Consider the following 54,534-nt stretch of genomic DNA (forward strand, 5'->3'; position numbering starts at 1 on the left):
GGGGGGGGGGGGGGGGCGGGGCGCGGGGGGGGGGGGGGGGGGGTGGGGGGCGGGGGGGGGGGGGGGGGGGGGGGGGCCCCCCCCCCCCCCCCCCCCCCCCCCCCGCCCACCGGTCAGCCCGAGCAGCCCCCGCACTGGCACGGGGAGCCCGACTGGCAGCCGCAGCCGCAGCCCGAGCCGCAGCCGCAGGCGCCGAGCACGGGCAGGAACACCGCCTCGCGGGGCGGCTCCGGCGTGGAGTCGGTCGTCATGGGGGAATCGGCCATGGGGGTCCCTCCCTGTTCGAGGCGCGCTTCGCCTCCCCCCATTGCATGCCCACCCGGACCGGCGCATCAACGGCGCACCGGCGCCCGCGCTCCCGTGCGCCCTCCGACGGCTTCCGTGCGCCTACGCGCCCTCCACCGGCGCGTCCGTCGTCTGCAGCTCGTCCGCGTGCTCGCCCGTCACCAGGTACACGACGCGCTTCGCCACCGACACCGCGTGGTCCGCGAACCGCTCGTAGTACCGGCCGAGCAGCGTCACGTCCACGGCCGTCTCGATGCCGTGCTTCCAGCGGTCGTCCATCAGGTGCTGGAAGAGCGTCCGGTGCAGCAGGTCCATCTCGTCGTCGTCCTGCTCCAGCTGGAGCGCCAGGTCGACGTCCTTCGTGATGATGACCTCCGCCGCCTTCGCCATCAGACGCTGCGCCAGCTGCCCCATCTCCAGGATGGTCGCGTGCAGGTCCCGCGGCACCGCGGTGTCCGGGAACCGCAGCCGCGCCAGCTTCGCCACGTGCTGCGCCAGGTCGCCGGAGCGCTCCAGGTCGGCGCTCATCCGCAGCGAGGTCACCACGATCCGCAGGTCCGTCGCCACCGGCTGCTGCCGGGCCAGCAGCGCTATCGCCCGCGCCTCCAGGTCGTGCTGGAGGTCGTCGACCTTCTGGTCCGCCGCGATCACGCTCTCCGCGAGCTTGAGGTCCGCGTCGAGCATCGCCGTCGTGGCGCGCCCGATCGCCGACCCGACGAGCCGGGCCATCTCGACCAGGCCCTCGCCGATCGAGTCCAGTTCCTCGTGGTACGCGTCCCGCATGGATGTCCCTCTCTCCGCAAAACTCCGGGGTCCGGGTGGGGCTTCGGACCCCCACGCTCCCACGTTCGGCCCCCTGGGCGTCCGGTTCCACCCCCTGATGTGAACCGGCACTTTCCCCCAGGTGAACTCTGGGCGACGCACGCCACCCCCGTCGTCAGGGCAAATGAACCACCCGCATCCCCTCGGTGAACTCTGGGCGACGACTGTTCGAGCAGCCACTCGGACGGCTGGGAGAGTGTCCGTGACCCCGCATAACCTTGGAGACATGGACGTGAACGCGGCGGTCGCCGCATTGGCAGCGATCGCCGGCGTGTGCACCGGCGTGATCGCCATGCTGGCGTTCCGCTGGAGCGAGCGCGACCACGCGCGCCCCACCCGCTCCTCCCTGCACACCGACGCCGTGCTCCCGCCCGGCGTCGACACGGTGCTGTCCGTGCTGCGCTCCTCCGCGGTCGTCCTCGACGAGAGCGACTCCGTGGTGAAGGCCAGCTCGGCGGCGTACGCGCTCGGCCTGGTCCGCGGCGGCAAACTGGCCGTCGAGCCCATGCTCAACATGGCCCGCGACACGCGCCGCGACGGAGAGATACGGCAGGTGGAGCTGGACCTGGCCCGGCGTGGCAACGGGCGCGGCGAGGCCCTCGCCGTCTCCGCCCGGGTCGCCCCGCTGGGCTCGCGGCTCGTGCTGCTCCTGGTCGAGGACCTCACCGAGGCCCGCCGCATCGAAGCGGTACGACGCGACTTCGTCGCCAACGTGAGCCATGAGCTCAAGACTCCCGTCGGCGCGCTCTCCCTGCTCTCCGAGGCGGTCATGGACGCCTCGGACGACCCCGAGGCGGTCACCCGCTTCGCCGGCCGGATGCAGATCGAGGCGACCCGCCTCACCAACCTCGTCCAGGAGCTCATCGACCTCTCCCGCGTGCAGAACGACGACCCGCTGGAGGACTCCGAGCCGGTGTCCGTGGACGAGCTCGTCGCCGAGGCGATCGACCGCTCCCGGCAGCCCGCCTCCACCAAGCAGATCAGCATGGTCTCCGGCGGGGCCGCCGGGCTGTACGTGTGGGGCAGCCGGGGCCAGCTCGCCGCCGCCCTCGGCAACCTCGTGGAGAACGCCGTCAATTACTCACCGGCCCGTACGAGGGTGGGCATCGCCGCCCGTCGCGTGTCGGCGCCCGGCGGGGACCTGATCGAGATCGCCGTGACCGACCAGGGCATCGGCATCTCGGAGAAGGACCGCGAGCGGATCTTCGAGCGCTTCTACCGCGTCGACCCGGCCCGCTCCCGCGCCACCGGCGGCACGGGACTCGGCCTGGCCATCGTCAAGCATGTGGCCGCCTCCCACGGCGGGGAGGTCACCGTCTGGAGCACCGAGGGTCAGGGCTCCACCTTCACCCTGCGGCTGCCCGAGGCGGGCGCCGTACGGGACCGCCGGCCCGACTCTTCCCCCACCCCCGATCTCATGACCGAACCGCTTCCCGCCCCGGAGGTCCTTCCGTGACCCGAGTGCTCGTCGTCGAGGATGAGGAATCCTTCAGCGACGCCCTGTCGTACATGCTCCGCAAGGAGGGCTTCGAGGTCGCCGTCGCGGCGACCGGGCCCGACGGCCTCGACGAGTTCGAGCGCAACGGAGCCGACCTCGTCCTCCTCGACCTGATGCTTCCGGGCCTGCCCGGCACCGAGGTCTGCCGCCAGCTGCGCGGCCGCTCGAACGTCCCGGTGATCATGGTGACCGCCAAGGACAGCGAGATCGACAAGGTCGTCGGCCTGGAGATAGGGGCCGACGACTACGTGACCAAGCCCTTCTCCTCGCGCGAGCTGGTCGCCCGCATCCGCGCGGTGCTGCGCCGCCGCGGGGAGCCGGAGGAGGTCGCCCCGGCGGCCCTGGAGGCCGGCCCGGTCCGCATGGACGTCGACCGTCACGTGGTGACGGTCTCCGGCGGCAAGGTCGACCTTCCGCTGAAGGAGTTCGACCTCCTGGAGATGCTGCTGCGCAACGCGGGCCGCGTGCTGACCCGTATGCAGCTCATCGACCGGGTGTGGGGCGCGGACTACGTCGGCGACACCAAGACCCTCGACGTCCACGTCAAGCGCCTCCGCGCCAAGATCGAGCCGGACCCGGGCGCGCCCCGGTACCTGGTGACGGTGCGGGGCCTGGGCTACAAGTTCGAGCCGTAGAGAGCGGACACACGCGTGAAGGGGCGCCCCCGTCCGGGGGCGCCCCTTCACGCGTGTGTCGGTGTGCCTCAGTGACCGGCGGTCGTCGGCTCGCCCGACGCCGGGGTCTCGGCGCCGTGCGAGGCCTCGCCCGAGGGCGACGCGGGGGAGGTCGGCGTCGCGGTCGCCGAAGCGGTCGGAGCCGCCTCCGGGAGGGCCGGGACGACGGTCGGGCCGTAGTCCTTGAAGTAGCTCTTCGCCGGGACGACGAAGGCGTTCAGGGCGACGTCGCCGGTCCTGCTCAGCTTGAAGACGACCTGCTGCGCGTCGCCGTCACGGGCGGCCTCGGAGCCGTTCTCGACCACGGCGGAGGCGTTGCCCTCGCCGCCGATGATGACGGACCCGTGGGCCGGGACGACGATCGGGCCCGTGCCCTCGGCGGCCTTCAGCGTCACCTTGGCGCGCATGCCCGGCAGGCTGATCGAGTCGAGGGTCTGCGGCAGGCGGCCGTTGTTGAAGACGGTGGCCGAGACGGCGGCCGGTCCCTTGGCGCCGGGCAGGGGCTGGGTGATGACGAGCGCGTTCTGGACCTTGACGTCGTCCACCGTGACGGCGGCGTTGTCCGGACGCACTTGCAGCGTCTGCGCGTCGTTGCCCGCACCACAGGCGGACAGCGCGGCGACGGAGAACACGATGGCGGTGGCGGCGAGGGCGCCGCGTCGAAGGCTGCGGCTCACGGCGGCGGCATCTCCTAGGACGTACGGACGGGCGTGGAAACCAATGAACAGCTAAGGGTGTGTCAGCGCGCTTAGGTTACCGAGCCTCACTCCGCGTCCCGCACCCGACCCGCCCCTAACCGGTCGGAGCCGTCTCCGGGGGGTGCCGCCGGACGCCCGCGGGGTCTCTCCCGCGGCTCGCCGCCGGCCGGGCGGCGCGCCCGTCGCGTACCCGCCCCCATGTGGCCGGATCACGACCCATTGACCTGTTGTTCACATAACCGCCTTGATCAATTCGGAGGCGCCCCCGCATTCCCCGCGGCCGCCCCCGCGGAAAATCCCGCACCGATGTCGGTTGATGTCCACTGATCAATTTCAGGAATCACCCCCACATGCCTCCGTACGGGTGAGCGATCCTCGAACGGAGCAGGTGAAGAAGGCCACTCTGAAGCGGACAAAACGGGACATCGTCCCTCTCTGGGAGACCTCCAGGTATGTGTAACGTGCGCGTTTCTCTCCGTCCACGTAGCCGCTCCGACCTGCGAATACCGCCTTCCGGAAGCCCTCCGCAGCACGTCCGTGTCGCCGTTGTCAAGCCCCGAGATATGCCCTGACCTGCGAAAACGCCATTCAGAAGAAGCCGAATCCGTGTTACCCTGGATAGCCACGGAAGGGGTACCTGTCACATGACGTTCAAGGTTGGCGACACCGTGGTCTATCCCCATCACGGGGCCGCGCTGATCGAGGCCATCGAAACTCGCCAGATCAAAGGCGTGGACAAGACCTACTTGGTGCTCAAGGTCGCGCAGGGCGACCTGACGGTTCGTGTGCCGGCGGACAATGCGGAGTTCGTCGGTGTTCGCGACGTGGTCGGTCAGGACGGGCTGGACCGGGTCTTCGAGGTGCTGCGCGCGCCGTACGCCGAAGAGCCGACGAACTGGTCCCGTCGCTACAAGGCAAATCTCGAGAAGCTCGCCTCCGGCGATGTCATCAAGGTCGCCGAAGTGGTGCGCGACCTGTGGCGCCGCGAGCGCGAGCGCGGACTTTCCGCAGGTGAGAAGCGCATGCTCGCCAAGGCTCGGCAGATCCTGGTGAGCGAGCTGGCCCTCGCGGAGAACACGAACGAGGACAAGGCCGAGGCCCTCCTCGACGAGGTCCTCGCGTCCTGAGCCGCGACTCCGCGGTGCAGCACGTGAAGTAGCGAAGCAGTTGAGCGATGCCGCGGTGCCCGCTGGCGTACTGTGATCCACACAGTGCTGTCGCCGGGCGCTGCGGCATGTCCGCATACGTATGCGGCTCGTCCATGTGACCGCACCGCTGCGGTAACCCGCACCCCCTGAACTTCTCCACGTCCGAGCCCCTGTGCCGACGCGGCCACGCCTCGACCGTCGTCACGGAAAGGGCCCGGTCAAGGCGGAGCGTCCGGCACGGTGAAGGCCATACCCATGTCGGCCGCGGAAACAAACCTGCCGGAGTGCAACCGATGTCAGACGAAGCGCGTCCCCGTCGTACCGCCGTGGTGATCCCGGCCGCAGGGCGGGGCGTACGCCTCGGCCCGGGCGCCCCCAAGGCGCTCCGCGCGCTGAACGGCACCCCCATGCTCATCCACGCCGTCCGCGCGATGGCCGCCTCCCGCGCGGTCTCCCTCGTCGTGGTGGTCGCGCCCTCCGACGGGGCCGCCGAGGTCAAGAACCTCCTCGACGCCCACGCCCTGCCCGAGCGGACCGACTACCTCGTCGTCCCCGGCGGCGACACCCGCCAGGAGTCCGTCCACCTCGGCCTCCAGGCGCTCCCCGAGGGCATCACCACCGTCCTCGTCCACGACGCGGCCCGCCCCCTGGTCCCCGTCGAGACCGTGGACGCCGTCATCGAGGCGGTACGGGACGGGGCCGTCGCCGTCGTCCCCGCGCTGCCCGTCGCCGACACCGTCAAGGAGGTCGAGCCGGCCGAGCAGCCCGGCGACCCCGAGCAGGTCGTCGCCACCCCGGTCCGCGCCCGCCTCCGTGCCGTCCAGACCCCGCAGGGCTTCGACCACGACACCCTGGTCAACGCCCACGCCACCGTCGCCCTCACCGGCGAGGGCGCCACCGACGACGCCGGCATGGTCGAGAAGCTCGGCGCGCCCGTCGTCGTCGTGCCCGGCCACGAAGAGGCCTTCAAGGTGACCCGCCCCCTCGACCTCGTCCTCGCCGAGGCCGTACTCGCCCGCAGGAGGGCCAACGATGGCTTCTGACCTCCCCGTGATCCCCCGCACCGGCATCGGCACCGACGTCCACGCCTTCGAGAAGGGCCGTGAACTCTGGTGCGCGGGCCTCCTCTGGGAGGGCGAGGAGTACGGCCTCGCCGGGCACTCCGACGGCGACGTCGCCGCCCACGCCGCCTGCGACGCGCTCTTCTCCGCCGCCGGCATCGGAGACCTCGGCGCCCACTTCGGGACCTCGCGCCCCGAGTGGTCCGGCGCCTCCGGCGTCACCCTGCTCGCCGAGGCCGCCCGCATCGTCCGCGCCGAGGGGTACGAGATCGGGAACATCGCCGTGCAGGTCGTCGGGGTCCGCCCGAAGATCGGCAAGCGGCGCGACGAGGCCCAGAAGGCGCTGAGCGAGGCGGCGGGCGCACCCGTCTCCGTCTCCGGCACCACCACGGACGGACTCGGCCTCACCGGCCGCGCCGAGGGCCTCGCCGCCCTCGCGACCGCCCTCGTCTACCCCGTATCGCCTCAGGAGCGGTGAAAAACGTGCCCCGCCGCCGGGAATCGGTCGCGGGGCACCACCGCACGCCCACTACCCTGGTGTGGTGACTATTCGCCTGTACGACACCAGCGCCCGGCAGATCCGTGACTTCACCCCGCTCACGCCGGGCCGCGTCTCGATCTACCTCTGTGGTGCCACCGTGCAGGCGGCCCCGCACATCGGCCACGTCCGCTCGTACCTGAACTTCGACGTCATGCGCCGCTGGTTCGCGTACCGCGGCTACGACGTCACGTTCGTCCGCAACGTCACCGACATCGACGACAAGATCATCAAGAAGGGCGCCGAGCAGGGCCGCCCCTGGTGGTCCATCGGCTACGAGAACGAGCGCGCGTTCAACGACGGCTACGACGCCCTCGGCTGCCTCCCGCCGACCTACGAGCCCCGCGCCACCGGTCACGTCCCCGAGATGATCGAGATGATGCGGGGTCTGATCGAGCGCGGCCACGCCTACGAGGCGGACGGCAGCGTCTACTTCGACGTGCGCTCCTTCCCGGGGTACCTGGAGCTGTCCAACCAGGACATCGACGACCTCCGCCAGCCCGCCGAGGAAGGCATCACCGGCAAGCGCGACCCGCGCGACTTCGCCATGTGGAAGGCGACCAAGCCGGGCGAGCCCGACTGGGAGACCCCGTGGGGCCGCGGCCGCCCCGGCTGGCACCTGGAGTGCTCGGCCATGGCCCACAAGTACCTGGGTTCCGCCTTCGACATCCACGGCGGCGGCCTCGACCTGATCTTCCCGCACCACGAGAACGAGATCGCCCAGGCCAAGGCCTTCGGCGACGAGTTCGCCCGGTACTGGGTGCACAACGCCTGGGTCACCATGAGCGGCGAGAAGATGTCGAAGTCGCTCGGCAACAGCGTGCTGGTGTCCGAGATGGTGAAGAACTGGCGCCCCATCGTCCTCCGCTACTACCTGGGCACCCCGCACTACCGCTCGATGATCGAGTACAGCGAGGAATCCCTGCGCGAGGCCGAGTCGGCGTTCGCCCGCATCGAGGGCTTCGTCCAGCGCGCCACCGAGAAGGCGGGGACGACCGTCGCCCCCGCCGCCGAGGTGCCGCCGGCCTTCGCCGAGGCCATGGACGACGACCTGGGCGTGCCGCACGCGCTCGCGATCATCCACACCACCGTCCGCCAGGGCAACAGCGCCCTCGCCGCGGACGACAAGGACGAGGCCGTCGCCCGCCTCGCCGAGGTCCGCGCCATGCTCGGCGTCCTCGGCCTGGACCCGCTCGACCCGCACTGGGCCGAGGAGACCGGTGGCGGCGAGGAGCTCCACGGCGTCGTCGACACCCTCGTGCGCCTCGTGCTCCAGCAGCGCGAGTCGGCGCGCGAGCGCAAGGACTGGGCGACCGCGGACGCGATCCGCGACCAGCTCGCCCAGTCCGGCCTCGCCATCGAGGACAGCCCCGACGGCCCCCGCTGGACGCTGGGCAACCGTTAGAAGACGTGCCGCTCGGGACACCGGGCGGCACACTTCAGTTACAGACTTTTGTACGTCAGCAGAGGAAACAGGTAGTCATGGCCGGGAACAGCCAGCGCAGGAACCGTCGCACGTCCAACAAGAAGGGTGCGACGGTCGGCAGCGGTGGCCAGCGGCGCAAGGGCCTCGAAGGCAGGGGTCCGACGCCCAAGGCCGAGGACCGCAAGGGTCACAAGGCGTACCGCGTCTCCAACGCGATGGCCCGGAACGCGGCCAAGCGCAAGCCCGTCGCCCGCCGCGGCGGCAAGGGCCTGTCCGAGATGGTCGTCGGCCGCAACCCGGTCTTCGAGGCCCTGCGCGACGGCGTGCCCGCCACGACCCTGTACGTGCAGCAGTTCATCGACAACGACGAGCGCGTGCGCGAGGCCCTGAACCTCGCCACCGGCCGCGGCAACATCAACATCATGGAGGCGCCGCGCCCCGAGCTCGACCGGATGACGAACGGGCTCAACCACCAGGGCCTCGTCCTCCAGGTCCCGCCGTACGAGTACGCGCACCCCGAGGACCTCGCCGCGGCCGCCTTCGACGACCACGACGACCCGCTGATCGTCGCCCTCGACGGCGTCACCGACCCGCGCAACCTCGGCGCCGTCGTCCGCTCCGTCTCCGCCTTCGGCGGCCACGGCGTCGTCGTCCCCGAGCGGCGCGCCGCCGGCATGACCGCCGGCGCCTGGAAGACCTCGGCCGGCACCGCCGCCCGCACCCCGGTCGCCCGCGCCACCAACCTGACCCGCTGCCTGGAGCAGTACCAGAAGGCCGGCCTCACGGTCGTCGGCCTCGCCGCCGACGGCGACCGCGAGGTCCACGAGCTGGAGGAGCTGGCCGGCCCGGTCGTCATCGTCGTCGGCTCCGAGGGCAAGGGCCTCTCCCGGCTCGTCGGCGAGACCTGCGACTTCCTCGTCCGCATCCCGATGCCGGGCGGCGCCGAGTCCCTCAACGCCGGCGTCGCCGCCGGCGTCGTCCTCTACGAGGCGGCCCGCCGCCGCATGGGCTGACCCGAACGAGGGACGCACCCCGGCCGTGATCTTGACGGGCCTCGGACATTTGGCAACCGTCAAGGCAGTGTCCTAACCGCACATCACTCGGTTAGATGAGTGTGGACACCAGAACGCCCCGGCCGGGGTTCGACGATCAGCCCGCGCTGAGCATGGTCAAGGTGGATTCCGATCCCGCCCAGGTGATCGTGAACCACGCCAGCTTCCGTGTGCGGCTCGCGCCGGCCCCGCAGCCGAAGTTCGCGACCCGTACCGCCGCCCTGTCCGGAGTGGGCGCGGCCGGCCCGCGCCGTCGTCCCGTCGTGTGGACCGGGAAGTCCGCGCCGGGCGCGACCGGCCTCCTCCAGGCCGTGCGCGAGTCGTCCGTCTCCACGCTCGAACCCGGCGTCGGCCACGGCGGCCACGGAGTCGGGGACACCCAGGCCATCCCGCGCATCGACACCACCATGCCCACCCCCGCGGTGCCCGCCGAGGCCGCGCCCCTGCTGCCGCCGATGCGCCGCGCCGAGGGCGCCTACGACGAGCTGTACGACCTCAGGCCCGAGCCCGCCGAGCCGTACGAGCACGACGAGCCGGGCACCCGGGCCGCGCAGCGCCACGGGCAGGACAACGTCCGGCACGCCTACTACCCCGGGCGCCGGATGAACCTCGGCGTCGTCCTCCTCCCGCTCCGCGTCTTCCTCGGCTTCATCTCCATCTACGCGGGCATGGGCAAGCTCTGCGACCCCGTCTACTTCGACGGCGGCGAGCGCGGCTCCATGGTGAAGTGGCTCAACTCCCTGCACCCCTGGGCGCTCGCCGAGCCGCTGCGCGACTTCGCCCTCCAGCACCCCGTCGGCGCCGGACTCACCGTCGCCTTCCTCCAGGTCGTCGTCGGCGTCCTCACGGTCCTCGGGCTCTGGCAGCGCGTCGCCGCCGTCGTCGGCGGCCTGCTCTCCGCCGCCCTCCTCCTGACCGTCAGCTGGAAGACCGTCCCGGTCTACGACTCCGCCGACATCATCTACCTGGCCGCCTGGTCCCCGCTGATCATCGCCGGTGCCCCCGTCTACTCCCTCGACGGCCGCCTCGCCGGCGAGGCCTGGCGCACCCTCGGCCCCCGCGCCGAACTCTGGGACCTCCGCCGCCGCGTCACCCGCCGCAGCACCCTCCTCGCCGCCGTCGTCGTCGGCCTCACCCTCCTGGTCGGCTCCGTCCTCGGCGGCGCCGTCCGCTCCACCGAGATGGTCACCGTCCCGGGCCCCAACGACGACCCGATCAACCACCTCCCCGGCCAGCCGCTCCCTGCCGAGCCGACCCGCAGCGCCCCGTCGAAGGCCGCCTCCACCGCGCCCGAGCCCGCCACCGCGTCGACCAGCGAGGCGCCCGCGCGGAACGAGAAGACCGAAGAGGCCGCCCGGCCCACCGAGACGACCCGCGAGTCCACCCGGACCCAGGAGCAGCGCCCGACCGCCACCCAGGGCACGAGCACCGGCGGCACCGCCGGCCGCACGCCCGCGAAGTCCGAGCCGGCGCCCCCGCCGACCACCAGCGACAGCCCGGCCGGCACCACCGGCGGCACGACGAGCGGCGGTTCGACGGGCTCCACCAGCACCCCGTCCGAGAGCGGTTCGGCGACGGGCGGCGCGCGGAACCCGATCGGCGGCCTGCTGGGCTGACGCCGGTACGGGAACGGGAAGGCCGGCACCGCGAGGAGGCGGTGCCGGCCTCGTCGTGTGCCCGGGGCAGGGCGCCCGGGGGCAGCACGTCTGAGGTCAGGCCTTCTGGGGTCAGGCCTTCTGGGCGGCCAGTTCCTTGGCGGCCTCCGTCAGGTCCTTGGCGGTGTCGATGGCCCTCCAGTACGCGCCGTGGGGCAGCGGGAAGCCCGCCAGGCGGCGTTCGCGGGCGAGGCGGGGGAAGGTGGCCCGCTCGTGGTCGCCGACGTCGGGGAGGAGCTCGGTGAAGGCCGCGGAGAAGACGTACACGCCCGCGTTGATCAGGAACGGCGAGGGCGGTGCCTCGATGAAGTCGGTGATGTTCCCGAAGGTGTCGGTCTCGACGGCGCCCCACGGAATCCGGGGGCGGGCCAGGGCGAGCGTCGCGAGGGCGTCCCGCTCGGTGTGGAAGGCGGCCATCTCGCGCAGCGAGAAGCGGGTCCAGATGTCGCCGTTGGTGGCGTACCAGGGCCGGTCCGGGGCGGGCAGGTGCGCGGCGGCGTACTTGAGGCCGCCTCCGCGGCCGAGGGGTTCGGTCTCGACGACCGTCGTCACCCTCAGCGGCAGCTCCGCGGAGGCCAGCCACTCCTGGAGCACCTCGGCGAGGTGGCCGCAGGAGACGACGGCGTCCGTCACGCCCTCGGCGGCCAGCCAGGAAAGCTGATGGCCGATGATCGGGGTCCCGGTGCCCGGGATCTCGACCATCGGCTTGGGGCGGTCGTCGGTGTACGGGCGGAGCCGTGAGCCCTGGCCGCCCGCCAGGACCACGGCCTGCGTCGGAGTGGTGTGCATACGGGGAACGATAGGCGCCCGGTATGCGTCAGGCCGTTCAGCTCGCGGCCCTTCGGCTCGTGAATCGGTTCGCGGATCGGTCAGCTCGCGCGCATCACGCCGGTCGCGTACGAGGTGTCGCAGACCGGGCGGGAGAAGGACTGGGCGCGCGAGGGGCCGTAGTGCTCGACGGCGGCGCGGCCGAGGGCGCGGGCGATGGAGAAGCAGTGCTTGGCGAGGGAGGGCCTGTTCTCCACCTCGCGCTGGAGGTGGGTGAGGGCCGTGCCGGGGTCCTTCTCCTGAAGCTCTGCGAGGAGCTGGTCGCGGAGAATATCCTGCGGGGCACGGGACTTGGCCCGGGTGGAGACGTCCGTGGAGGACGCCGTGAGCTGGGTCCCGGAGTCCTGGCCGGCCCACGGAACGGCGGACACCGCGAGCGTTCCCGAGAGCACCAGGACGACGGGCAGGACGAGGGCGAGAGAGCGGCCGATTCGGCGGGCAGTGTGCGTCACGCAGGCGAGCGTAGCGGCCGGTAGTGATATGGCGACATTTAGTCACTCTCGCGAGGGATGGTTCGAGGCGGCTTTTCGAATTCCGTGTTGACGCGGGGGCCGGGGCGGGGCCCTGAATGCCGGGGTTTTCCGGGGTAAGCCCGTTTAAACGAACGGCCCCGCATCTGCAACAGATGCGGGGCCGTACGGCAGAGCCGGGGAGCGCCCGGCCGCTCTCGGTCGCCGGGACGCGTCCGGAGACGGCCTCAGTCGCTGAGGCGGGCGCCCGTGGAGGTCGAGAAGACGTGCAGCTCGTCGGCGCGCGGGACGACGTGCAGAGTGGAGCCCTTGGCGGGCACGTCACGGCCGCCGACGCGGACCACCAGGTCCTTGTCCTCGCCGCCGACGCGGGTGGTGCCGTACACGAAGCCGTCCGAGCCGAGCTCCTCGACGACGTTGACCGTGACCGCCAGGCCGTCCTTGCTGGTCGGGCCCGAGACGTCGAAGTGCTCGGGGCGGACGCCGACGGTCACCGTGGTGTCGCCGTTGGCGGAGGCCGCGGCGATCGCGTCGCGGGTGACCGGGACGACGCTGTTGCCGAACTTCACGCCGCCGTCGGTGATCGGGACCTCGACCAGGTTCATGGCGGGGGAGCCGATGAAGCCGGCGACGAAGAGGTTCGCGGGCTTGTCGTACATGTTGCGCGGCGAGTCGACCTGCTGGAGCAGACCGTCCTTCAGGACGGCGACGCGGTCGCCCATGGTGAGGGCCTCGGTCTGGTCGTGCGTGACGTACACCGTGGTGATGCCGAGGCGGCGCTGCAGTCCGGCGATCTGCGTACGGGTGGAGACGCGGAGCTTGGCGTCGAGGTTCGACAGGGGCTCGTCCATGAGGAAGACCTGCGGCTCGCGGACGATGGCGCGGCCCATCGCGACACGCTGGCGCTGGCCGCCGGAGAGCGCCTTCGGCTTGCGGTCCAGGTACTCGGTGAGGTCGAGGATCTTCGCGGCCTCCTCGACCTTGGCGCGGATCTCGGACTTGTTGACGCCCGCGATCTTGAGCGCGAAGCCCATGTTGTCGGCGACGGTCATGTGCGGGTACAGCGCGTAGTTCTGGAACACCATCGCGATGTCCCGGTCCTTCGGCGGCAGGTGCGTGACGTCGCGGTCACCGATGCGGATGGAGCCGGCGTTGACGTCCTCGAGACCCGCGAGCATGCGCAGGGAGGTCGACTTGCCACAGCCGGAGGGGCCGACGAGGACGAGGAACTCGCCGTCCGCGATCTCGATGTCGAGCTGGTCGACGGAGGGCTTGGTGGCACCCGGGTAGACACGGGTGGCCTTGTCGAACGTGACGGAAGCCATGGTGATGCGTCCCTTCACCGGCAGGAACGTGCCGGACGATCCGAGTAAAGGAAGGATTGAGGTCTAGTCCACCAGGGTGAACTCCGGGTGACGCTACCTGGCGCCGCCCGTTCTGTCAGCACTCACGGCCCCGTGAGATTTCCGACCGCCGCCGGGGCCGGGTTGGTTACACTTCACTCGCTGCCTCCTTAGCTCAGCTGGCCAGAGCACCGCTCTTGTAAAGCGGGGGTCGTCGGTTCGAACCCGACAGGGGGCTCCAGGTAGGAACGTCGAAGACCCCCAACCGATCATGGTTGGGGGTCTTTGACATCTACGGGTGACATCAACGGGGGCGGTCAGGGGCGGTCGGGGCGCCTCTTGAGCAGCCGGTCCATGTGGCTGATGGCCTCGCGCTGGGTGTCCTGGACGACATGGGTGTACACGTCCATGGTCAGACTGATCTGGCTGTGGCCGAGGATCTCCATCACGACACGGGGCGCGACGCCGGCGGCGGTGAGGAGCGTCGCGCAGCCGTGCCGGGCGTCGTGGAGGCGGATGAGCCGGAGCCCGGCAGCCTCGCTGACGCGGACGAAGGACCGGTGGACGTTCCGGGGCTCGACGGGACGACCGGTGCGGGTGGCAAAGACGTAACCCGCGGTCGTCCACTCGGTGCCGGTCGCTTCGTACGTCGCCTTCTGACGCATCCGATGCCATCGCAGAGGAGCCAGGCACATGGCGGGGAGCGGGATCGCGCGGGAGCGACGTCCCTTGGTCTCGTCGTTGTAGAGCAGCCCGCGTCGGCGCTGCACTTGCTGGCGGACCAGGAGGACGCGGTTCTCCAGGTCGATGTCGGACCACCGGAGTCCGACGATCTCGCCTCGTCGGAGGCCCATGGCGATGGCGAGGACGAAGGCCGCGTACAGCGGGTCCCGGCGGGAGGCGGCGAGGAATTCGAGCGTCTCCTCCAGGGACCACGGGCTGAGGTCGCGCACGGCGGCCCTGGGCGGCTCCACGAGCTTGGCGACGTTCCGGACGATCAGCTCCTCCCGGCAGGCGGCGGAGAGCGCCGTACGCAGCACGCGGTGGGACTCCTTGGCAGTGGCGGCGGTCGTCTTCTTCTCCAGCTGGAGAAGGAAGCGCCGGACATCCGGGACGCTGAGGGACTCCAACCGCTTCGTACCGAGCATGGGGGAGAGGTACAGGCGGACGTGCGCCTCGTACTTGTCGTACGTGCTGAGCTTGCGACGCGGCTTCACGACGCTCTCCAGCCAGTACGCCAGCCACTCGGAGAGCTTCGCCGAGCGGGTGGGCACAGGGGTGCCGCTGGCGACCTTGTCGAGGAGTGCGCGGCGCTTGGCGTCGCACTCGGCCCAGGTCTTGCCGTACGCGAACTTCCGGGCGCGGGTGCCGTCGGGCTGGAGGACGTAGACGGCGGCCTGGAAGCGGCCGTCCTTCCGCTGGGTGATGGTGCCGGCGCCGTTCGGGTTGCGCTTGCGCTGAGTGGCCATCAGGCAGCCTCCTCGATCTGGTTGTCGATGAACTCCCGGACGGCGTCGGCGGGGACGCGGCGGGACCGGCCGATGGTGATGGAGACCAGACGGCGGGAGCGGATGAGGTCGTAGACCGTGGAGCGTCCGAGCTTGAGCCGCTCCATGACCTCCGGCACGGTCAGCAGTTCAGCGGTAGCGGTGGTCATCCCAGTTCCCCTTCCAGGTCGGACAGTTCGGCGCGGAGTTCGCGTGCGTGTTCGCGGTTGTGCTGGAGGTCGCGGCGGATGTTGGCGGCGAGCCAGGACTCGCCGGGGGTGGCGCCGTGGCCGGCGTAGGCCCAGTGGGCGACGACGAGGAGGGTGGACTCCGGCTGTTCGTCGGGGTCGGGCAGGCCCAGGGCGGCGCGCTGCTGGGCGGCGCGGTAGTCGGCGCGGACCTGGCGCAGGGCGCCGAGGGTGGTGGAGTAGGCGCGGGACTTGGTGGAGAAGTGGCCGCGGAAGCCGAGCATGTGCGCCCAGGCCCGCAGGCGCCGGTCCGGGTAGGCGGCCTCCAGGTCCATGCAGGCTTCCATCAGGCGCCGGGGGTGGTCGGGGACGTCGAGGAGGGTGAGGGCTTCCTTGTTGCCGACCGGGCGGTCGACGGTGCCGGTGGTCTCGGCGGCCTTGGTGGCGTACTTGGCGACGTAGGCAGCGACGGCCTGTTCGGTGAGTTCTTCGCCGTGGCCGAAGGCGCCGATGGGCTGGACGTCGAGCTGGGTGCCCCAGGTGAGGGTGAGGTCCTGGTCGACGCCGTAGTCCTCGTTGGCGGGGACGATGACGCGGACGCGGGCGGCGGCGGCCCGGATGGCGTCGGTGAGCAGGGCGAGGGTGGCCCAGGCCGGGGGCGGGGTGGCCGGTCCGTCGGGGCCGTCGAAGCGGATGACGGCGTGGAAGTGGACGGCGCCGCGCTTTTGGTACTCGGCGACCTTGCCGAAGGAGACGCGGGACTGTTCGCGGGCGGCTTTCTGGGTGAGGCCGGCGCGGGCGGCGATCTCGCGGCGCAGGTAGATCGTGAAGTAGCGCCACAGCTCGGAGGCGTGGTTGTTCCACAGCACCGCACCCGCGTAGTCGTACGCGGACGGGTCGAGCGGGGTGCCCAGCTCCGGGGCGTCCTCGGGGTGGCGGGTGCCGCAGCGGCAGGGCCGGGTGCCGGGCCGGTTGTGCACCGGGCCGAACGACGGGGCGGTCAGGGTGGCGAAGACGCGGGGGTGATCCCGGATCGTCTCCGGGGTGCCTTTGTCGGGTGCACCGGTGAGGCCGGCGCGGATCAGGTGGTAGGTGTCGCCCGCGTAGGTCCAGGCACAGGCCGGGCAGCGGGACGCGCGCCGGTTGCCGCAGGCGACGCGCAGGACGCCGCCGGGTTCGGCGTCGGTGTTGTAGGCGTGGAGCACGGTGCGGGTGGCGGGGTCGAGGGTCTTGGTGGCGCCGGTGAGGCGGATGGGGGCGGTGCAGCCGCCGGTGCGGCGGAGCTGGTCGGTGAGGCGGTCGAAGCCGGGGGACCCGGCCAGCCGGAGCAGGTCGCTCAGGGTGGCCGGGTCCAGGCCCGCCGCGGTGGCGGTGTCGGTCAACGCGGTCACTTCCCCGCGCGGACCAGGGAGGCCGGGGCGATGCGGGTGCCGGTGCCCTGGCAGGCGGGGCAGGCGGCGGCCAGGGTGCGGCGCTGTCCGTCGGGGGTGCGGGCGCCGGTGGTGATGTGGACGACGGGGAAGCCGTCGCAGTGGGAGCAGACGCGGGCGGTCGGGGTCTGGGGCATCATGAGGTTTCCCTTTCGGGTCCGGTGGATCTGGAATGGGGTGGAAGGCGCCCGGGGCGGCGGATCTTTGGCGAGAGAGCCGCCCCGGGGGCCGCTCAGTGTGTGTTGCGCCTGCCGTGGCCCTTGGCCGCGTACATCGCCGCGTCGGCGGCCGAGAGGGCGTCGGTGAGGGACGGCACGGGCAGCTGGCCGCAGTGGCAGCAGCCGACCGAGGCCGACACCCGCAGGACGTGACCGTGGTGCTCGACCGGTTCGTCGAGGTCGATCCGCAGGGCGAAGAGGCCGGCGGTGCGGGCGGGGTCGGTGACGATGGCGGCGAACTCATCTCCGCCGAGGCGGGCGGCGATCCCGTGCCGTCCGCACCAGGCGGTGAGCCGCTGGGCGGTGGCGGTGAGGACGGCGTCGCCGGCGGCGTGGCCGTGGGTGTCGTTGACGGCCTTGAAGTCGTCCAGGTCGACCAGGAGCACGAGCGCGTTCGGGTGCTTGGCGATGAGGTGTTCGGCGCGGGTGGTCCATCCGGCGCGGGTGTGCAGGCCGGTCAGGGGGTCGCGGCGGGCGGTGGCCAGGCGGCGCGCGAGCAGTCCGCCGTGCAGGGCCCACCCGAGGGCCGGTAAGCCCGCGGCGGCGAGGGTCTGCGTGTCCACGGGGGTCACCGGCCCTTCTGCATGTCGCGGATGACCATCCGCAGGACGACCGCCACGACCGCGATCGAGGCGCCGGTGAGGGCGACGGCGAGGAGCATGGAGACCAGAACGGTACCGACGACCAGGACCACCGCACCGCCGCCGGCGGCGAGGGCGAGCGCGCTGCCCGGGGTGAGCTGGACCGTGGTCCGGGCCGGGGCGACCGGCGCCGAGGCCGGGGCGGGGGCCGGGTTGACCGGCTCGACGTCGGCGGCGGTCGGCTTGGAGAGGGGGATGGGGGTGCCGGTCGGGAGCGGGTTGACCGGGATGCGGGGCTGGAGCATGACGCGGTTCTCCCTACTTGATGGTGGTGTCGATGAGCGGGGCGAGGAGGCTGTCGGCGAGGAGGTAGCCGCCGAGGAGGAGGACGGCGACGAGCCACCAGGGCGGGCGGATGAGCTTGATGCCGAGGCCGCCGACGACGATCAGGGCGAGCCAGAGCGGAACGTCCACGAAACGGGCTCCTTCGGGTTCAGCGGGGCTGGCAGCGGTGGGTGCGGGCGGCGAGTTCGGCGGCCGGGCGGGTGTGGTAGTCGGCGGAGAAGTCGCAGCGCGGGGCGGTGCACACGGCGGTGTGCTTGGTCCGGCCCCGGCCGTCGCGGTGGGTGCCGACCTGCACCGGGCCGATACGGATCACGTCGTAGAAGCGGTTCGGACGCACGGGTCTTGCTCCTTCCTGGTCAGGCGAGCTGGAGCGCGATGGAGTCCGCGAGAGCGGCGGGCATGCCGTGCCGGGTGCGCAGCGTCTCCGCGTCGATCGGGGCAACGGTCCGGGCCCGGTGGGCGTCCGCGATCTTCTGGGCGTGCGCCAGCAGCGCGGGCGGCACCGTCACGGCGGGCGCCGAGGGGACGGGCTCCGGCCGTTCTTCCTGCGGAGCGGGTTCCGGCAGAGGCTCCTGGGCCAAGGGCACCTCAGCCGCGGGTTCGGCCGGCGGGAGCTCGGGTGCGGGTTCCGGGGTCCGTTCGACGACGAGGTCGACTGCGGGTTCGGGCTCTGGAGCGGGTTCGGGTGTGGGGTGGGGTGCGTGGGCGAGGAGGGTGCCGCCGAGGAAGGCCAGGGCGGGCCATCCGGCGACGAGGATGCGCAGCCAGGCCGGGACGTCGGTCATGTCGAGGAGTCCGGCGGTGGCGACGTTCGCGCCGAGCGAGGCGATGAGGGCGATGGCGAACCACAGCCAGGCGTCGCGGTTGGCGGTGTCGGTGCGCATCCGGCGCCAGGCGGCGACCAGCAGCAGGTCGACGGAGACCGGGTAGGCCCAGGCCTTCCAGCCGTCCTGTCCGGCCGCGGCCGCCAGGTCGTGCAGGTGGGCGAAGGACAGGGCCCCGGCGATGACGGCCTGGATGAGGACGGCGTCGGGGCGGAGGGTGCGGAGCACGAGGGTTCACCTCCTTTCGGGCATGGGTGGGGTAGGGACCTGGCGTGAGACGGTCACGCCGACCGAGGGGAAGAGAGAGCTAGGCGGTGGCCGGTGCGGGCTTGGCCAGAGGGGCCGGCTCCGGGTCCCCGACGCTCGCCGGGGTGACCGGGCGCCAGGCGGCGACGGCGGGCAGGTCCGGGGTGAGGTGCGCGTGCGCGGCGCAGATGGCGGCGGCTTCGGCGGCGGTGAGGGCGGGGGTGCGGATGCGGGACCAGCCGCCGGAGGTGTCCCCCGCGACCGCGACGCCGGGCCGGTCCGGCGGGATGGTCAGCACCGTGACCACCGCGTCCGGGGCGATGTCGCCCACGCCCATCTCGGCGGTCTGCTTGTCGTTGACCCGGTGGACGGTGCGGCCGGTGAGCTGGGCGCGCAGGGCGGTGGCGCCCTTGCCGAGGTCGGAGCCGAAGCGCTGCCCGCAGACCTCCAGGAAGATGCCGGCCGCGCGGGCCATCTGGCCGAGGCGGATGAGCTGGGTGACCATCCGGTCCCGGCGTTCCTCGTCCTTCCTCGTCGCCACGAGGAACAGCTCCGCCACCTCGTCCACCAGGACCACCACCGGCACCGGCCGCAGATGCTCGGGCAGGGCCCAGATGTCGGCCACGCCGTGCTCGCTGAGCAGGTCGAAGCGCTCTTCCATCTCCCCGACCAGCCCGTCCAGCAGGCCGTCCGCCTCCTCCGGGGTGATGGCGAGGGCGGACAGGCGGGATGCGTAGCCGCGCTGTTCGACGCCGCGCTTGCAGTCGATGCCGACCAGGGCGACCGGGAGGCGGGCCAGTCCGGCGATCAAGTTGCGCTGGTACATGGACTTGCCGGACTGGTTCGCGCCCAGGGTCAGCGCGTGCGGGACCTTGAGGTAGTCCCTCACGAACGCGGTGCCGTCCTCGCGGAGGGCGACCGGCACCGTCATCGGCCCGGACAGACGCGGGCGGGGCATCCGGACCTTCTTGAGAACGTCGTAGCCGGTCATCCGCAGCTCGACGAACCCCGGCTTCGTCTCCACCACATTCACCGAGTGGACACCCCAGGCGTGCCGCAGCCGCTCGGAGGCCGCCATCACGTCGGCGGGCTCCAGACCGGCCGGAAGCCGCAAGGTGACCCGCAGGCCGGTCGAGGTGCCCCGGAACCGGCGGACCTTCGGCGGCACGGGCTGGACGTCGGGGCGGCGGCCAACGGTGCGGACCATGAACGCCCGCAGGCGGGACGGCTGCACCGTCAGCCCACACACGTCCATCGTCGACCGGTAGGTCAGCGCGAACCGCGTCGTCGCCAGCGGCAGGCCCGCCAGCGACCAGAAGACCCGGGGTGCGCGGACCTTGGCGTAGCCGAGGCCGCCGACGGTTGTGGCGAGCGGGAGGCCGACTTCCCATAAGGTCGCGATGTCCGTCATGGTCAGACGCCCATCGGGGTCACGGCGACGGCGCGGAACGAGATGCCGTGCCGGGTCTGGCCGTTGAACGTGTTCTCCCAGTCACGGGCCTTCAGGCCGATGACCGACACCGGCATGCCCGGGGCGAGCCCGTCGGGGAGACCGGTCTCCGGGATGGTCACCTGGTAGAGGTTGCCCTCTCCCTCGTCCGAGATCAGGAGCCCGACCGTGGAGAGGCCGGCGCCGGTCTCCCGGTCCATGGCGCGCTCGCCGGTCTGCTTGTTCACGAGCTTCGGCGTGGGAGCGGTCGCGACGAACACGACGGCGGTAGAAAGGTCGATCTTGAAGGACGGCATGAGCACTCCCTACGTTGTTGGGCAGCCCGAATGGGAACTACCAGCCGCGCTGTCCTAGGACTGCGGGCGGCTGAGTAGATATTGACCCGCTGCCCTAGGACTGTCAACAGTCCTAGGACTGTGTTTGACTGGTTCTCGTTGAGAGGGGTACGAGATGGCGCCCAAATGGCGGGAGCTGGCAGACAAGCTGGCCGAGGAGATCAGGAGGGGTGACTACAAGCCGGGGCAGCGATTGCCGCAGATCAGGGACCTGGTAGACGCTGGCGAAGGCTCAAAGGCCACCGTCAACGCCGCCTACAAGGCACTGGAGGCGGAAGGCCTGGTCACCTCCACGCGCGGCCACGGAACCGTCGTACGCCAGCAAGTACCCCTCAAGCGGCTCGGCATCGCCCGGTACGACAAGGCCAAGTGGCGAGACGGCGACGAGGTGGCATTCATCGCGGACCGGGTCGCCTCAGGCCGGGCGTACCGCCGCAACGAGCAGACCCAGACGGTCAGCCGCGTCGAAGCCCCGCCGGCCGTAGCCGCGGCCCATGGCCTGGAGACCGGAGCCCCGGTCTACGCACGGGCCCGACTGGTCAAGGAAGGCGACCAGCCGACGCATACTCTGACCAGCTACTACCGCCCCGAGCACGTCGAGGGCACACGCTTGGTCGACCCCACCCCCGGCCCGGCCGGCCGAGGCGGTGGCTACCGAGTCCTGTACGACGCGGGTTACGAGATCGACCACATGAAGGAAGCACTGTTCGCCCGTACGCCCACGGCGGACGAGGTAAAGCTCCTGCAACTGCCGCCCGGTGAACCCGTGGTCGAGCTGCACCGGACGACGTACACGGCTGACGGCACCGTGGTCGAGTTCGCCATCGGCATCCATGCCGCCTCCCGCTTCGCCTGGGAGTACGACTTCAAGGTCCCCGACTCCGCGAAGGACAAGGAAGCTCAGCAGTGATCTCCACGCAGGACTGGGCCGATACTCAACGCCTCTGGGACTACCACCAGATGGGCCACACCCCCAGCCCATGCTCGGTGGCAATCGGACTCGGCAGCCACGACCTAGGGGTAGCCGACACCGCAGTCGACCTGTACCGGCGCGGCATGGCCCCCCTCCTGGTGTTCACCGGGGCGACCAGCCCGACCACACGCGACCGCATGCCCCGCGGCGAGGCCGTGCACTACCAGGAGCGAGCGATCGAACTGGGCGTCCCCGCCTCGGCGGTGATGGTGGAGCCACGGGCCCGGAACACGGGCGAGAACATCCGCTTCTCCCGCGGCCTCCTGGACGAGGCCGGCGTCGAGGTGTCCTCCGTCCTGCTGATCAGCAAGCCGTACGAGGAACGACGGTCGTACGCCACGGCACGGAAGCTGTGGCCGGAGGTCGAGATCGTCAGCGCTTCGAGCCCGATGACGCTCCGGGACTACGTCGACTCCATCGGAGACGCCCGCTTGGTCATCGACATGCTCGTGGGAGCCCTGCAGCGCCTGCTGGTCTACCCGGAGCAGGGCTTCATGATCAGCCAGCAGGTTCCCGCCGACGTGCTCGACGCGTACGACCGCCTGTCCCAGGGCGGATACGCAAGCCGCCTGCTGCGAGATGGCGAGGGCAAGGTCCTCAAGCCCACCGCCTAGGAGCTGTCCGGTCGATCATGGGGCTATTGATCGACCGGGATGCTTCAGTTCGTCTCGGTTCCGGCCGCCAGGCCGTGAAGGGTGGTGAAGCGGTCCAGCAGCCGGGTCGCCATGTCGTGGCCGAGGCTGCGGGCCCAGTCGTAGGCAGCTTCGCCGTTGACGGCGAGGTGTGGATCGGCGCCGTACGCCAGGAGGATCGCGGTAAGTGCGCTGTCGATCGGCTCCCCCGACTGGGCAGCGACATCCGCTTCGGTTTCGATGGCGTGCATCAGCAGAGTCATCTGGCAGCAGACCTCGTCAACGTCGGCTCCCTCGTCGAGGATGCGCGTGAGCGTGGTGTGGTCGCTCGATTCCACTGCTTGGTGAGCGGGCGTCCAGGGGTTCTCAATCTCCAGGGCATCCACCCAGGGCATTCTGCCCGATGGAACGCGACCATGATCGGCCGGACAGTTCCTAGTAGGTGCAGCCGAAGCAGCTGTTACAGATTTCTCTACCTCATCAAGGCACCCGCCGCGCACGGCGCGGCGCGCGCGGCCCGTCGCCCGGGCCTGCGCTCCTGTCTGCGCCCCGCTCCAGCCCGGGCGCCGTCCGCACGCCTGACAGCTCGGGTTGATGGGTGACGAACCACGATGCGGCCGAGGCGGCACGCGAGTGCGGCTCAGGGCAATGCCTCCGGCGGGGGCACTCAGGCTCCGGGATGGCGGGGGCCCGTACGCGGGTGCCGGCCGTGGGGTGTGGCGGTGGGGGACTCCCATCCCGTCTGCCGTCGACCCAGGCAGAGCCGAGCAGACACGGCACCGGGCGTCCAGGTCGTTCGTACAGTGGCGCGCTCCACCTGGACGCCCGGCACCGCGCCTGCTCCACGGTGTATGGGTCGACGGCAGACGGGATGGGAGCTGGGGTGAGTAGTGGCTAGGGGTATCTCATGGAGCCCGAGCCGTTACCCGAATAGAGGGTTTGCGGATCGGGAAGGGTGAGATCACCTGCCGTAGAGTTCACATTCTTCGCAGCTCTCAACCGTCGCCACGTGGAGCGGAATCAACTTGCGGGCCTCCTCCAGAAGCCAGTCATAGGTGTGCACTTCAATTCGATCATTCCATGCGATATCGCGCCGACGGCGCTGGTCTTCCTCCCGGAACACTCGGCGTCTAGCAATGAAGACCATTCCGTCAATTCTGGGCGTCACTCCCACGAGGCCGCAACCGCCATCGCGAGGGCTATTTCGTGCCGTTTGCAGGTTGTTCTCGATCCAGTACCGCCAGTCTTTGACCTGCTGAATCCCTTCCCGCAGCTTCTCCCCGGGGGTCCCGTCACCCTTGGTGAACAGCCTATCCACAGCAGGGCTTTCGAGTTCGATAGCTACCCATCTCAGTCCACCGCTATCGATCCTCGCGACCATAAAGTCAGGCTCCAGACGGCCGCCGAGCTGAGGCTTGGGAATCACCCACCTGCACCCTGCCCCGAGCTGCTGGACAAGCATTTCAGGATGCCGAGTAAGGAACTCCTGAAGGGGCTTTTCTTCCTTTGCGGAAGAAAGTATATCCTCGAATTCGCTGATCGTCTCAGCGGTTGGATAGTCGCGCACTTCGCAGATCTTTTTGTTTCCGTTACGGGCTAACTCCTGCGTAGCCTGCACCAGATACTGCTCGTACTCATTAAGCTCGTCCATAGCCTAATGCTGCCCTACCGCTGGACTCAGGGGGGCGGCTTTGGGCGGAAAGCTCGCGCGGCCGGCGCTGGCAGGGCACTCTTGGCCATCGGCGGAGCCTGGCCGTCGGTTGGGTCCCAGGCTTGCACCGGGCCGCCCCCGGACAGAGCCAGGGATGCAGCTGCACTACAGAGCTGGACACCCCGGAAGCCGACCGCGCGCACGTGGACGCTATCCCGAGGCACTGACAGACACCGGCGAGGGCCGTGCCACATCCGTGCCAGATCGTGCGGGGAACCACGGGGAACGAGGGGCGTGTTCGGGCTCTGGGGTGTTGATCAGCTGCCGCAGCATCTGTGCAGGTCAGGCGTGGTCCCGCCCTCCCGCTCTCCTAAAGCGGTGGCTTGTTTGCAGCTAGCGGCAGGGTCCAGCTCGCGCAGGCCACCAGCGCGCTGCCGTCCTCGGTAAGGAACAGCAGGGTGAATCGTGTCCGATTCTCAGGATCGATCAGTGCGGTGCGCACGGGCCGGTCGTACTCCCTGATGAGCTGAACCGCTCGTGCCAGCCCAAGGGGTTCGAATCCGCGCATCCGCATCCGCTGAAGTCGGTGACTGAAGACTCCGGCATGTGCATCAGTGGCTTGTACTCGCTCTTGCACCGAGTAGGGGGCGCCGCGGCGTAGGGCGGCCAGAGCTATTGCGGACGCCTCGTCATCGCCGGTCAGCAGCGCTTCCAGCACATGCCGTTCCATGGTCAACCCCATTTGGATCGTGCGGTACAGCAGCTAGGTACCGCAACCCTAGTGACCGCCCCCGCGCGGTAGCGTCCCTAAAGGCCCACCTAGCGGCCGATATGACCCCCGCTGACCGATCCCGCTAGAGCTACGGATCAAAGAGCCTCTGACATCCACCGCTGACATCAACGACGCTGTACGGGAGCGCACACGAGCGTCCTCGTGCGGCAACAGTGTCGGCGGGCAGGACGGCAGTCGTGGGCTTCCGATCGAACTTGTAAAGCGGGGGTCGTCGGTTCGAACCCGACAGGGGGGCTCAAGGCGAAGGGCCGGCGCAGGGGCGTGATTCCCCTGAGCCGGCCCTTTCGCGTGATCACGGTTGCGCTGTGTCCCCTTCGTTCCGGTTTAGGGCGAAAAGCACGATTCCGCGGGTTCGGTGTGTTCCTTCCGTGCCCGAGCGGGCGGCAGGTCGGGGGCAACCTTCGGGGTGGGTCGGGAGTCTTCGTGCTGAGCGTTCTCTCTGTCCTGCCCGAAGGGTTTCCGTGTCCTCGAAGAGTCTCGTCGCCGCTCTCGGCGGTGGCGTCATGTCCGCCGTCGTCCTCGGCGGTCTGGTGGTCGTCGCCCCGCAGGCGGCCGCCGCCGGTGTCGTCTGCCCCACCAACGTCCCCATGCGGACCTTCTACAACAACGCCTCGTTCTCCGGGACGCCCGTGAAGACCGACTGCGACGCCACCGTCGCCGAGAGCTGGGCGGGCAGCCCGGGCGCCGGCGTGGCCGCGAACAACTTCGGTGTCCGCTGGTGGGTGTCCCGCGACTTCGGCTCCGGCGGGCCCTTCACGTTCGCCGTGTCCGCCACCGACGGAGTCCGCGTCTACCTGGACGGCGTCCGCAAGATCGACCTGTGGGCGAACACCGGGGACACCGCGCGCTCCCGGAGCGTCAACCTCACCGTGCCCTCCGGTCGGCACACCGTCCGCGTCGACCACGTGAACTGGAGCGGCGCCGCCAAGGTCAACTTCTCCTACGCGCCCCGGACCTCGGCCACGTACGACAAGGTGAAGCCGCTCGCCCCCACCGGCGTGGCGACCGCCTACAACACCACCTCCCGCCGGACGACCGTCTCCTGGGCGGGCAACAAGGAGATGGACCTCGCCGGGTACTCCCTGCACCGGCGCGCCGTCGGCTCCAGCACCTGGACGACCGTCACCGCCTCCACCACCGCGCGCAGCTTCACCGACCCCCTGGTGAACCCCGACGACCGCACGCCCTACTACTACGAGGTGCGCGCCAGGGACAAGGCGGGCAACACCTCGGCCGGCAGCGCGGACGTCATCGTGCGCCCGCTGCCCGTCGTCACCTCCCTGACCGGCACCTTCGACAAGGCGACCCGCAAGGTCACCCTGAAGTGGCCCCTCAACACCGAGGCGCACTTCGACCACTACACGGTCCTGAGCAACGACAAGGTCGACGGCTCCTACGCCTGGGTCCCCCTCGGCACCACCAAGGGCAACACCTGGACCACCGCCCCCGTCGCCGCCGACGGCGAGACCCGTCACTACCGCGTCCTCGTCACCAACGACGGCGGCACCACCACGTACAACCCGAACTGGCTCGACGCCACCGCGCTCAACGAGCTGTGGCTCGAGATTCCCGACGGCATCGCCCCCGCCTCCGCCCCGGACCTGTCCCTGGGCTCCTGCGCCGGCGGCGTGCGGGCCACCGCCACCGACTGGACCCCCGCCCCGATCCGCGACTTCTCCGGCTTCGAGATCACGCGCCGCGCGGCGGGGGCGTCCACCTGGTCGGTCGTCCTGCACGAGGGGTACGACCCGCGCCTCGACCCGGCCGAGGCCACCGTCTGCGTCCCGCAGGCCGCCGACGGCGTCGCCTACGAGTACCGGGCCAGCACCTACGACGAGGCCGGGAACCACTCCCCGTACAGCGAGAGCCGCACCGCGACGCTGCCGCTCGGCTGACCCCCGACGGGCCGGGGCACGACGTCGGGGGCACTCCGGCGTTCTCGTGCCCCGGCCCGCCGCCGTCAGGGACACTTGTGCGACACGGGGGGCGTGCGTGCAGGTGTCGGGGTCGTGGGAGGGGTGCGCGGATGAGTCGGCGTTCCGGCGGGCTGATCGGGGTGTGGGCCGAGCAGCAACGGGTGGCGCAGCGGCAGCGGGAGGGGCAGCACCAGGCGGTGCTGCGGCAGCAGCGGGAGGCCGAGCGGGCGCAGCGGGCGTACGAGCGGGACGTCGCCCGCATGCAGCGGGAGCAGCGGGCCGCCTACCGGCAGCAGCGGGACGCCGACGCCCTGCGGCGCACCCGCGAGTTGGACGAGCGGGTCGCCCTCCTGGAGGGGCTGCTCGCGGCCGGCTGCCGCGCGCCCGCCTTCTCCGTGGAGTCCCTGCGCCGCGCCGAGGACGTCGAGCCCTTCTCGCCCGGCCCGCTCGCCGAGCCCGTCGCCATGCCCGATCAGCGCTTCTACCAGCCGCAGGCCGCCTGGACGCCCTCCGGGCGCGCCCAGGCCGAGCGGGACGCGCGGGCCCGGTTCGAGCGCGACTGGTACGCGGCACAGGCCGCCGAGGCGCGGAGGGTCGAGCAACTCGCCGCGTACCGAAGGGAGTACGACGCCTGGGCGGCCGCCCGTATCGCCGAGATACGCGCCCACAACAGCGGGATCGACGGGACCGGCGAGGCCCTGCGGAGCGGGGATGCCGGCACGGTCGTCGAGTACTTCTCCGCCGTGCTGTTCGCGTCGACCGCCTGGCCCGAGGGGTTCCCCCGCGAGGTGTCGGCCGCCTACGACCGGGCCGGGCGCGGCCTCGTCCTCGACTGGGACCTGCCCGGGTACGAGGTGGTCCCGGAGGCCAAGGGCGTCAAGTACCTGCCGAGCACCGACCAGGAGAAGGAGGTCCCGCGGCCGGTGACGCAGCGGCGGGCGCTGTACCGGGACGTGCTGGCGCAGAGCGTGCTGCTCGCGGTGCGGGAGCTGTTCGCCGCGGATCGCTTCGGGGCGCTCGACGCGGTGGCGCTGAACGGGTACGTGAGCGGGGTGGACCCGGCGACGGGCCTGGACGCCCGGGTGTGCGTGGCGTCCGCGGTCGTGGAACGGCAGGCCTTCGAGCGGCTGAACCTGGAGCTGGTGGCGGCCGTGGAGTGCCTGACGGGGGCGCTCGGCGGCCGTCTGTCGGCGAAGCCCGACGAGCGGGTGGCGGTGGAGCCGCTGAGGGTTCCGGACCAGGTCGGGTCGGACGTGGTGGTCCAGGGGGACGGCGAGGAACCGGACCTGCTCGCCATGGACCCGATCGCCTTCGAGGGGCTCGTGGCCGAACTGTTCCGGGCCCGGGGGCTCCAGGCGGTGACCACGCAGCGGTCGGGCGACGGCGGGGTCGACGTGGAGGCGCTCGATCCCGATCCGATCAGCGGCGGGTCGATCGTGGTGCAGGTGAAGCGGTACCGGAACACCGTGCCGCCGAGCGCCGTACGGGATCTGTTCGGGACCGTGCAGGACAAGGGGGCCAACAAGGGCGTCCTCGTCACGACGTCGAAGTTCGGGCCCGGCTCGTACACCTTCGCCAACGGCAAGCCGCTGACCCTGATCTCGGGGACCGAGCTGGTCGAGCTGCTGCACCGGCACGGTCTGCGGGGCCGGTTGGGCGGGCCGGCCCCGGCCGCCGCCCCGGCCGTGGCGCCCGTGTCCCCTCCCGCCGAGGCCGCCGAGGACTTCAACCTGCTCGGGATGGTGTGGTCGGGGTCCGCCGCCCTCGACGTCTGCGCGCTGGTCTGCGCCGGGAACCGGGTCCTCGGCGACGAGTGGTTCGTCTTCTTCAACAACCCCGCCACGCCCGACGGTTCGGTCGCCATGGTGGCGGCCGCGCCCGGCGACCGCGCGGCCGTGCGGGTCGGCTTCGACGCGCTGCCCGCGCGGGCGGACCGGCTGGTCCTGGTGGCGGCCGTGGACCCGGAGGTGAACCCCGACGCGGATCTGGGCGGCTTCACGGAGGCCGGGATCCGGCTGCGGGACGACGCGGGCGCCGAGCTCGACCGGCTGGAGGTGTCCGACGGGCGGCCGGGGGAGAAGGCGCTCGTCCTCGGCTCGTTCCGGCGGCGGGCCGGCGGGGACTGGGACTTCGTCCTCGGCGGGAAGGGGTACCGGGGCGGGCTCGAGGAGCTCGTGGGGGACTTCGGCATCGAGGTGGAGTAGCCGGGTCGGTTCGTTGGTTCTGGGCCGGTCGGGCGGGTGCCGGGTCGGGTCGTCGGGCGGGGCGCGTGGTGTGCGTTCCCGCCCGACGTGTTCCTCAGCGGCCGCTCAGGCGGTTCGCCAGGACCGCCACCCGGTCCGTGGCCGCCGTGCGGCCCGTCGTCTCGCGGCGGTCCGCGCCCCGGAAGGCGGCGTACATGGTCTGGACGCCGAGCCAGCGCAGCGGCTCCGGCTCCCACTTGCGGACCTTGTGGTTCACCCAGGGGAGGGCGGTCAGGTCCGTGGGGCCCGACTGGCCCGAGTCCTCCTTGATCAGGTCGCGGAGGGTACGGGCCGCGAGGTTGGCGGTGGCGACGCCGGAGCCGACGTAGCCGCCGGCCCAGCCGAGGCCGGTGGAGCGGTCGAGGGTGACGGTGGCGCACCAGTCGCGGGGGACGCCGAGGACGCCGGACCAGGCGTGGTCGATCCGTACGCCGGCGAGCTGCGGGAAGAAGCGGATCAGGATCTCGCGGAGCGCCTCGACGGTCTGGGGCTGGGTGCGGCCGTCGTTGTCGGTCTTCGAGCCGAAGCGGTACGGGACGCCCCGGCCGCCGAGCGCGATGCGGCCGTCGGCGGTGCGCTGCGCGTACATGTAGGCGTGGGCCATGTCGCCGAGGGTCTCGCGGCCGTCCCAGCCGATGGACTCCCACTGGGCGTCGGTGAGGGGCTCGGTGGCGATCATCGAGGAGTTCATGGGGAGCCAGGTGCGGCGCTGGCCGGTGAGGGAGGCGGTGAAGCCCTCGGTGCAGCGCAGGACGTAGGGGGCGCGGACGGTGCCGTACGGGGTGATCGCGTGCTTCGGCTTGATCTCGGTGACGGGGGTCGACTCGTGGATCGTGACGCCGAGCGCCTCGACGGCCGCCGCGAGGCCCTGGACGAGCTTGACCGGGTGGAGGCGGGCGCCGTGCGGGGTCCAGGAGGAGCCGACGGCGCCGGCGACGCGGACGCGTCCGGCGGTCTCGCGGGCGCCGTACAGCTCGCGGTCGGTCTCGCCGAAGGCCAGCTCGGCGGCGTGGAAGGCCTTGAGGCGGGCGAGCTGGGCGGGGGAGAGGGCCACCTCCAGGACGCCGCCGCGGTGCTGGTCGGCGTCGATCTTCTCGGCGTCGCAGACGTCGAGGACCTCGGTGACGGTGGCGTTCATGGCCTGCTGGAGGCGGACGGCCGCCTCGTGGCCGTGCAGCTTGGCGTAGCGGTCGCGGCCGGCGATGCCGTTGTAGAGCCAGCCGCCGTTGCGGCCGGAGGCGCCGTAGCCGCAGAACTTGGCTTCGAGGACGGTGATGTTGAGGAAGGGGACGGCCTTCTTGAGGTAGTAGGCGGTCCACAGTCCCGTGTACCCGCCGCCGACGACGCAGACGTCGGCGGCGGTGTCGCCGGGGAGCGGTTCGCGGGGGGCGGGGGCGCCCTCCTGCGCGTACCAGAACGATATTCCGCCGTTGACCGTGCTCATGTGTATCCCTCTTCCGGGTGCGTGGGCGGGAGGTTACCGGTGGCGCGGGTTCCGTGGATACGGGATCGATCGGCGGGCGTTCGGTGTCTAGGCTCGTCGGATGATCCACGTACCGGAGGAACTGGCCCGTTCGCAGGTGAAGTACAACGGCGAGGCCGGGCGGCTGTTCGTCGACGGGCTGCCCGAGCGGGCCGAGGAGTTCCTGGGGCGGTGGGGGCTGCGGGTCACCGGGCCCTCGATGCACGGGGTGGCCTCGCTGGTGCTGCCGGTGGAGCGGGACGGTGTGCGGGCCGCCCTCAAGATGCAGATCCTCGACGAGGAGACGGAGGGGGAGCCCGTCGGCCTGCGCGTCTGGGACGGGGCGGGGGCGGTGCGGCTCCTCGACCACGACGCCGCGACCGGGACGATGCTCCTGGAACGGCTCGACGAGGCCAGGCCGCTGTCCACGGTCGCGGACACCCGCGAGGCGCTCGGGATCGCCGCGGACCTCCTCGCCCGGCTCGTCGCCGTCCCCGCCCCGGAGGGGCTGCGGACGCTCGCGGACATCGCCGCCGGGATGCTCGCCGAGGTCCCGGAGGCGACGGCCCGGCTCGGCGCGGACGACGCGGCGGTGCTGCGGGACTGCGCGGCGGCCGTACGGGAGGTGGCGGGCGAGCCGGGGGACCGGCTGCTCCACTGGGACCTGCACTTCGGGAACGTCCTGGCGGGCGAGCGGGAACCCTGGCTGGCCATCGACCCGAAGCCGCTGGCGGGGGACCCGGGCTTCGACCTGCTCCCGGCCCTCATGGACCGCTTCGACCCTGACGAGGCGCTGTGGCGGTTCGACCTGCTCGCCGAGGTCGTCGGGGACCGGCGCCGCGCCGCGGCCTGGACGTTGGGCCGGGTCCTGCAGAACGGCCTGTGGGACGTCGAGGACGGCGAGCCCGGCCTCGACCCCGAGCAGGTCGCCCTCGCGCGGATCCTGCTGGCCAGAAGGGCCTGACCCGGGGCAGGCTGGGCCCATGATCCGTACAGCCACGCCCGACGACGTCCCCGTCATCCACGCCCTGATCCGCGACCTCGCCGCGTACGAGAAGGCCCTCGACGAGGTCCGCACGACTCCCGAGCAGCTCCACGAGGCCCTGTTCGGCGAACGGCCCGCCGCCTTCGCGCACATCGCCGAGACGGAGACGGGCGAGGCGGTGGGCTTCGCGCTCTGGTTCCTCAACTTCTCGACCTGGCGCGGGGTCCACGGCATCTACCTGGAGGACCTGTACGTCCGCCCGGAGGCCCGCGGCGGCGGCCACGGCAAGGCCCTGCTGCGCGAACTGGCCCGCATCTGCGTCGAGCGCGGCTACGAGCGCCTGGAGTGGTCGGTCCTGAACTGGAACAAGCCCTCGATCGACTTCTACGAGTCCCTGGGCGCCCGTCCGCAGGACGAGTGGACGGTCTACCGGCTGACGGACGGGGCCCTGGCGGAACTGGGGAGCGGAGCGACGGTGTAGGAAGGGGGCATGGACATTGAGCAGCGGTTCCAGCGGATCACCGGCTTCATCGAGGCGCGGCTGACGCCGCTCTTCGACCCCGCCAACGGCAGCGACCACGGATTCGGCATGGACGACACGTCGAGGGCGCTGCGGGCCCTGCGCTACACCGTGCAGGCCGCGTCGGCGGTGAACGGTCTCGTGGAGAAGCGGGAGACGGCGCCGGAGCTGCGCCAGGTCGTCGACCAGGCGCTGGAGCACAACTGGGACGTGCTGCGCTCCATCGCCCGGATGTGGGAGGACCACCCCGACTTCACGAAGGAGTTCAAGGCGCACTCCTGGGACGTGCTGGGCGTCTGACCCTCAGGGGACGAGCACCACCTTGCCCGTCGTGCCCCGGTTCTCCAGGGCGCGGTGGGCCTCCGCCGCCTGCGCGAGGGGGAAGCGGTGGACCGCTGGGCGGAGGGTGCCGGTGGCCGCGGCGTCCAGGGCGGCGAGTTCGAGCGTACGGATGTCACCACCCGCCTTCTGGATCATGACGGGGCCGAGGACGGACTCCGAGGTGATCCCGCGGGCGGTGAGCTCCTCCTCGGTGAAGGTGAGCGGTTCGCCGTCGTGGAGTCCGGCTCCGGACCAGCCGAAGACCAGGTGCTGTCCGCCCTTGCCGAGCAGGTCGACGGCGGCGCGGCCGGTGTCGCCGCCGACCGAGTCGAAGACGACGGTCGCCGAACGGTCCCCCAGGTACGCGCGGACCTTCTCCGGCCAGTCGGGCCGCGTGTAGTCGACGGCCAGGTCGGCGCCGTTCGCCTCGACGAGGGCGGTCTTCGCGGGGCCGCCGGCGAGGCCGATGACGGTGGCGCCGGCGTTCTTGGCGTACTGGACGAGCAGGGTGCCGATGCCGCCGGCGGCGGCCGGGACGATCGCGACCGAGTCGGGGCCGAGCTCGGTGAACCCCAGGATGCCGAGCGTCGTGCGACCGGTGCCGATCATGGCGACGGCCTCCGCCTCGCCGAGGTGGTCGGGCAGGGCGTGGAGGCGGGCGGCGTCGGTGACGGCGAGTTCGGCGTAGCCGCCGGGGTTCATGCCGAGGTGGGCGACGACCCGGCGGCCGAGCCAGGCCGGGTCGGTGCCCTCGCCGAGGGCGTCGACGGTCCCGGCGACCTCGCGGCCGGGGATCGTGGGGAGTGCGGCGGGCGCGGGGAACGGGCCCGTGGCGCCCTCGCGGAGGGCGGTGTCGAGGAGGTGCACGCCGGCCGCCGCGACCCGGACACGGACCTGGCCGGGGCCCGGGACGGGGTCGGGCGTCTCCTCGTAGGTGAGGTTCTCGGCGGGGCCGAAGGCGTGGAGGCGGATGGCGTGCATGACGTTCCCCTGTCGTCGTACGGGTGGGCCGGTGGGTCCACCCTCTGACCTCAAGCGCGCTTGAGGTCAAGGCGATCGAGATGATCTGCCCGCAGGGCGAGCGACACCGCCTCGACCGCGCTCGTGAACGACACCTCCGCGAGCACGCCCGGCGCCGCCACCTGGTCGCCCACCAGGTACACCCCGTCGCCCCGGTCGACGGCCGGCCGGTCGCGCCAGGTCGTGCCCGGCCGGTCCACCGCACCCGTACGGCCCTGGGAGACGGACTCCCGCCGCCACACCTCCCGCTCGCGCCAGCCGGGGAAGCCGAGGTCGAGCAGCCGCTCGGCGTGCGCGACGCCGTCCGCCTTCGACGCGTCGGGGCCGATGGGCAGCTGCGCCTGGATCAGCTGCTGCCCGGCCGGCGCCAGCGAGGCGTCCTGCGCCGTGTACCGCTCGATCCAGCCGGGCGCGTCCAGGTCGGACACCACGAACGGATCGCCCTTCCGGGTCCGCAGCGCCAGGTCGAACAGGACCGTACGGCCGCTCTCCCAGGTCAGCGACGGGTCGCCGAGGAGCCGGGCGGCGGCGGGCAGCGCGGTCGCGACGATCACGGGACCGCCACCGAGCGGCAGGGCGTCGACCCGGGAGGACGTCTCGATCCGTACGCCGAGCTCACGCGCGCGCGTGGCCATCCGCTCGATCAGCTCGCCCCAGCCGCCCCGGGGGTAGTGCGCCTCGGGCGGCAGGGAGGCGGACCGGTGCAGCCGCTCCTGCACGAAGCGGGCGGAGAGGGAGCCGGGGTCGTGGTGGAAGAGCGCGACCGCGCTGTACGAGGCCGCCACGCGCGCGGTGCGCTCGCCCGCGAGACCGGTGACCCAGGTGTGGAAGTCGAGGTCGACGGGGGCTTGTTCGGGGCTGCGGCGGGCCTGGCGGAACAGGCTCAGCGGCGGGGTGCGGCGCACGGCGCCGTCGCGGTGGACGCGGAACCGGAGGGCCTCGGCGGCCGGCAGCGCGGCGAGCGGGGGGATGAGACCCCGCTGCTCCAGCCAGGTCCAGTGGGGGCCGCCGTCGTAGAGCGCGTGCGGGCCCTCGTTCGTGCGGTACGGGCCGTCGGCCGTGCGCGCCCGGCCGCCGAGCGTCCGGTGCGCCTCGTGGACGGTCACCTCGGCGCCGGCCTCGGCGGCCGTGAGGGCGGCGGTCAGTCCGGCGAAGCCGCCGCCGATGATCGTGAGCTTCCGCATGTCCGTCTCCTCGTGTCGGTTTCACACGGGGGACGGCGGGAGGTGCCGCTGATGTGACATCGGGGCGTTGTCAGTGGCGTACATCACGATGGGGTCATGGCGGTGACACGGAAGAAGAAGGTGGCGGGGGCGCGGCGGCCGGAGGTGCGGCTGCCGGCCCTGGAGGCGTACGGGGGCGGGCTCGCACCGGACGGGGACTACGACGGCCTCGAACTGGCCGGGCTCGACCTGACGGGCCAGTCGGGCGAAGGGGCCCGGTTCCTGGACTGCGCGCTGCGCGAGTGCGGGCTCGACGGCACGCGGCTCACGGGTGCGCGGTTCCTCGACTCGGTGCTGACGGGGGTACGGGGAGTGGGCACCGAGCTCGCCGGGGCGCAGCTGCGGGACGTGGAGCTCGTGGAGGCGCGGCTCGGCGGGGCGCAGCTGCACGGGGCGGTCCTGGAGCGGGTCGTCGTCCGGGGCGGCAAGAGCGACTACCTCAACCTGCGGGCGGCGAAGCTGAAGGACGTCGTCTTCGAGGGCTGCGTGCTGAGCGAGCCGGACTTCGGGGGCGCGGTCCTGGAGCGGGTCGAGTTCGTGGACTGCGTGCTCACGGGCGTGGACTTCACGGGGGCGCGGCTCACGGACGTGGACCTGCGGGGGGTGCAGCGCCTGGAGATCGCGCGGGGGGTGGAGTCGCTGGCGGGTGCGGTGATCTCCGCGGCGCAACTCCTGGACCTGGCGCCGGTGCTGGCGGCGCGGCTTGGGGTGCGGGTGGAGGACTGACCCCGCGCCGGACGCCCCCGCGGGGCGGTGCCCCCGCCGTTGCGGGCTGCGCCCGCGGGGCGGTGCCCGCCCCCGCGCTCCTCCGCTGTGGGCGCCCACCTGCCGGGGCGGTGCCCACCCCCGCGCCCCCCCGTTGTGGGCAGTCGTTCCGCTGGGGCGGAACGGGTGGGCACAACGGACCCGCGCCCTGCCGGCGCCAGAGGCTTCTGTGCCTGGACCCGCACCGGGCTGTGTGCCGAACTGGTGGTGCGGGTTCAGGCGCGGGACGCGGAGGCGCCGCTGATGGGCGCCGTCCCGTGTGCCCACCCGTCCCGCCCCAGCGGGACGATTGCCCCCACGGGGGTGGGCGGGGGCACCGCCCCGGCGGGCGTGGGCCCCGTGGGGGCTATGGCAGGCGGGGGAAGCGGGACTGGAGGGTCCAGATGGTGGGGTTGTCCGCCAGGCCCTCGTGCATGTCCGTGAGGTCCGCGATCAGGTCGTGCAGAAAGTCCCGCGCCTCGCGCCGCAGCTCGGCGTGGTTGAAGGTGATCGGCGGCTCGTCGCCCGGCATCCAGTCGGCCTCGACGTCCACCCATCCGAAGCGGCGCTCGAAGAGCATCCGGTCCGTGGACTCGGTGAAGTCGAGCTCCGCGTACTGCGGTTGCGCGGCGCGGCTGCCGCGCGGGTCCTGGTCGAGCTGCTCGACGATGTCGCACAGCGCCCACGCGAAGTCGAGCACCGGCACCCATCCCCAGGCCGTGGACACCTCGCGGTCGGTCTCCGTGTCGGCGAGGTACACGTCCCCGCAGAACAGGTCGTGACGCAGGGCGTGGACGTCCGCGTGGCGGTAGTCGGTCTGCGGAGGGTCGGGGAAGCGACGCGAGAGGGAGTAGCCGATGTCGAGCACGGGACCGATGGTGTCACGGCACCGGCCCCGTCTCGTACGCGAGGACCACCGGCCGTGCTCTCACGGCACCAGGCCCGTCTCGTACGCGAGGATCACCAGCTGTACCCGGTCGCGGGCGTTCAGCTTGGAGAAGAGGCGTGCCACGTGGGCCTTCGCGGTGGCCGCGCTGATGTGGAGCCGTTCGGCGATCTCGCCGTTCGACAGGCCCCGGCCGACGAGGGTGAGGACCTCCCGTTCGCGCTCGGTGACCCCGTCCAGGTCGCGCGGCGGCGGGCGCGTGGGCTCCGGGCGCGCCGCGAACTCCTCGATCAGGCGGCGGGTCACGCCCGGTGCGATCAGGGCGTCGCCGGAGGCCACCACCCGGATCGCGGCGAGGATGTCGTCGAGGGCCATGTCCTTGACGAGGAAGCCGCTCGCGCCGGAGCGCAGCGCGCCGTACACGTACTCGTCGTCGTCGAAGGTGGTGAGGACGAGGACCCGGGGCGCGCCGGGCCCCGCCGTGACGATCCGGGTGGCCTCGATGCCGTCCATGCCGGGCATCCGTACGTCCATCACCACCACGTCGGGTCCGAGGTCCCGGGCCAGCGCGACCGCCTCCGTGCCGGTGCCCGCCTCGCCGGCGACGTCCAGGTCGGGCGTGTCGGCCATGAGGACGCGCAGCCCGGCCCGGACCAGGGGCTGGTCGTCGACGAGGAGGACGCGGATCGGGGCGGTGCTCATGAGGCGGGGATTCCTTCCGGGTGATCGGCCGGCAGCGGCAGCAGCGCCGTGACCTGGAAGCCGCCGCCGGGCCGGGGCCCCGCGGTGAGGCTGCCGCCGAGGAGCGCGGCACGCTCGCGCATTCCGACGAGACCGTAGCCGCCCCCGGGAGCCGCGGCGGGCGTGCCGCGGCCGTCGTCGGCGATCTCGACGAGCAGGGTGTCGGTGCGCCGCTCCACCGTCACCCGGCAGGTGGGCGCGGCCGCGTGGCGGACGACGTTGGTCAGGGACTCCTGCACGATCCGGTACGCCGCGAGGTCGACCTCCGGCGGGAGCGACACGTCGGGGTTGCCGAGGTGCCGCAGTTCGACCCGTACCCCCGCGTCCGCCGTGGACGCGGCGAGCCGTTCCAGGTCGGCGAGGCCGGGTGCCGGGTCGCGCGGCGCGGGGCGACCGTCGGCAGCGGCGCCCCGTAGCGCGCCCAGGGTGCGGCGCAGACCGGCGAGGGTCTCCCGGCTGGTGGTCTCGATGGTGGCGAGCGCATTGCGGGCCTCGGCGGGCTGGGTGTCGATGACCCGGCGGCCGACGCCCGCCTGGATGGCGATGACGCCGATGCTGTGCGCGACGACGTCGTGCAGTTCGCGGGCGATCCTGAGCCGTTCGGCGGCGACGGCCTCGGCGGTGGCCGCGGCGCGCAACTCCGCGGCGTGGCCGCGTCGTTCGCGTACGGACCGGCCGAGGAGCCCGGCGGTCAGCAGCGCGAGCGCGAGGGCCACGACGGTGCTGACGAAGACGTCCTGCCCCGAGGTGGTGTACGTCGCGGCCGCGATCTGGACGCCGAGCGCGCCGAGGGCGGTGGGCAGCAGGACCCGGAGCGGGTGCAGGGCGGCGATCCGGCCGACGACGGCGTCGGCGGCGAGCACCGGGAGGTAGAGGAGCACGGCGTCCGGGCGGGTCGTCGCCGCCGCGAACACGCCGGCGAGCAGCAGTCCGAGCGCGGCGAGCGGGTTACGGCGCGCCAGGGGCAGGGTCAGGCACACGGCGACGGCGGTGAGGAAGAGCCGCAGCTCGGTCGAGCGGTACGGGCCGGTCCGGACGCCGATGAGGAGCAGGAGGGGCTGCGCGACGGCCGCGCCCCAGGCGAGGGCCGCCGACACCCGCCCGTGGGGCGGGCGGTCGGTCGGGGTGGCGGGCATGGCCCCGATCGTAGGGGCGGCCGTGCACCGGGTCATCGGCCCCCGGGCGTACGCCCCCGGGCCACTCCGGTGGACGGGTCGTGGCCGCCGGGCCGATGTGCCGGAGGGCGCCGGACGGCCACCGTGGACCGCATGATCGAAGTGCGTGAACTGACCAAGCGCTACGGCCGGCCGGGCCGGTCCCGCCTCGCCGTCGACCGGCTCGGGTTCGGTGTGGAGCCGGGGCGGGTGACCGGGTTCCTCGGGCCCAACGGAGCCGGGAAGTCGACGACCCTGCGGCTGATCCTGGGGTTGAACGAGCCGACGTCCGGGACCGCCACCGTCGGCGGGCGGCGGTTCCGGGAGCTGCCGCGCGGGCTGCGGCACGTCGGGGCGCTGCTCGACGCGCACGACGTGCACGGCGGCCGGACCGCGGAGGCCCATCTGACGGCGCTCGCCCGCACCAACGGCATTCCGCGCCGCCGGGTCGGCGAGGTCCTCGACGAGGTCGGGCTCGCCGAGGCGGGACGGCGGCGCGTCGGCGGCTACTCGCTCGGCATGAGGCAACGCCTGGGAATCGCCGCCGCGCTGCTCGGCGACCCTCCCGTGCTCCTCTTCGACGAGCCGGTCAACGGCCTGGACCCGGAGGGCGTGCTGTGGGCGCGAGGGCTGTTCCGGCGGCTCGCCGCCGAGGGGCGGACGGTGTTCGTCTCCAGCCATCTGATGAGCGAGATGGAGCACACCGCCGACGATCTCGTCGTCATCGGCCGCGGCCGGCTCATCGCGGCCGAGAGCGCGGCCGCGTTCGCCGCGCGCGGCACCCGCCGGAGCGTGACCGTGCGGACGGCCGAGCCGGCCGCCGCCCCGGGCCTCGCCGACGCCCTCGGAGCCGAGGGCGCCACCGTACGGACGGAGGAGGGAGTGCTGACCGTGACCGGGATCGACGCGGGCCGGATCGGGGTCCTCGCCTTCCGGCACGGCGTCCCGCTCGCCGAACTGACCACGCGCGCCTCCTCCCTCGAAGAGGCGTTCATGGAGCTCACCGCCGACAGTGTGGAGTACCGCTGATGCCGAACGCCCGTTTCCGCGACCTGCTCGCCGCCGAGTGGACGAAGCTGTGGTCGCTCCGCTCCACGCCCTGGGCCTTCGCCGTCGGCGCGGTCGCCGTGCTCGGCGTCAATCTCAACGCGACCCTCGCCGACCACCGCAACTACCCGAACTACTCGGACGGCATCAAGGAGCTCTTCGTGCCGATCTGGGCGATGCGCGACGCGTTCACGCTCGGCGGGGCCATGGTGTTCATCCTCGCGACCGGCTCGATCGGCGCGCTGGTGATCGTCGGCGAGTACGGCACGGGCCAGATCCGTACGACCTTCGCGGCCGTCCCGGCCCGCCGGTCGGTCGTCGCGGCGAAGACGCTCGTCCTCGCCGGGGTGATGCTGGTGTACGGGGCGCTGGTCGCCGGGGTCTCGTTCGCCGTCACGCAGTCCGTGCTCGACGGGCGGGGCGTCGGCATGGCGATCGGCGACGAGGGCGTGCCGCGGGCCGTCGCCGCGTCGGCGCTCCTCGCGCCGGTGTGCGCCCTCGCGGGCTTCGGCCTCGGGGCGCTGCTGCGGCACACCGCGACGACGATCGTCACCCTGACCGGTGTGCTGCTCCTGCTGCCGGCCCTGATGGACGAGCGCGACCGCTGGGGTGCGACGTTCCTGCACGCCCTGCCCCAGGGCGCGTGGAAGCGGCTCACGGAGGTGGGGGACCCGCCGGTGCCGGTGGACTTCCCGTGGACCGCCGGCGGGGCGTGGACCGTGTACGCGGCCTGGGCGGCGGGCGCGGTGGCGGTGGCCTTCCTCGCCGTCCACCGTCGGGACGTGTGAGCCGGTGCGGGGTCAGCGCCGGGACGTGTGAGCCGGTGCGGGGTCAGCGCCGGCCGTGGACCGCCCGTGCCACCCGGGGGCCCAGCCAGCGCTTGAGGCGGCGCAGGGGCTCCAGTTGTTCGGCGGCGCGGTCGATCCGGTAGTACAGCTGCGGGGGGACGTGCGGGAGCAGCGGGGAGTGGCGCTGGCCGAGGAGCGCGAACATCCTGGCCGGTTCCAGGTTCATGTAGCGCGGGAGGTTCTCGTACCACTGGGCGCTGTAGCGGGCGGCGCTCTGCGCGGAGACGAGTTCGGCGCGCCGCCGCCTGCCGTACGCGGTGAGGGCGGCGTCGAGGTCGCCGGGGGCGCGCAGGGCGTCCGCGAGGGCGAGCGCGTCCTCCAGGGCGAGGGTGGTGCCCGCGCCGATGGAGTAGTGGGTGGTGTGGGCGGCGTCGCCGAGGAGGACGAGGTTGCCGCGGTGCCAGACCCGGTTGGTGAGGGTGCGGAAGGTCAGCCACTGGGCGGCGCCGTCGGCGCGTTCGCGGCCGATCAGCTCGTGCCCGTCGAGGAGGTCGTGGAAGAGCTTCTCCAGGAGGTTCAGGCTGTCGGCCTCGCCGCGCGTGTCGAGGCCGAGGCCGGTCCAGGTCTCCGGGGAGCACTCGACGACGCACGTGGAGCGCTCGCCGCTGAAACCGTAGGCGTAGCACCAGATCCAGCCGTGTTCGGTCTCCTTGAAGGCGAAGCTGAAGGAGTCGAAGACCTTGGTGGTGCCGAGCCAGACGTAGTGGTTGCGGCCGCTGGTGACCTCGCTGCCGAAGTGGTCGGCGTACGCCTCGCGGAGCACGCTGTTGACGCCGTCGGCGGCGACGACCAGGTCCGCCCCGGCCAGTTCGGGCGCGTCCGGGCCGGGGACGTCGTGCTCGAACTCGATCCGTACGCCGAGCTCCTCGGCGCGGTCGGCGAGCAGCGCGAGCATCCGCCGCCGTCCGATGCCGAAGCCCGCGTCGCCGCGGTGGACGGTCCGCTCGTCGCGGACGATGGCGACCCCGTCGGTCCAGGTGACGGAGGCCTCCGCGACCGCCGCCGCGGACTCCGGGTCGCCCGCGCGCAGTTTGTCGAGGAGCCCCGCCCAGTACGTCACGCCCCAGCCGTAGGTGGAGCCCTCGGGGTTCCGTTCGTACACGGCGACGTCGTGGGACGGATCCTGCCGCTTCAGCAGGATCGAGAGGTAGAGGCCGGCGGGTCCGCCGCCGACGATCGCGAGCTTCACGTGCGCTCCCACTGAGACATGACACCGTGCGGTCGAGAGACGACGCACCGTAGCAGTGGGGGCGGCCGGACGTGGGGGAACGGCACCCAAGTCCAGCCCTACGGCTTACGGCAGCAGGCGTCGCTCCTTCGCCACCGCCACCGCGCCCGCGCGGGTGTCGACGCCGAGCTTGGCGTAGATCCGGCCGAGGTGCGTCTTCACCGTCGCCTCGCTGATGAACAGCGCCCGCGCGATCTCCCGGTTGCCCAGACCGCGCCCCAGCTGGCCGAGGATGTCCCGCTCCCGGTCGGTGAGCGAGGGGCCCGCCGCGCCCCGCATGCGGTCCATGACCCGGCTGGCGACCGGCGGGGAGAGGGCCGTCCGGCCCTGGGCGGCGGAGTGGATCGCGGCGAACAGCTCCTCGGGCCGCTCGGCCTTCAGCAGGTAGCCCGTCGCGCCCGCCTCGATCGCCCGCGTGATGTCCGCGTCCGTGTCGTACGTGGTGAGGACCAGGACGTGGACGCCGGTGGGCGCGATCCGCCGCGTCGCCTCCACGCCGTCGATGCCCGCGCCGAGCTGGAGGTCCATCAGGACGACGTCCGGCTTCAGCTTCGCCGCCATCGCGACGGCCTCCTCGCCGCTGCCCGCCTCGCCCACCACCTCGATGTCGGGGGTGCTGCCGAGCAGCGCGAGCAGACCGGCGCGGACGACGACGTGGTCGTCGCAGAGGAGGATCCGTACGGACATCAGGACTCCAGGGTGAGCGGGATCGCGGCGGAGAGCACCGTGCCCTCGCCCGGGGTGGACTCGACCGTCAGGGTGCCACCGAGCTGCTGGGCGCGCACCCGCATCGCGGGCAGGCCGTGGCCCCGCTCGGCCTGCTCGCGCGCGAGCGCCGGGTCGAAGCCGCGGCCGTCGTCGGCGATGTCCAGGACCACCTGGTCGTCGAGGTAGGTGAGGGTCAGGGCGGCGGAGTCGGCGGCGGCGTGCTCGCGGATGTTGGCGAGGGCGCCCTGGGCGATCCGCAGCAGCGCCGCCTGCACGCGGTCGGGCAGCGGCACGGCGATCCCGTCGACCCGGAAGGCCGCCGACTCGCGGGCGGCGAGGGCGCGCAGGGCCTCCTCCAGGCCGCCGCCTCCGGCGAGGTCGGCGGGGGCGAGGTCCTGCACGAAGCGGCGGGCCTCGGCGAGGTTGCGTTCGGCGATGGACTCGGCGGTGCGGACGTGCCGGCGGGCGGTGGACGGGTCGCCGTCCCAGAGCCGGTCGGCGGCCTGGAGCAGCATCTGCTGGCTGGACAGGCCCTGCGCGAGGGTGTCGTGGATCTCCATGGAGAGGCGTTGGCGCTCCGCGAGGGTGCCTTCGCGGCGTTCGATCGCGGCGAGTTCGCGGCGGGTGCGGATCAGGTCGTCGATGAGCGCCCGCTGCCGTGCGGCCTGCCGCTCGGAGTACACGAAGACGCCGGTGGCGAGGGCGGCGACGGCCGGCGGGGCGACGATCAGGTTCGGGTCCCAGCCGCCGTGCGAGAGCTGGACCTGCGCGAAGACCACGAACGCGGTGAGCAGGGTGACCAGGCCGAGCGCGGCGCGCGGCGGGAGGGTGCGCAGGCCCGTGTAGAAGAGCGGCACCGCGCACCAGGCGAAGCTGGGCGCGAGGACGACGAGGACGACCCAGACGGCGACGACCGTGCCGAGCCAGGCGGTCCGGCGCGGGGTGGCGCGGGTGCCGAGCACCGGGCCGAGGAGGTAGAGGGAGGCGAGTGCGCCGGTGAGGGCGATGATCCAGGGGCTGCGGGCCTCCCACGCGTGCCGCAGCAGGAAGCGGGCGAGGGAGGCGCCGAGCAGCAGGAAGAACGCGATGTGCATGATCCGCGCGAGCCGGCGGGCGTCCGGGTCGTGCTCCGTGGGCCGGGTCACCGTGCCGCCTCCCTGCCTTCCTGACCTGCGTGTATCTCTCCATGGTGGCCCGGAGGGACCAGCGGGGCATCAACCGATCGGCTGACGGGCCCGTCGTCCGGTGTGCGCGCGGAGGGCAGCCGGTCCGTGGACCGGTGGGCGCCGGTTCCGGCCGGAGGATGGACGCAGAGCGAAGGACGGACCGGGCGGGACGAGAGACCCGACGGTCCGCTCCGGGCTCGACGGCTTCTCCTCCTCCCTCTCCTCCTCACCTTCAACGGAGTCCCTCATGAAGAAGATCCTCCTCGGTGCCACCGCCGCCGCTGTCGTCGCCGCCGGTACCTTCGGCGTGGTCTCCGCGAACGCCGCCGCCCCGGCGGCCGCTCCCGCCGCCGTCACGGCCGACGCGGACAACGGCAACCTCCGGACGACGACGCACCTGACGGTCGAGGCCGCCACGAAGGCCGCGCAGGCGGCCCTGGACGCCGCCGAGCAGGAGAACCAGCGGGTGTCCGTCGCGGTCGTGGACCGCAACGGCAACACCCTCGTCACCCTGCGCGGCGACGGCGCGGGCCCGCAGTCCTACGAGTCGGCCGTGAAGAAGGCGTACACCGCCGTCTCCTGGAACGCCCCCACCTCCGTCCTCGCGGGCCGCCTCACGAACGCGCCGACCCTGAAGGACATCCCCGGCACCCTCTTCCTCGCCGGCGGCGCCCCGGTCACCGCCAAGGGCGCCCCGATCGCGGGCATCGGCGTCGCCGGCGCCCCCTCGGGCGACCTCGACGAGAAGTTCGCCCAGGCCGGCGTCGCCTCGCTCGCGAAGTAACGCCCCCCCAGCTGGTGGTGGCGCCCGGATCCCCCGCCGGGCGCCACCGCCTTTTTTCGTTTTTGACCTTTTAAGATCGGTACGTGTCACGACGCAGCCGGACCTCAGCCGCCGCCCTCGCCGCCCTCGCGCTGCTCGCGACCGGCTGCGCCGACCTCGGCAGCGGCGTCCGGGGCACCCCCGGGGCCGCCGGGCTGCGCGATCCGTACTTCCCCAAGCTCGGCAACGGCGGCTACGACGTCGGCCACTACGGCCTCACCCTCGCCTACGACCCCGCCTCCGGGCGCCTCGACGGCACCGCCGAGATCACCGCCCGCGCCACCCAGGACCTCAGCGCCTTCAACCTCGACCTCGCCGGCCTCACCGTGCGCGGCGCGACCGTCGACGGCGCCCCCGCCGCGTACAACCGGGCCGGGAACGAGCTGACCCTCCGCCCCCGCGAGGAGCTCCCCGAGGGGGCGGAGTTCCGGGCCACCGTCACCTACTCGGGCGTACCCGAACCGATCACGGACGCCGACGGCTCCGAGGAGGGCTGGCTGCGCGCGCCGGACGGGGCGGTAGCCGTCGGCGAACCCACCGGCTCCATGGCCTGGTTCCCGGGCAACCACCACCCCTCCGACAAGGCCTCCTACGACCTCACGCTCACCCTCCCCGCCCGGTTCGAGGGCCTCTCCAACGGCGTCAGGACCGCGCGGCGCACCGAGCCGGACGGGCGCGTCACCACCGTGTGGCACACGCCCGAACCGATGGCGAGCTACCTCGCGACGGTCGTGATCGGCCGGTACGAGACGACCACGGCGACCGCCCTCGGCACCGTGCCCGTCCTCACCGCCGCCGAGCCCCCCGCCGTGGCGGGCAGCGCCGCGCTGCGGAAGGAGGTCCCCGGGATCCTCGCCCGCCAGGTGAAACGCTTCGGCCCCTACCCCTTCTCCGCCGCCGGGGTCGTCGTCACCGGCAACAAGAGCCTCGACTACGCCCTGGAGACCCAGAGCCGCCCCCTCTTCCCGGCCGACTCCTTCGACCGGTCGACCCTCGTCCACGAGCAGGCGCACCAGTGGTTCGGCGACTCCGTCACGCCGAAGAGCTGGCGGGACATCTGGCTGAACGAGGGCTTCGCGACGTACGCGGAGTGGCTGTACGCGGAGGAGTACGAGCACGTGCCCGCGCGGACCCGCTTCGAGCGGGCCTTCGCCCAGGACGCGAACTGGGCCTTCCCGCCGGCCGCCCCGCCCTCCGCCGAGAACCTCTTCGACCCGCCCGTGTACCAGCGGGGCGCGATGGTCCTGCACAAGCTGCGCGAGACGGTCGGCGACCGCGTCTTCGACGAGATCCTGCGCGGCTGGGCCGCGAAGTACCGCCACGCCAACGCCACCACGGACGACTTCACGTCCTACGCGGAGGCCGTGGCGGGCCGCGACCTCGACGCCCTGTGGGACGTCTGGCTCCACGGCGACGGAAAGCCGGCCAGACCCTAGACCGGGGACTTCCGCAAGCCCTGGACCAGGGACTTCCGCATCACGACGCACGGGCGGCCGTGGGCGAGGTCCGGGCGCCGGTCCGTCTCCTCGTAGCCCAGCGCGGTCCAGAAGGCCAGCGCCTTCGGGTTGTTCTCCAGGACGGCGAGCCGCAGCCCGGTGCGGCCCTCGGCGCGGAAGCCGGTCTCGACGTACGTGGCGAGCCGACGGCCGTACCCGGCGCGCCGCGCGTCGGCGTGGACCATCAGCAGGCCGAGCCACGGATCGGTCTGGAGCGGATCGGGGTGGCGGCCGAGCGTGACCGCGACGGCGACGAGCCGGCCCTCGGCGCGGGCGAGGAGCACCTCGGCGGTCGGCTGCGCGAGCTCGTCGGCGAGGGCGGCGGCGACCTGCTCGGGCCGGATGTCGTCGGGGTCGGGGAAGTCGCCGCTGAGCTGGTGGAACTCCTGGTTCGACGCGTACAGCGCGGTGAGTTCGGTGAGCAGCGGCCCGGGGAGGGCGTGCGCTTCCGTGCGGGGGAGGGCTTCGACGATCACGCGGAAAGGGTAGGGCCCCGGCGGGGATCCCGCCGGGGCCCTGACGGCGCGTGGCGCCCGTCCGTCGGAAGGCGACGGTCCCGTCATCCCGTCAGCGGACGACGGGTCCGTCAGGAGGCGACGGCTTCGTCAGAGGTTGACGCCGAAGTCGCGGGCGATGCCCTCCAGGCCCGAGGCGTAGCCCTGGCCGACGGCGCGGAACTTCCACTCGGCGCCGTTGCGGTACAGCTCGCCGAAGATCATGGCCGTCTCGACGGCGGCGTCCTCGGAGAGGTCGTAGCGGGCGATCTCGGCGCCGCCGGCCTGGTTCACGATGCGGATGTACGCGTTGCGCACCTGGCCGAAGTTCTGCGTGCGGGCGACCGCGTCGTAGATGGAGACCGGGAAGACGATCTTGTCGACGTTCGGCGGGAGGGCCGCGAGGTTGACGTTGATCTGCTCGTCGTCGCCGCCGCCCTCGCCGGTGCGGTTGTCACCGGTGTGCACGATGGTCTGGTCCGGCGTCGACTTGTTGTTGAAGAAGACGAAGTGGGCGTCCGAGGCGACCCGCCCGGCGGCGTCCACGCCGATCGCGGAGGCGTCCAGGTCGAAGTCGGTGCCGGTCGTGGTGCGGACGTCCCAGCCGAGGCCCACGGTGACGGCGGTGAGGCCCGGGGCCTCCTTGGTCAGGGAGACGTTGCCGCCCTTGGACAGGCTCACAGCCATGGAAAGTCCCTTTCGTCGTTCAGTCGTCGCCTGGAGAAACGCGTGCGCGCCCCCGGCGGTTCCCGGTGGTCCCGGGGCGAAAACAGGATGACTCCCGCCGCCCCCTCCGGGGAACATGGAAGGCATGTCCGGTCCCTATCCCATCCGTGGCTCCGTCTCGCTGCCCGAGGCCGAGCTCCAGTGGCGTTTCTCGCGGTCGTCGGGGCCGGGCGGCCAGCACGTGAACACCAGCGACTCGCAGGTGGAGCTCCGCTTCGACCTCGCGGCCACCGACGCGCTCCCCGAGGTGTGGAAGGCCCGCGCCCTGGAGCGCCTCGCCTCCCGCCTGGTGGGCGGCGTCGTGACGGTCCGCGCCTCGGAGCACCGCTCCCAGTGGCGCAACCGCGAGACGGCGGCGGTCCGCCTGGCCGCGCTCCTCGCCGAGGCGACGGCCCCGCCGCCGAAGCCCCGCCGGCCGACGAAGATCCCGCGCGGGATCAACGAGCGGCGGCTGCGCGAGAAGAAGCAGCGCTCGGAGACGAAGCGCATCCGGCAGTCCCGCGACTGGAGCTGACGCGACGCCCGTGGCCGCGACGCCCGTGGTCGTGGGGCTCGTGGCCGTGGGGCGCGTGGGGCCCGTGGCCGTGGGGCCTTCGGGTCGGGAGCCCCCTCAGCCCAGTCGGCGGTACTTCCCCTGGAAGTACGTCAGGGGGCCGGCGTTCCCCGAGGACAGACCGACCGTCAGGACCCGGCCCACCACCAGCGTGTGGTCGCCGGCGACGACGCGGCTCTCCGTGCGGCACTCCAGGACCGACAGCGCGCCGTCGACGAGCGGGGCGCCGCTCTCCTCGCCGCGGGTGTACGGCAGGTCGGCGAAGAGGAGCCGGTCGCTGACCCGGTTCTTCATGGCGAAGCGCCCGGCGACGTGCCGCTGGTCCTCGGCGAGGATCGACACCGCCCAGGCCGGGACGTCGGCGAGCAGGTCGTCCATGCGGGAGCCGTTGCGGAGGCTGACGAGGACCAGGGGCGGGTCGAGGGAGACCGACATGAAGGCGGTGGCCGTCATGCCGACGTCCTCGCCGCGCGGGCCGTCGTCGGGATCGTGCGCGGTCACCAGGACCACGCCCGCCGCGAGGCGGGACATCGCCGCCCGGAACTCGTCGTTGCTCACCCCCTCAGCATGCGGGATGGCCAGATCGGACACGGGGGGCGAGGCGGGAGTCTTCTGGAGCACCTCTGCACGCTAGCTCCGGCCGCCCGCGGCCCGCATCGGGCCCGGGGACCAGCCGGGTACGGCCGCCGGACCTAGGACCCGGCATATGCCGCGGACGGGGGGATCCGCCATGAGCTGCTGTGACTTGAGTCACAGAGGGCAGTAATTGCTGACCCTGTGTACCGGGTGCGCAGCTCGCTGTGATTCAGTGGCGGTGACAGTGCAGCACGAAGCCGATGAGAACCCTGGAGTTGCTGTCGAGGTCTCGGGGAGAGCGAGCGATGGAGACCGAGTCGGAGCCTTACGTCCGTCTCTCGACCCTGCGGCAGCTGCATCAGGTCGTGGCGGACCTCAACACTGCCCGGAGCCTGGCGGACACCCTGCAGACCGTCGCCGACGGTGTGGTCGCCGGCCTCAACTACGAGCTGGCCTGCGTCAACCTCGTCCGTCCCGACGGTGACCTCGTCGTCGCCGCCTTCGCCGGAAGCTCCGCCGCGGAGGCCCTGATCACCGGCCGCGTCGGCTCCCGCTCCTCCTGGGACCGCCGCCTGTCCATGGGCGTCGCCTGGGGCGACCTGCGGTTCATCCCGCACACCGAGGGCTGGGTCCTCATGGAGGACGACGTCCCCCAGTGGCACACCGACGGCCCCGCGCCCCGCTTCGAGGACGAGTGGCACCCGCACGACCGCCTCTACGCCCCGATGTACGCCCCCACGCTCGGCTCCGCCCGCACGGGGGGAGCCCCGTCCGGCTCCGGCCGTGAGCTCCTCGGCGTCATATCCGTCGACCGCCCGCGCAACGGCCGGCACCCCGGCCCCTGGGGCCAGGAGGCGCTCCAGATGTACGCCTCGCAGTCGGCGATCGCCATCAGCAACGCCCGCCTCCGCTCCAACATGCAGCGCGCCCTGGTCCGCCTGGAGCGCGAGCAGCAGGCCCTGCGGGCCAGCGAGGAGTCCTTCCGGCAGGCCTTCGAGTACGCCCCCTCCGGCATGGCCATCGCCGAGATGGGCGGCGACCAGCACGGCCGGCTCCTCCGCACCAACGACGCCCTGTGCCGGCTCCTCGGCCGGCCCGCCTCCGTCATGCGGCGCTACTCCTTCGCCGACCTCGTCCACCCCGAGGACATAGGGACGCTGCTCCGCACCTCCGCCGAGGGCGGCCGGGCCGAGCTGCGGCTCGGGCGGCGCGACGGCACGTACGTCTGGGTCTCCCTGCGGAACTCCGTCGTCGCCGACACCGCCGACGGCCCCCGCTTCCTCCTCACCCACGTCGAGGACATCGAGGAGCGCAAGCGGCACGAGCTCCAGCTCGCCCACCGCGCCTCGCACGACGCCCTCACCGGCCTCCCCAACAGCGCCGAGCTGCGCTCCCGGCTCTCCGCCCGGCTCTGCGAGCGCCCGTCGGCGCCGGGGGGCGAGGCGGCGTACGGCGGCGGGTACGACGCGCGGCGGGACGGCGGCTACGGGGCGGGCCACGACGGCGGCTACGAGCCCGGGTACGAGGCCTCCCACGACCCCTCCTACGACTCCGGTCACGAGCCGCAGCCGTACGAGCACGAGCACGAGCACGGCTTCGGCTTCGAGCCGGCGGGCGGCGCGGGGCCGTACGACCACCACGTCCACATCGTCGCGCCCACCGGCGGCGAGACCGACGACGGGACGAAGGGGCTCGCGGTCCTCTTCTGCGACCTCGACGGCTTCAAGTCGATCAACGACCGCTTCGGGCACCACACCGGCGACGCCGTCCTCATCGAGGTCGCGCGCCGGCTCACCACCGGCGTGCGGGACGGCGACACCGTCGCCCGGCTCGGCGGCGACGAGTTCGTCGTCCTCGCCGACGGCCTCGGCGCGGCGGACGCCGCCGACCTGGCCGTGCGCCTGCGCAACGCGATCATTCCGCCGATCCGGGTGGACGGGCGGGCGGTCCGTGTCGGGGCGAGTTTCGGCATCGGCTGGGCCGAGTGCGGGATGACCGTGGAAGAGGTCCTGAACTCGGCGGACCAGCGGATGTACGTGGAGAAACGCTCCCGCGCCAAGGTCCACCGCCGGGCGGGCTGAGCCGCGTGCTGGTCCGTTCGGGGTAGGCTCGCCCGGTCGGCGACGGCTGGCGAGCATGGAGAGGATGACCCGGATGGCTTCCGGTAACGACGGCGCGAACACGCCCGAGGACGACGATCCGTTCGGCTATCTCTACGAGGACGGCCAGACAGCGGGTGCCCGGCCCCCGCAGGGCGGCGGCTACGGCTACCCCGGCCCCGCTCCCGCCCAGCCGGGCGTGCCCCGGACCTCGTACAACCAGGTCAGAACGGTCGGCGAGCGCCAGTACGGCCACCACCAGCAGCAGGCGTACGTGCCGCCGCAGCAGCAGTCCCCGTACGGCCGGCCGCAGGCGCAGTACGCGGCACCGGAGACGTACGGCGCCCAGCCGCAGACCCGCCCGGTCCCGCCCCAGCGCGGCGGCTCCGGTCGGGGCCCCAACACCAAGGGCCTCCTCGCGGGCGCCATCGCGGTCGTCGCGGTCGTCGTGATCGGCATCGGGGTCGCCCTGATCAACAACTCGGGCAAGGAGAACGACAAGGACTCCCAGGCCGGCGGCGGCACGCCGTCGACCGCGCCCACCCAGGTCTCCGAGTCCCCGAGCACCGAACCGACCCCGGAGAAGACCTCGGAGGAGCTCCCCAAGCAGGACGCGGCGACGCTGACGCTGGGCGGGTCGGCGACGACCGGGACCGGTGTGAAGGGCGCGAAGGGCACGAACGGCGCCTACGTGACCCTGAGCGGCGTGGGCAGTTCCGCGAGCTGGTCGGTCGACGTGCCGAAGACCGGCGAGTACACGCTCCGCATCACGTACAGCGTGCCCGGCAAGGACGCCAAGACGTCCCTGACGGTCAACGGCGAGGCGCCCCGCGAGATCAACATGAGGAACTTCGCGAACGCCGCCGAGGGCGACTGGGAGAAGGGCTGGACCTACACCTACTCCTACGTGAACCTGAACAAGGGGTCGAACGCGCTCAAGATCTCCTGCGAGGCGGGGGACTCCTGCGAGGCGATCCTCGACCAGGTCTACCTGGAGGCCGGGCACACCGGTAAGGGCTGACCCCTCAGGGGGCCTCCTCCGTCACCTTCACCCGTGTCAGCAGCTCCTCGTACGCCGGCGCGTCGAACTCGCCGGCCACCGGGGAGAGGACCGTCGCCGCCGAGAGGGCGACCGCGCGGGTGAGGCGGTCGGGCCAGGGGGCCTGGTCCACCAGGCCCGAGAGGAGGCCGGCGACGGCGGAGTCGCCCGCGCCCGTGGGGTTGCCCTGGACGACGGCGGGCGGGGTCGCGCGCCAGACGCCCTCGGGGGTGGCGGCGAGCAGGCCCTCGGGGCCGAGCGAGGAGACCACCGCGCGGGCGCCCCGGCGGCGGGCGTCGCGGGTGGCCCGGTGGGGTTCGCGGGCGCCGGTCAGCTGGGCCAGTTCGTCGGCGTTGGGCTTGACCAGGTCGGGGCGGGCGGCGATGCCGCGCCGGAGGGGTTCGCCGCTGGTGTCCAGGAGGACGGGGACGCCGGCCGTCCTGGCGAGGCGGACGAGTTCCGCGTACGCGCCGACGTGGATGCCCGGCGGGAGGCTGCCGCAGAGGGCGACCGCGCGGGCTCCGTCGAGGAGCGCCGTGAAGCGGGTGCGGAAGGCGGTCCACTCGGCGGCGGTGACGGTCGGGCCCGGTTCGTTGAGCTGGGTGGTGTCCCCGCTCGCGGTGTCGACGACGGCGACCGTGCGGCGGGTGGTTCCGGTGGTCTCGACGAGTTCGTCGCGGACCGGCGTCGACGCGAGCTGGTCCCGCAGGGTCGCGCCGGTGGCGCCGCCCGCGAAGCCGGTGGCGACGGTCTCGTACCCGAGGGCGGCGAGGACGCGGGCGACGTTGAGCCCCTTGCCGCCGGGGCGCTCGATGACCTGGGTGACCCGGTGGGAGGCGTGCGGGGTGAGGGCGGGGACCCGGTAGGTCAGGTCCAGTGCCGTGTTGAGGGTGACCGTGAGGATCACGACCTGTCCGCCCCCCGTACTCGGTGTGAAGTCCTGTGGAACGTGCGTTCCGACGGGCACCGATCATGCCAAAGGAAAGGCGGTTGGCCCAGACCCGCGGCCGACCGCCTTCGCGCGTGACACCTGATCAGGCGGCCGTGCCCGTCGTCGGGTCGACGATCCATTCGCCCTTGCGCATGACGCCCCTGAGCTCGAACCCGGCGTCGAGGACGACGATGTCGGCGTCCTTGCCGGGTTCCAGGGAGCCGACGCGGTCGTACATGCCGAGGAGGCGGGCCGGGTTGGCGGAGATGGCCTGGACGACCGCTTCGACCGGCAGGCCGTCGACGGTCGCGGCGCGCTTGAAGGCGCGGTCCAGGGTGAGGGTGGAGCCGGCGATGGAGCCGCCCTCGACGAGGCGGGCGACGCTGTCCTTCACGTCGACGGCGAGCGGGCCGAGCATGTAGCGGCCGTCGCCGAAGCCGGCGGCGTCCATGGCGTCGGTGATGAAGGCGACGCGTTCGGGCCCCGCGTGGTGGAAGGCGAGTTCCAGGGCGGCGGGGTGGAGGTGGGTGCCGTCGTTGATGAGCTCGACGGTGATCCGCTCGTCCTCCAGGAGGGCGGCGATCGGGCCGGGGGCGCGGTGGCCGAGGGCGGGCATCGCGTTGTAGAGGTGGGTGGCGACGGTGGCGCCCGCGTCGATGGCCGCCCGCGTCTGCTCGTACGTGGCGTCGGTGTGGCCGATGGCGGCGATGACGCCGTGCTCGGCGAGGAGGCGTACGGAGTCGAGGCCGCCGGGCAGCTCGGTGGCGAGGGTGACCATCCTGGCCTGGCCGCGGGCGGCGTCGACCAGCTTGCGGACCTCGGCCGGGTCGGGGTCGCGGAGCAGGCTCTCGTCGTGGGCGCCCTTGCGGCAGGGGGAGATGAAGGGGCCCTCGAAGTGGAGGCCGGCGATCTCGCCCTGTTCGGCGAGTTCGGAGAGGAGCCCGGCGCGGCGGGCGAGGAAGTCCGTCTCGGCGGTGACGAAGGAGGCGACGACGGTGGTGGTGCCGTGCAGGCGGTGGGTGTGGACGCCCTTGAGGACCTCGTCGACGGTGCCGGAGGTGAAGGAGGCGCCGCCGCCGCCGTGGTTGTGCAGGTCGACGAAGCCGGGGACGAGCCAGTGGCCGGTCAGGTCGACGGTGGGGGCGCCCTCGGGCGCCGAGCCGGCGATGCGGTCGCCGTCGACGATCACGCGTCCGTTCTCGACCGTTCCGGTGGGCAGCACGACGTGTGCGCCGGCGAGAACCTTGTGATCGGCCATCAGGCGGAAACCTCCGAGTCGGTGGGGCGCTGTGCGGCGAGAAGGTCCCAGGCGAGGAGGCCCGCGCCCAGGCATCCGGCGGTGTCCCCGAGGGCCGCCGGGACGATGGCGGGCAGCTTCTGGAACGTGACGCGTTCCTCCACGGCGGCCCGGAGGGGTGTGAACAAGGTTTCCCCGGCCTCGGCGAGACCGCCACCGATGATGAGCGTGCGGGGGTCCAGCAGGGTGAGCGCGGTGACGAGCCCGTCGGCGAGGGCGTCGACGGCGTCCTGCCAGACCCGTGCGGCCGCGGGGTCGCCGGACTCGACGGCCTTCGCGCAGTCGGCGGCGTCGGCGTCGGGGTCGCCGCTCGCCTCGGCCCAGGCGAGGGAGACGGCGGAGGCGGAGGCGTACCGCTCCAGGCAGCCGCGCTGGCCGCAGCCGCAGTCGGTGCCGCCGGGGCGGACGACGATGTGGCCGATCTCGCCGGCGTAGCCGTGGGCGCCGGCCTCGATGCGGTCGCCGATGCCGATGGCTCCGGCGATGCCGGTGCCGAGGGGGACGAAGAGGAAGCGGTCGGCGCCGTTGCCCGCGCCGATGCGGCCTTCGGCGAGGCCGCCGGTGCGGACGTCGTGGCCGAGGGCGACGGGGACGCCGTCGAGGCGGGCGCTGAGGAGTTCGCGCATGGGAACGTCGCGCCAGCCGAGGTTGGCGGCGTAGACGGCGATGCCGTTCTCGGCGTCGACGATGCCGGGGACGGCGACTCCGGCGGCCGCGGCGGGCTCTCCGTACCGCTCCTGGCCGAGGGCGCGGAGCTCTTCGGCGAAGCCGAGGATGGTCTCCACCACGGCCTCGGGGCCGCGCTCGCGCCCGGTGGCGCGGCGGGCCTCGTGCAGCAGGGTGCCGTCCGCGCCGACGAGGGCGGCCTTCATGCCGGTGCCGCCCACATCCAGGGCGATGACGTGTCTCACGGGGGACAGTGTGTCGCTAGAGGGCCCAAAAGGTCTAGTCCACTTTCGAGGATTGTTGCGTACGGATACAAATTCGAAGGCCGTCATGCCGACATGCTCCCGCCGCAGTTGCGGAAGTGATACCCAAGTGGACTAGACCTCATGCCCGCGCCCGGGAGAGACTTGCGGCCCGAAGACGAGCAAACATGCAGCTCACTGCAGCTCAACGACGAGCAAAAGGTGGATGAAGCCGTGGAGCGGCGACGATTCCTTGGACTGACCGCGGCCGCCGCCGCCCTCGGACTGACCACGACGGTCGCCGGCTGCGGCGCCCTGGGCGACGACTCCGGCGACGTGACCCTGCGGTTGGTCGCCGCCGACTACGACCTGACCGGTGGCGACACCACCAAGAAGTACTGGGCCGACCTCGTCGCCGCCTTCGAGGCGAAGCACCCCGGCGTCAAGGTCGAGGTCCAGATCGAGTCCTGGGACGACGTCGACCGCAAGGTCGCCGAGATGGTCGAGGCCGGCAAGGCCCCCGACATCGCGCAGATCGGCGCCTACGCCGACTACGCCGCCGCCGGACAGCTCTACGCCGCCGACGAACTCCTCTCCATACCCGTCCAGGCCAACTTCCTCGGCCCCCTCGTCGCGGCCGGCGAGTACAAGCGCACCCAGTACGGCATGCCGTTCGTCGCCTCCACCCGGCCGCTCTTCTACAACAAGGGGCTCTTCGAGGAGGCCGGC

Annotated in this window: 59 protein-coding genes and 1 tRNA gene (1 of these 60 only partly in view); 25 read left to right on the top strand and 35 right to left on the bottom strand. The window is 72.5% G+C overall.

Annotation, left to right across the window (positions count from 1 at the left end):
* Positions 1-113 precede the first annotated feature (113 nt).
* Both ACIGW4_RS31525 and phoU read right to left on the bottom strand, forming a co-directional pair.
* The gene (locus ACIGW4_RS31525; RefSeq protein ID WP_185094588.1) at positions 114-266 is read right to left on the bottom strand and encodes a hypothetical protein; all 153 of its coding nucleotides are present in this window, start codon (positions 264-266) and stop codon (positions 114-116) included.
* A 121-nt stretch (positions 267-387) separates the two neighbouring features.
* A complete protein-coding gene (phoU, locus tag ACIGW4_RS31530) occupies positions 388-1,068 on the bottom strand; it encodes a phosphate signaling complex protein PhoU (protein ID WP_123454046.1) in 681 nt (226 codons plus the stop codon).
* Positions 1,069-1,333: 265 nt separating this feature from the next.
* Between phoU and ACIGW4_RS31535 the strand changes: the two genes are divergently transcribed.
* Both ACIGW4_RS31535 and ACIGW4_RS31540 read left to right on the top strand, forming a co-directional pair.
* The gene (locus ACIGW4_RS31535; protein ID WP_123454047.1) at positions 1,334-2,563 is read left to right on the top strand and encodes a cell wall metabolism sensor histidine kinase WalK; all 1,230 of its coding nucleotides are present in this window, start codon (positions 1,334-1,336) and stop codon (positions 2,561-2,563) included.
* Entirely contained in the window at positions 2,560-3,240 is a 681-nt protein-coding gene (locus tag ACIGW4_RS31540) for a response regulator transcription factor (protein WP_073720438.1), read from the top strand. Before ACIGW4_RS31535 ends, ACIGW4_RS31540 begins: the two co-directional genes overlap by 4 nt.
* Positions 3,241-3,308: 68 nt before the next feature.
* On the opposite strand, the gene ACIGW4_RS31545 is transcribed toward ACIGW4_RS31540, so the two are convergent.
* On the bottom strand, positions 3,309-3,956 hold the full coding sequence (locus ACIGW4_RS31545; protein ID WP_123454049.1) for a DUF461 domain-containing protein: 648 nt from the start codon (positions 3,954-3,956) through the stop codon (positions 3,309-3,311).
* A gap of 665 nt (positions 3,957-4,621) precedes the next feature.
* Here ACIGW4_RS31545 and ACIGW4_RS31550 point away from each other — a divergent pair.
* The 6 genes from ACIGW4_RS31550 (at position 4,622) to ACIGW4_RS31575 (ending at position 10,818) form a co-directional block, all read left to right on the top strand.
* On the top strand, positions 4,622-5,104 hold the full coding sequence (locus tag ACIGW4_RS31550; protein ID WP_003953493.1) for a CarD family transcriptional regulator: 483 nt from the start codon (positions 4,622-4,624) through the stop codon (positions 5,102-5,104).
* A gap of 314 nt (positions 5,105-5,418) precedes the next feature.
* On the top strand, positions 5,419-6,168 hold the full coding sequence (gene ispD, locus ACIGW4_RS31555; RefSeq protein ID WP_398713211.1) for a 2-C-methyl-D-erythritol 4-phosphate cytidylyltransferase: 750 nt from the start codon (positions 5,419-5,421) through the stop codon (positions 6,166-6,168).
* Complete coding sequence (gene ispF / locus ACIGW4_RS31560) at positions 6,158-6,664, top strand: 2-C-methyl-D-erythritol 2,4-cyclodiphosphate synthase (RefSeq protein ID WP_398713213.1); 507 nt, start codon at positions 6,158-6,160, stop codon at positions 6,662-6,664. Before ispD ends, ispF begins: the two co-directional genes overlap by 11 nt.
* 64 nt (positions 6,665-6,728) lie before the next feature.
* Entirely contained in the window at positions 6,729-8,129 is a 1,401-nt protein-coding gene (gene cysS / locus ACIGW4_RS31565) for a cysteine--tRNA ligase (protein ID WP_398713215.1), read from the top strand.
* Between the two features lie 77 nt (positions 8,130-8,206).
* Positions 8,207-9,163, top strand: a complete 957-nt coding sequence (gene rlmB / locus ACIGW4_RS31570) for a 23S rRNA (guanosine(2251)-2'-O)-methyltransferase RlmB (protein WP_123454055.1) — start codon at positions 8,207-8,209, stop codon at positions 9,161-9,163.
* Positions 9,164-9,258: 95 nt separating this feature from the next.
* Entirely contained in the window at positions 9,259-10,818 is a 1,560-nt protein-coding gene (locus ACIGW4_RS31575) for a DoxX family membrane protein (protein WP_123454057.1), read from the top strand.
* 111 nt (positions 10,819-10,929) lie between these two features.
* Here ACIGW4_RS31575 and ACIGW4_RS31580 read toward each other — a convergent pair whose 3' ends face one another.
* From ACIGW4_RS31580 to ACIGW4_RS31590, 3 genes are all read right to left on the bottom strand, one after another.
* The gene (locus ACIGW4_RS31580) at positions 10,930-11,646 is read right to left on the bottom strand and encodes a nucleotidyltransferase family protein (RefSeq protein ID WP_123454059.1); all 717 of its coding nucleotides are present in this window, start codon (positions 11,644-11,646) and stop codon (positions 10,930-10,932) included.
* A gap of 80 nt (positions 11,647-11,726) precedes the next feature.
* Entirely contained in the window at positions 11,727-12,137 is a 411-nt protein-coding gene (locus tag ACIGW4_RS31585) for a hypothetical protein (RefSeq protein WP_041130450.1), read from the bottom strand.
* Positions 12,138-12,382: 245 nt separating this feature from the next.
* Complete coding sequence (locus ACIGW4_RS31590; RefSeq protein ID WP_123457407.1) at positions 12,383-13,480, bottom strand: ABC transporter ATP-binding protein; 1,098 nt, start codon at positions 13,478-13,480, stop codon at positions 12,383-12,385.
* 182 nt (positions 13,481-13,662) lie between these two features.
* On the opposite strand from ACIGW4_RS31590, the gene ACIGW4_RS31595 reads away from it, so the two are divergent.
* Positions 13,663-13,739: transfer RNA gene (locus ACIGW4_RS31595), tRNA-Thr, on the top strand.
* A 76-nt stretch (positions 13,740-13,815) separates the two neighbouring features.
* On the opposite strand, the gene ACIGW4_RS31600 is transcribed toward ACIGW4_RS31595, so the two are convergent.
* From ACIGW4_RS31600 to ACIGW4_RS31650, 11 genes are all read right to left on the bottom strand, one after another.
* Positions 13,816-14,967 (bottom strand): tyrosine-type recombinase/integrase, encoded by a 1,152-nt coding sequence (locus ACIGW4_RS31600; RefSeq protein ID WP_399584488.1) that lies wholly within the window; start codon positions 14,965-14,967, stop codon positions 13,816-13,818.
* Positions 14,967-15,155 carry a helix-turn-helix domain-containing protein gene (locus tag ACIGW4_RS31605; RefSeq protein ID WP_399584490.1) on the bottom strand — a complete coding sequence of 63 codons (189 nt, stop codon included), beginning with the start codon at positions 15,153-15,155 and terminating at the stop codon, positions 14,967-14,969. The genes ACIGW4_RS31600 and ACIGW4_RS31605 overlap by 1 nt, the downstream gene beginning before the upstream one ends.
* On the bottom strand, positions 15,152-16,555 hold the full coding sequence (repSA, locus tag ACIGW4_RS31610) for a replication initiator protein RepSA (RefSeq protein ID WP_399584493.1): 1,404 nt from the start codon (positions 16,553-16,555) through the stop codon (positions 15,152-15,154). Before repSA ends, ACIGW4_RS31605 begins: the two co-directional genes overlap by 4 nt.
* 5 nt (positions 16,556-16,560) lie before the next feature.
* Positions 16,561-16,743: a hypothetical protein gene (locus ACIGW4_RS31615; RefSeq protein WP_399584496.1), complete on the bottom strand. Its 183-nt coding sequence runs from the start codon at positions 16,741-16,743 to the stop codon at positions 16,561-16,563.
* A 92-nt stretch (positions 16,744-16,835) separates the two neighbouring features.
* A complete protein-coding gene (locus ACIGW4_RS31620; protein WP_399584498.1) occupies positions 16,836-17,384 on the bottom strand; it encodes a GGDEF domain-containing protein in 549 nt (182 codons plus the stop codon).
* Positions 17,385-17,389: 5 nt separating this feature from the next.
* Positions 17,390-17,707, bottom strand: coding sequence for a SpdD-like protein (locus tag ACIGW4_RS31625; protein WP_399584501.1), 318 nt, complete (start codon positions 17,705-17,707; stop codon positions 17,390-17,392).
* A gap of 13 nt (positions 17,708-17,720) precedes the next feature.
* On the bottom strand, positions 17,721-17,876 hold the full coding sequence (locus tag ACIGW4_RS31630) for a hypothetical protein (protein WP_106975866.1): 156 nt from the start codon (positions 17,874-17,876) through the stop codon (positions 17,721-17,723).
* Between the two features lie 19 nt (positions 17,877-17,895).
* Positions 17,896-18,084 carry a mobile element transfer protein gene (locus ACIGW4_RS31635; protein WP_399584503.1) on the bottom strand — a complete coding sequence of 63 codons (189 nt, stop codon included), beginning with the start codon at positions 18,082-18,084 and terminating at the stop codon, positions 17,896-17,898.
* Positions 18,085-18,103: 19 nt separating this feature from the next.
* Positions 18,104-18,799 (bottom strand): DUF2637 domain-containing protein, encoded by a 696-nt coding sequence (locus tag ACIGW4_RS31640; RefSeq protein ID WP_399584506.1) that lies wholly within the window; start codon positions 18,797-18,799, stop codon positions 18,104-18,106.
* 79 nt (positions 18,800-18,878) lie between these two features.
* Positions 18,879-20,228 (bottom strand): FtsK/SpoIIIE domain-containing protein, encoded by a 1,350-nt coding sequence (locus ACIGW4_RS31645; protein WP_399584508.1) that lies wholly within the window; start codon positions 20,226-20,228, stop codon positions 18,879-18,881.
* 2 nt (positions 20,229-20,230) lie between these two features.
* The gene (locus ACIGW4_RS31650) at positions 20,231-20,563 is read right to left on the bottom strand and encodes a hypothetical protein (RefSeq protein ID WP_399584511.1); all 333 of its coding nucleotides are present in this window, start codon (positions 20,561-20,563) and stop codon (positions 20,231-20,233) included.
* Between the two features lie 154 nt (positions 20,564-20,717).
* Between ACIGW4_RS31650 and ACIGW4_RS31655 the strand changes: the two genes are divergently transcribed.
* On the top strand, positions 20,718-21,512 hold the full coding sequence (locus tag ACIGW4_RS31655; RefSeq protein ID WP_399584514.1) for a GntR family transcriptional regulator: 795 nt from the start codon (positions 20,718-20,720) through the stop codon (positions 21,510-21,512).
* On the top strand, positions 21,509-22,189 hold the full coding sequence (locus ACIGW4_RS31660; RefSeq protein ID WP_399584517.1) for a YdcF family protein: 681 nt from the start codon (positions 21,509-21,511) through the stop codon (positions 22,187-22,189). The genes ACIGW4_RS31655 and ACIGW4_RS31660 overlap by 4 nt, the downstream gene beginning before the upstream one ends.
* A gap of 44 nt (positions 22,190-22,233) precedes the next feature.
* Here ACIGW4_RS31660 and ACIGW4_RS31665 read toward each other — a convergent pair whose 3' ends face one another.
* The 3 genes from ACIGW4_RS31665 to ACIGW4_RS31675 form a co-directional block, all read right to left on the bottom strand.
* Positions 22,234-22,593: an ankyrin repeat domain-containing protein gene (locus ACIGW4_RS31665; protein WP_399584519.1), complete on the bottom strand. Its 360-nt coding sequence runs from the start codon at positions 22,591-22,593 to the stop codon at positions 22,234-22,236.
* Between the two features lie 575 nt (positions 22,594-23,168).
* Positions 23,169-23,858, bottom strand: a complete 690-nt coding sequence (locus ACIGW4_RS31670) for a Shedu anti-phage system protein SduA domain-containing protein (RefSeq protein ID WP_399584522.1) — start codon at positions 23,856-23,858, stop codon at positions 23,169-23,171.
* A 370-nt stretch (positions 23,859-24,228) separates the two neighbouring features.
* The gene (locus tag ACIGW4_RS31675) at positions 24,229-24,588 is read right to left on the bottom strand and encodes a hypothetical protein (protein WP_399584525.1); all 360 of its coding nucleotides are present in this window, start codon (positions 24,586-24,588) and stop codon (positions 24,229-24,231) included.
* Positions 24,589-25,112: 524 nt separating this feature from the next.
* Here ACIGW4_RS31675 and ACIGW4_RS31680 point away from each other — a divergent pair.
* Together ACIGW4_RS31680 and ACIGW4_RS31685 are read left to right on the top strand one after the other, a co-directional pair.
* The gene (locus ACIGW4_RS31680) at positions 25,113-26,546 is read left to right on the top strand and encodes a PA14 domain-containing protein (protein WP_399584527.1); all 1,434 of its coding nucleotides are present in this window, start codon (positions 25,113-25,115) and stop codon (positions 26,544-26,546) included.
* 131 nt (positions 26,547-26,677) lie between these two features.
* On the top strand, positions 26,678-28,771 hold the full coding sequence (locus ACIGW4_RS31685; RefSeq protein ID WP_185094589.1) for a restriction endonuclease: 2,094 nt from the start codon (positions 26,678-26,680) through the stop codon (positions 28,769-28,771).
* A 94-nt stretch (positions 28,772-28,865) separates the two neighbouring features.
* Here ACIGW4_RS31685 and ACIGW4_RS31690 read toward each other — a convergent pair whose 3' ends face one another.
* Positions 28,866-30,254, bottom strand: coding sequence for an FAD-dependent oxidoreductase (locus ACIGW4_RS31690; RefSeq protein ID WP_359592075.1), 1,389 nt, complete (start codon positions 30,252-30,254; stop codon positions 28,866-28,868).
* Positions 30,255-30,354: 100 nt separating this feature from the next.
* On the opposite strand from ACIGW4_RS31690, the gene ACIGW4_RS31695 reads away from it, so the two are divergent.
* The 3 genes from ACIGW4_RS31695 to ACIGW4_RS31705 are packed head-to-tail and all read left to right on the top strand — an operon-like array spanning position 30,355 to position 32,077.
* Complete coding sequence (locus tag ACIGW4_RS31695; protein ID WP_123454065.1) at positions 30,355-31,236, top strand: aminoglycoside phosphotransferase family protein; 882 nt, start codon at positions 30,355-30,357, stop codon at positions 31,234-31,236.
* Between the two features lie 19 nt (positions 31,237-31,255).
* Entirely contained in the window at positions 31,256-31,738 is a 483-nt protein-coding gene (locus ACIGW4_RS31700; protein WP_123454066.1) for a GNAT family N-acetyltransferase, read from the top strand.
* Positions 31,739-31,747: 9 nt separating this feature from the next.
* Positions 31,748-32,077 (top strand): hypothetical protein, encoded by a 330-nt coding sequence (locus tag ACIGW4_RS31705; RefSeq protein ID WP_030691147.1) that lies wholly within the window; start codon positions 31,748-31,750, stop codon positions 32,075-32,077.
* A 3-nt stretch (positions 32,078-32,080) separates the two neighbouring features.
* Here ACIGW4_RS31705 and ACIGW4_RS31710 read toward each other — a convergent pair whose 3' ends face one another.
* Positions 32,081-33,079, bottom strand: a complete 999-nt coding sequence (locus ACIGW4_RS31710; protein WP_398713223.1) for a zinc-binding dehydrogenase — start codon at positions 33,077-33,079, stop codon at positions 32,081-32,083.
* A gap of 50 nt (positions 33,080-33,129) precedes the next feature.
* Positions 33,130-34,302 (bottom strand): FAD-dependent oxidoreductase, encoded by a 1,173-nt coding sequence (locus tag ACIGW4_RS31715; RefSeq protein WP_359592076.1) that lies wholly within the window; start codon positions 34,300-34,302, stop codon positions 33,130-33,132.
* A gap of 96 nt (positions 34,303-34,398) precedes the next feature.
* On the opposite strand from ACIGW4_RS31715, the gene ACIGW4_RS31720 reads away from it, so the two are divergent.
* On the top strand, positions 34,399-35,067 hold the full coding sequence (locus tag ACIGW4_RS31720) for a pentapeptide repeat-containing protein (RefSeq protein WP_260174422.1): 669 nt from the start codon (positions 34,399-34,401) through the stop codon (positions 35,065-35,067).
* Between the two features lie 385 nt (positions 35,068-35,452).
* Here ACIGW4_RS31720 and ACIGW4_RS31725 read toward each other — a convergent pair whose 3' ends face one another.
* From ACIGW4_RS31725 to ACIGW4_RS31735, 3 genes are read right to left on the bottom strand one after another with little or no spacing between them, the layout of a single operon-like run.
* Positions 35,453-35,953, bottom strand: a complete 501-nt coding sequence (locus tag ACIGW4_RS31725) for a hypothetical protein (RefSeq protein ID WP_123454072.1) — start codon at positions 35,951-35,953, stop codon at positions 35,453-35,455.
* Between the two features lie 60 nt (positions 35,954-36,013).
* Positions 36,014-36,673 carry a response regulator gene (locus ACIGW4_RS31730; RefSeq protein ID WP_398713898.1) on the bottom strand — a complete coding sequence of 220 codons (660 nt, stop codon included), beginning with the start codon at positions 36,671-36,673 and terminating at the stop codon, positions 36,014-36,016.
* The gene (locus ACIGW4_RS31735; RefSeq protein ID WP_399584537.1) at positions 36,670-37,848 is read right to left on the bottom strand and encodes a sensor histidine kinase; all 1,179 of its coding nucleotides are present in this window, start codon (positions 37,846-37,848) and stop codon (positions 36,670-36,672) included. The genes ACIGW4_RS31730 and ACIGW4_RS31735 overlap by 4 nt, the downstream gene beginning before the upstream one ends.
* A 132-nt stretch (positions 37,849-37,980) precedes the next feature.
* Between ACIGW4_RS31735 and ACIGW4_RS31740 the strand changes: the two genes are divergently transcribed.
* Entirely contained in the window at positions 37,981-38,895 is a 915-nt protein-coding gene (locus tag ACIGW4_RS31740) for an ATP-binding cassette domain-containing protein (RefSeq protein WP_398713895.1), read from the top strand.
* Complete coding sequence (locus ACIGW4_RS31745) at positions 38,895-39,701, top strand: ABC transporter permease subunit (RefSeq protein ID WP_398713893.1); 807 nt, start codon at positions 38,895-38,897, stop codon at positions 39,699-39,701. Before ACIGW4_RS31740 ends, ACIGW4_RS31745 begins: the two co-directional genes overlap by 1 nt.
* 43 nt (positions 39,702-39,744) lie before the next feature.
* Here the strand turns inward: ACIGW4_RS31745 and ACIGW4_RS31750 are convergent, their stop codons facing one another.
* The 3 genes from ACIGW4_RS31750 to ACIGW4_RS31760 all read right to left on the bottom strand — a co-directional run bounded on the left by ACIGW4_RS31750 (position 39,745) and on the right by ACIGW4_RS31760 (position 42,842).
* The gene (locus ACIGW4_RS31750) at positions 39,745-40,950 is read right to left on the bottom strand and encodes an FAD-dependent monooxygenase (RefSeq protein WP_399584540.1); all 1,206 of its coding nucleotides are present in this window, start codon (positions 40,948-40,950) and stop codon (positions 39,745-39,747) included.
* 105 nt (positions 40,951-41,055) lie between these two features.
* On the bottom strand, positions 41,056-41,676 hold the full coding sequence (locus ACIGW4_RS31755) for a response regulator transcription factor (RefSeq protein WP_015035223.1): 621 nt from the start codon (positions 41,674-41,676) through the stop codon (positions 41,056-41,058).
* Positions 41,676-42,842 carry a sensor histidine kinase gene (locus ACIGW4_RS31760; protein ID WP_398713889.1) on the bottom strand — a complete coding sequence of 389 codons (1,167 nt, stop codon included), beginning with the start codon at positions 42,840-42,842 and terminating at the stop codon, positions 41,676-41,678. Before ACIGW4_RS31760 ends, ACIGW4_RS31755 begins: the two co-directional genes overlap by 1 nt.
* Positions 42,843-43,110: 268 nt before the next feature.
* Here ACIGW4_RS31760 and ACIGW4_RS31765 point away from each other — a divergent pair, with 268 nt between their 5' ends.
* Together ACIGW4_RS31765 and ACIGW4_RS31770 are read left to right on the top strand one after the other, a co-directional pair.
* Positions 43,111-43,647 (top strand): heme-binding protein, encoded by a 537-nt coding sequence (locus tag ACIGW4_RS31765; protein ID WP_123454085.1) that lies wholly within the window; start codon positions 43,111-43,113, stop codon positions 43,645-43,647.
* Between the two features lie 83 nt (positions 43,648-43,730).
* Positions 43,731-45,122, top strand: a complete 1,392-nt coding sequence (locus ACIGW4_RS31770) for a M1 family metallopeptidase (RefSeq protein WP_123454087.1) — start codon at positions 43,731-43,733, stop codon at positions 45,120-45,122.
* Here ACIGW4_RS31770 and ACIGW4_RS31775 read toward each other — a convergent pair.
* Complete coding sequence (locus ACIGW4_RS31775) at positions 45,119-45,658, bottom strand: N-acetyltransferase (RefSeq protein ID WP_123454089.1); 540 nt, start codon at positions 45,656-45,658, stop codon at positions 45,119-45,121. The genes ACIGW4_RS31770 and ACIGW4_RS31775 overlap by 4 nt on opposite strands.
* Positions 45,659-45,787: 129 nt before the next feature.
* Positions 45,788-46,363 (bottom strand): TerD family protein, encoded by a 576-nt coding sequence (locus ACIGW4_RS31780; protein WP_123454091.1) that lies wholly within the window; start codon positions 46,361-46,363, stop codon positions 45,788-45,790.
* A gap of 115 nt (positions 46,364-46,478) precedes the next feature.
* On the opposite strand from ACIGW4_RS31780, the gene arfB reads away from it, so the two are divergent.
* Positions 46,479-46,916: an alternative ribosome rescue aminoacyl-tRNA hydrolase ArfB gene (gene arfB, locus ACIGW4_RS31785; RefSeq protein WP_123454093.1), complete on the top strand. Its 438-nt coding sequence runs from the start codon at positions 46,479-46,481 to the stop codon at positions 46,914-46,916.
* Between the two features lie 96 nt (positions 46,917-47,012).
* Here arfB and ACIGW4_RS31790 read toward each other — a convergent pair whose 3' ends face one another.
* Complete coding sequence (locus ACIGW4_RS31790; protein WP_123454095.1) at positions 47,013-47,576, bottom strand: flavin reductase family protein; 564 nt, start codon at positions 47,574-47,576, stop codon at positions 47,013-47,015.
* Between the two features lie 260 nt (positions 47,577-47,836).
* Here ACIGW4_RS31790 and cdgB point away from each other — a divergent pair, with 260 nt between their 5' ends.
* The gene (gene cdgB, locus ACIGW4_RS31795) at positions 47,837-49,612 is read left to right on the top strand and encodes a diguanylate cyclase CdgB (protein WP_399584548.1); all 1,776 of its coding nucleotides are present in this window, start codon (positions 47,837-47,839) and stop codon (positions 49,610-49,612) included.
* Positions 49,613-49,685: 73 nt separating this feature from the next.
* A complete protein-coding gene (locus ACIGW4_RS31800) occupies positions 49,686-50,651 on the top strand; it encodes a CBM35 domain-containing protein (protein WP_399584551.1) in 966 nt (321 codons plus the stop codon).
* Positions 50,652-50,655: 4 nt separating this feature from the next.
* Here the strand turns inward: ACIGW4_RS31800 and ACIGW4_RS31805 are convergent, their stop codons facing one another.
* The 3 genes from ACIGW4_RS31805 to ACIGW4_RS31815 form a co-directional block, all read right to left on the bottom strand.
* Positions 50,656-51,576 (bottom strand): 1-phosphofructokinase family hexose kinase, encoded by a 921-nt coding sequence (locus tag ACIGW4_RS31805; protein WP_399584554.1) that lies wholly within the window; start codon positions 51,574-51,576, stop codon positions 50,656-50,658.
* 127 nt (positions 51,577-51,703) lie between these two features.
* A complete protein-coding gene (gene nagA / locus ACIGW4_RS31810) occupies positions 51,704-52,858 on the bottom strand; it encodes an N-acetylglucosamine-6-phosphate deacetylase (protein ID WP_359591862.1) in 1,155 nt (384 codons plus the stop codon).
* Positions 52,858-53,808, bottom strand: a complete 951-nt coding sequence (locus ACIGW4_RS31815; RefSeq protein ID WP_359591861.1) for an ROK family protein — start codon at positions 53,806-53,808, stop codon at positions 52,858-52,860. Before ACIGW4_RS31815 ends, nagA begins: the two co-directional genes overlap by 1 nt.
* Positions 53,809-54,027: 219 nt before the next feature.
* Between ACIGW4_RS31815 and ACIGW4_RS31820 the strand changes: the two genes are divergently transcribed.
* A protein-coding gene (locus tag ACIGW4_RS31820) for an extracellular solute-binding protein (RefSeq protein WP_399584557.1) crosses the window boundary here: on the top strand, positions 54,028-54,534 show its 5' portion. It continues 777 nt past the right edge of the window; only the first 507 of its 1,284 coding nucleotides appear in the window; its start codon is at positions 54,028-54,030; its stop codon lies off the right edge, out of view.

This window comes from Streptomyces sp. NPDC053513 (assembly GCF_044544765.1).
GTDB classification, from domain to species: Bacteria; Actinomycetota; Actinomycetes; order Streptomycetales; family Streptomycetaceae; genus Streptomyces; species Streptomyces litmocidini.

Coding starts and splice junctions, on each gene's coding strand:
- ACIGW4_RS31525 (WP_185094588.1), bottom strand. CDS start 266: ATGGCCGATTCCCCCATGACGACCGACTCCACGCCGGAGCCGCCCCGC.
- phoU (WP_123454046.1), bottom strand. CDS start 1,068: ATGCGGGACGCGTACCACGAGGAACTGGACTCGATCGGCGAGGGCCTG.
- ACIGW4_RS31535 (WP_123454047.1), top strand. CDS start 1,334: ATGGACGTGAACGCGGCGGTCGCCGCATTGGCAGCGATCGCCGGCGTG.
- ACIGW4_RS31550 (WP_003953493.1), top strand. CDS start 4,622: ATGACGTTCAAGGTTGGCGACACCGTGGTCTATCCCCATCACGGGGCC.
- ispD (WP_398713211.1), top strand. CDS start 5,419: ATGTCAGACGAAGCGCGTCCCCGTCGTACCGCCGTGGTGATCCCGGCC.
- ispF (WP_398713213.1), top strand. CDS start 6,158: ATGGCTTCTGACCTCCCCGTGATCCCCCGCACCGGCATCGGCACCGAC.
- rlmB (WP_123454055.1), top strand. CDS start 8,207: ATGGCCGGGAACAGCCAGCGCAGGAACCGTCGCACGTCCAACAAGAAG.
- ACIGW4_RS31575 (WP_123454057.1), top strand. CDS start 9,259: ATGAGTGTGGACACCAGAACGCCCCGGCCGGGGTTCGACGATCAGCCC.
- ACIGW4_RS31580 (WP_123454059.1), bottom strand. CDS start 11,646: ATGCACACCACTCCGACGCAGGCCGTGGTCCTGGCGGGCGGCCAGGGC.
- ACIGW4_RS31590 (WP_123457407.1), bottom strand. CDS start 13,480: ATGGCTTCCGTCACGTTCGACAAGGCCACCCGTGTCTACCCGGGTGCC.
- ACIGW4_RS31600 (WP_399584488.1), bottom strand. CDS start 14,967: ATGGCCACTCAGCGCAAGCGCAACCCGAACGGCGCCGGCACCATCACC.
- ACIGW4_RS31605 (WP_399584490.1), bottom strand. CDS start 15,155: ATGACCACCGCTACCGCTGAACTGCTGACCGTGCCGGAGGTCATGGAG.
- ACIGW4_RS31615 (WP_399584496.1), bottom strand. CDS start 16,743: ATGATGCCCCAGACCCCGACCGCCCGCGTCTGCTCCCACTGCGACGGC.
- ACIGW4_RS31625 (WP_399584501.1), bottom strand. CDS start 17,707: ATGCTCCAGCCCCGCATCCCGGTCAACCCGCTCCCGACCGGCACCCCC.
- ACIGW4_RS31645 (WP_399584508.1), bottom strand. CDS start 20,228: ATGACGGACATCGCGACCTTATGGGAAGTCGGCCTCCCGCTCGCCACA.
- ACIGW4_RS31650 (WP_399584511.1), bottom strand. CDS start 20,563: ATGCCGTCCTTCAAGATCGACCTTTCTACCGCCGTCGTGTTCGTCGCG.
- ACIGW4_RS31655 (WP_399584514.1), top strand. CDS start 20,718: ATGGCGCCCAAATGGCGGGAGCTGGCAGACAAGCTGGCCGAGGAGATC.
- ACIGW4_RS31670 (WP_399584522.1), bottom strand. CDS start 23,858: ATGGACGAGCTTAATGAGTACGAGCAGTATCTGGTGCAGGCTACGCAG.
- ACIGW4_RS31675 (WP_399584525.1), bottom strand. CDS start 24,588: ATGGAACGGCATGTGCTGGAAGCGCTGCTGACCGGCGATGACGAGGCG.
- ACIGW4_RS31685 (WP_185094589.1), top strand. CDS start 26,678: ATGAGTCGGCGTTCCGGCGGGCTGATCGGGGTGTGGGCCGAGCAGCAA.
- ACIGW4_RS31690 (WP_359592075.1), bottom strand. CDS start 30,254: ATGAGCACGGTCAACGGCGGAATATCGTTCTGGTACGCGCAGGAGGGC.
- ACIGW4_RS31695 (WP_123454065.1), top strand. CDS start 30,355: ATGATCCACGTACCGGAGGAACTGGCCCGTTCGCAGGTGAAGTACAAC.
- ACIGW4_RS31700 (WP_123454066.1), top strand. CDS start 31,256: ATGATCCGTACAGCCACGCCCGACGACGTCCCCGTCATCCACGCCCTG.
- ACIGW4_RS31705 (WP_030691147.1), top strand. CDS start 31,748: ATGGACATTGAGCAGCGGTTCCAGCGGATCACCGGCTTCATCGAGGCG.
- ACIGW4_RS31710 (WP_398713223.1), bottom strand. CDS start 33,079: ATGCACGCCATCCGCCTCCACGCCTTCGGCCCCGCCGAGAACCTCACC.
- ACIGW4_RS31715 (WP_359592076.1), bottom strand. CDS start 34,302: ATGCGGAAGCTCACGATCATCGGCGGCGGCTTCGCCGGACTGACCGCC.
- ACIGW4_RS31720 (WP_260174422.1), top strand. CDS start 34,399: ATGGCGGTGACACGGAAGAAGAAGGTGGCGGGGGCGCGGCGGCCGGAG.
- ACIGW4_RS31730 (WP_398713898.1), bottom strand. CDS start 36,673: ATGAGCACCGCCCCGATCCGCGTCCTCCTCGTCGACGACCAGCCCCTG.
- ACIGW4_RS31735 (WP_399584537.1), bottom strand. CDS start 37,848: ATGCCCGCCACCCCGACCGACCGCCCGCCCCACGGGCGGGTGTCGGCG.
- ACIGW4_RS31740 (WP_398713895.1), top strand. CDS start 37,981: ATGATCGAAGTGCGTGAACTGACCAAGCGCTACGGCCGGCCGGGCCGG.
- ACIGW4_RS31745 (WP_398713893.1), top strand. CDS start 38,895: ATGCCGAACGCCCGTTTCCGCGACCTGCTCGCCGCCGAGTGGACGAAG.
- ACIGW4_RS31755 (WP_015035223.1), bottom strand. CDS start 41,676: ATGTCCGTACGGATCCTCCTCTGCGACGACCACGTCGTCGTCCGCGCC.
- ACIGW4_RS31765 (WP_123454085.1), top strand. CDS start 43,111: ATGAAGAAGATCCTCCTCGGTGCCACCGCCGCCGCTGTCGTCGCCGCC.
- ACIGW4_RS31780 (WP_123454091.1), bottom strand. CDS start 46,363: ATGGCTGTGAGCCTGTCCAAGGGCGGCAACGTCTCCCTGACCAAGGAG.
- arfB (WP_123454093.1), top strand. CDS start 46,479: ATGGAAGGCATGTCCGGTCCCTATCCCATCCGTGGCTCCGTCTCGCTG.
- cdgB (WP_399584548.1), top strand. CDS start 47,837: ATGGAGACCGAGTCGGAGCCTTACGTCCGTCTCTCGACCCTGCGGCAG.
- ACIGW4_RS31800 (WP_399584551.1), top strand. CDS start 49,686: ATGGCTTCCGGTAACGACGGCGCGAACACGCCCGAGGACGACGATCCG.
- nagA (WP_359591862.1), bottom strand. CDS start 52,858: ATGGCCGATCACAAGGTTCTCGCCGGCGCACACGTCGTGCTGCCCACC.